41 protein-coding genes and 1 pseudogene are annotated in these 45785 nt (G+C 70.9%); 28 read left to right on the top strand and 14 right to left on the bottom strand.

All coding sequences use genetic code 11. The features are described from left to right. Together RB628_RS05675 and RB628_RS05670 are read left to right on the top strand one after the other, a co-directional pair. On the top strand, positions 1–721 hold a 721-nt coding region (locus tag RB628_RS05675; RefSeq protein WP_318319167.1), incomplete at its 5' end, for a DUF5682 family protein. Further along, on the top strand, positions 718–1893 hold the full coding sequence (locus tag RB628_RS05670) for a VWA domain-containing protein (RefSeq protein WP_318319166.1): 1176 nt from the start codon (positions 718–720) through the stop codon (positions 1891–1893). The genes RB628_RS05675 and RB628_RS05670, both read left to right, overlap by 4 nt. Before the next feature lie 784 nt (positions 1894–2677). Here RB628_RS05670 and RB628_RS05665 read toward each other — a convergent pair. Continuing rightward, complete coding sequence (locus tag RB628_RS05665; RefSeq protein ID WP_318319165.1) at positions 2678–3040, bottom strand: hypothetical protein; 363 nt, start codon at positions 3038–3040, stop codon at positions 2678–2680. Positions 3041–3777: 737 nt separating this feature from the next. Here RB628_RS05665 and sucC point away from each other — a divergent pair. Together sucC and sucD are read left to right on the top strand one after the other, a co-directional pair. Next, positions 3778–4956: an ADP-forming succinate--CoA ligase subunit beta gene (gene sucC / locus RB628_RS05660; RefSeq protein ID WP_318319164.1), complete on the top strand. Its 1179-nt coding sequence runs from the start codon at positions 3778–3780 to the stop codon at positions 4954–4956. Positions 4957–4977: 21 nt separating this feature from the next. Next, entirely contained in the window at positions 4978–5862 is an 885-nt protein-coding gene (sucD, locus tag RB628_RS05655; protein ID WP_318319162.1) for a succinate--CoA ligase subunit alpha, read from the top strand. Positions 5863–5942: 80 nt separating this feature from the next. On the opposite strand, the gene RB628_RS05650 is transcribed toward sucD, so the two are convergent. Beyond that, complete coding sequence (locus tag RB628_RS05650; protein ID WP_318319161.1) at positions 5943–7013, bottom strand: helix-turn-helix domain-containing protein; 1071 nt, start codon at positions 7011–7013, stop codon at positions 5943–5945. 97 nt (positions 7014–7110) lie between these two features. On the opposite strand from RB628_RS05650, the gene RB628_RS05645 reads away from it, so the two are divergent. Further along, entirely contained in the window at positions 7111–8745 is a 1635-nt protein-coding gene (locus tag RB628_RS05645; protein WP_318319160.1) for a DUF6350 family protein, read from the top strand. Between the two features lie 6 nt (positions 8746–8751). On the opposite strand, the gene RB628_RS05640 is transcribed toward RB628_RS05645, so the two are convergent. Continuing rightward, on the bottom strand, positions 8752–9522 hold the full coding sequence (locus RB628_RS05640; RefSeq protein ID WP_318319159.1) for a hypothetical protein: 771 nt from the start codon (positions 9520–9522) through the stop codon (positions 8752–8754). Positions 9523–9805: 283 nt separating this feature from the next. Between RB628_RS05640 and purN the strand changes: the two genes are divergently transcribed. Then, positions 9806–10435 (top strand): phosphoribosylglycinamide formyltransferase, encoded by a 630-nt coding sequence (gene purN, locus RB628_RS05635; protein ID WP_318319158.1) that lies wholly within the window; start codon positions 9806–9808, stop codon positions 10433–10435. A gap of 8 nt (positions 10436–10443) precedes the next feature. After that, entirely contained in the window at positions 10444–12039 is a 1596-nt protein-coding gene (gene purH / locus RB628_RS05630) for a bifunctional phosphoribosylaminoimidazolecarboxamide formyltransferase/IMP cyclohydrolase (RefSeq protein ID WP_412180600.1), read from the top strand. Between the two features lie 62 nt (positions 12040–12101). On the opposite strand, the gene RB628_RS05625 is transcribed toward purH, so the two are convergent. The 4 genes from RB628_RS05625 to RB628_RS05610 all read right to left on the bottom strand — a co-directional run bounded on the left by RB628_RS05625 (position 12102) and on the right by RB628_RS05610 (position 15728). Then, complete coding sequence (locus RB628_RS05625) at positions 12102–12494, bottom strand: peptidase inhibitor family I36 protein (RefSeq protein ID WP_318319156.1); 393 nt, start codon at positions 12492–12494, stop codon at positions 12102–12104. Positions 12495–12593: 99 nt separating this feature from the next. Beyond that, a complete protein-coding gene (locus tag RB628_RS05620) occupies positions 12594–14225 on the bottom strand; it encodes a protein kinase domain-containing protein (RefSeq protein WP_318319155.1) in 1632 nt (543 codons plus the stop codon). Continuing rightward, positions 14225–14971, bottom strand: coding sequence for an FHA domain-containing protein (locus tag RB628_RS05615; RefSeq protein WP_318319154.1), 747 nt, complete (start codon positions 14969–14971; stop codon positions 14225–14227). The genes RB628_RS05620 and RB628_RS05615 overlap by 1 nt, the downstream gene beginning before the upstream one ends. Positions 14972–15122: 151 nt before the next feature. Beyond that, the gene (locus tag RB628_RS05610; protein WP_318319153.1) at positions 15123–15728 is read right to left on the bottom strand and encodes a hypothetical protein; all 606 of its coding nucleotides are present in this window, start codon (positions 15726–15728) and stop codon (positions 15123–15125) included. 252 nt (positions 15729–15980) lie between these two features. Here RB628_RS05610 and RB628_RS05605 point away from each other — a divergent pair, with 252 nt between their 5' ends. From RB628_RS05605 to RB628_RS05570, 8 genes are all read left to right on the top strand, one after another. Then, a complete protein-coding gene (locus RB628_RS05605; protein WP_318319152.1) occupies positions 15981–16835 on the top strand; it encodes a bifunctional methylenetetrahydrofolate dehydrogenase/methenyltetrahydrofolate cyclohydrolase in 855 nt (284 codons plus the stop codon). A gap of 49 nt (positions 16836–16884) precedes the next feature. Next, the gene (locus RB628_RS05600) at positions 16885–17343 is read left to right on the top strand and encodes a DUF3017 domain-containing protein (RefSeq protein WP_318319235.1); all 459 of its coding nucleotides are present in this window, start codon (positions 16885–16887) and stop codon (positions 17341–17343) included. Positions 17344–17470: 127 nt separating this feature from the next. Beyond that, positions 17471–17962, top strand: coding sequence for a helix-turn-helix transcriptional regulator (locus RB628_RS05595; RefSeq protein ID WP_318319151.1), 492 nt, complete (start codon positions 17471–17473; stop codon positions 17960–17962). Positions 17963–18352: 390 nt separating this feature from the next. After that, on the top strand, positions 18353–19633 hold the full coding sequence (locus RB628_RS05590) for an XRE family transcriptional regulator (protein WP_412180595.1): 1281 nt from the start codon (positions 18353–18355) through the stop codon (positions 19631–19633). Positions 19634–19967: 334 nt separating this feature from the next. Further along, positions 19968–20957: a malate dehydrogenase gene (locus RB628_RS05585; RefSeq protein WP_318319149.1), complete on the top strand. Its 990-nt coding sequence runs from the start codon at positions 19968–19970 to the stop codon at positions 20955–20957. 189 nt (positions 20958–21146) lie between these two features. Then, positions 21147–22910, top strand: a complete 1764-nt coding sequence (locus tag RB628_RS05580) for a hypothetical protein (RefSeq protein WP_318319148.1) — start codon at positions 21147–21149, stop codon at positions 22908–22910. Further along, the gene (locus tag RB628_RS05575; RefSeq protein ID WP_318319147.1) at positions 22900–23253 is read left to right on the top strand and encodes a hypothetical protein; all 354 of its coding nucleotides are present in this window, start codon (positions 22900–22902) and stop codon (positions 23251–23253) included. The genes RB628_RS05580 and RB628_RS05575 overlap by 11 nt, the downstream gene beginning before the upstream one ends. A 10-nt stretch (positions 23254–23263) precedes the next feature. Then, on the top strand, positions 23264–24400 hold the full coding sequence (locus RB628_RS05570) for a hypothetical protein (protein ID WP_318319146.1): 1137 nt from the start codon (positions 23264–23266) through the stop codon (positions 24398–24400). 113 nt (positions 24401–24513) lie between these two features. Here the strand turns inward: RB628_RS05570 and RB628_RS05565 are convergent, their stop codons facing one another. After that, entirely contained in the window at positions 24514–24723 is a 210-nt protein-coding gene (locus RB628_RS05565) for a hypothetical protein (RefSeq protein ID WP_318319145.1), read from the bottom strand. An 18-nt stretch (positions 24724–24741) separates the two neighbouring features. Here RB628_RS05565 and RB628_RS05560 point away from each other — a divergent pair, with 18 nt between their 5' ends. Together RB628_RS05560 and RB628_RS05555 are read left to right on the top strand one after the other, a co-directional pair. After that, positions 24742–24879 (top strand): hypothetical protein, encoded by a 138-nt coding sequence (locus RB628_RS05560; protein ID WP_318319144.1) that lies wholly within the window; start codon positions 24742–24744, stop codon positions 24877–24879. A gap of 166 nt (positions 24880–25045) precedes the next feature. Further along, a complete protein-coding gene (locus RB628_RS05555; RefSeq protein ID WP_318319143.1) occupies positions 25046–25537 on the top strand; it encodes a carboxymuconolactone decarboxylase family protein in 492 nt (163 codons plus the stop codon). 83 nt (positions 25538–25620) lie between these two features. Here RB628_RS05555 and RB628_RS05550 read toward each other — a convergent pair whose 3' ends face one another. The 6 genes from RB628_RS05550 to RB628_RS05525 are packed head-to-tail and all read right to left on the bottom strand — an operon-like array spanning position 25621 to position 33829. Continuing rightward, complete coding sequence (locus RB628_RS05550) at positions 25621–26448, bottom strand: aminotransferase class IV (RefSeq protein WP_318319142.1); 828 nt, start codon at positions 26446–26448, stop codon at positions 25621–25623. A 25-nt stretch (positions 26449–26473) separates the two neighbouring features. Continuing rightward, complete coding sequence (locus tag RB628_RS05545; protein WP_318319141.1) at positions 26474–27703, bottom strand: FAD-dependent monooxygenase; 1230 nt, start codon at positions 27701–27703, stop codon at positions 26474–26476. Beyond that, positions 27700–29283, bottom strand: coding sequence for a class I adenylate-forming enzyme family protein (locus tag RB628_RS05540; protein WP_318319140.1), 1584 nt, complete (start codon positions 29281–29283; stop codon positions 27700–27702). Before RB628_RS05540 ends, RB628_RS05545 begins: the two co-directional genes overlap by 4 nt. A gap of 49 nt (positions 29284–29332) precedes the next feature. Next, positions 29333–30916 carry a benzoate-CoA ligase family protein gene (locus RB628_RS05535; RefSeq protein WP_318319139.1) on the bottom strand — a complete coding sequence of 528 codons (1584 nt, stop codon included), beginning with the start codon at positions 30914–30916 and terminating at the stop codon, positions 29333–29335. Then, the gene (gene pabB / locus RB628_RS05530) at positions 30913–33162 is read right to left on the bottom strand and encodes an aminodeoxychorismate synthase component I (RefSeq protein ID WP_318319138.1); all 2250 of its coding nucleotides are present in this window, start codon (positions 33160–33162) and stop codon (positions 30913–30915) included. Before pabB ends, RB628_RS05535 begins: the two co-directional genes overlap by 4 nt. Before the next feature lie 46 nt (positions 33163–33208). Next, a complete protein-coding gene (locus RB628_RS05525) occupies positions 33209–33829 on the bottom strand; it encodes an antibiotic biosynthesis monooxygenase (RefSeq protein ID WP_318319137.1) in 621 nt (206 codons plus the stop codon). A gap of 331 nt (positions 33830–34160) precedes the next feature. On the opposite strand from RB628_RS05525, the gene RB628_RS05520 reads away from it, so the two are divergent. The 11 genes and pseudogenes from RB628_RS05520 to RB628_RS05470 all read left to right on the top strand — a co-directional run bounded on the left by RB628_RS05520 (position 34161) and on the right by RB628_RS05470 (position 45577). Next, on the top strand, positions 34161–34856 hold the full coding sequence (locus tag RB628_RS05520; RefSeq protein WP_318319136.1) for a DUF3050 domain-containing protein: 696 nt from the start codon (positions 34161–34163) through the stop codon (positions 34854–34856). A gap of 72 nt (positions 34857–34928) precedes the next feature. Next, on the top strand, positions 34929–35273 hold the full coding sequence (locus RB628_RS05515) for a hypothetical protein (RefSeq protein ID WP_318319135.1): 345 nt from the start codon (positions 34929–34931) through the stop codon (positions 35271–35273). 8 nt (positions 35274–35281) lie between these two features. Continuing rightward, positions 35282–36475 carry a glutathionylspermidine synthase family protein gene (locus RB628_RS05510; RefSeq protein ID WP_318319134.1) on the top strand — a complete coding sequence of 398 codons (1194 nt, stop codon included), beginning with the start codon at positions 35282–35284 and terminating at the stop codon, positions 36473–36475. Continuing rightward, positions 36376–36769: pseudogene (locus tag RB628_RS05505) on the top strand (transposase); the annotation flags it as partial. The gene RB628_RS05510 and the pseudogene RB628_RS05505, both read left to right, overlap by 100 nt. Positions 36770–37045: 276 nt before the next feature. After that, positions 37046–37651: an ABC transporter ATP-binding protein gene (locus RB628_RS05500; RefSeq protein ID WP_318319133.1), complete on the top strand. Its 606-nt coding sequence runs from the start codon at positions 37046–37048 to the stop codon at positions 37649–37651. Beyond that, positions 37648–38517, top strand: a complete 870-nt coding sequence (locus RB628_RS05495) for an ABC transporter permease (protein ID WP_318319132.1) — start codon at positions 37648–37650, stop codon at positions 38515–38517. The genes RB628_RS05500 and RB628_RS05495 overlap by 4 nt, the downstream gene beginning before the upstream one ends. Positions 38518–38532: 15 nt before the next feature. Beyond that, a complete protein-coding gene (gene uppS / locus RB628_RS05490) occupies positions 38533–40395 on the top strand; it encodes a polyprenyl diphosphate synthase (protein ID WP_318319131.1) in 1863 nt (620 codons plus the stop codon). Between the two features lie 531 nt (positions 40396–40926). Further along, the gene (locus RB628_RS05485) at positions 40927–42375 is read left to right on the top strand and encodes a glycine hydroxymethyltransferase (RefSeq protein ID WP_318319130.1); all 1449 of its coding nucleotides are present in this window, start codon (positions 40927–40929) and stop codon (positions 42373–42375) included. Positions 42376–42821: 446 nt separating this feature from the next. Continuing rightward, positions 42822–43835, top strand: coding sequence for a tryptophan--tRNA ligase (trpS, locus tag RB628_RS05480; protein WP_318319129.1), 1014 nt, complete (start codon positions 42822–42824; stop codon positions 43833–43835). A gap of 200 nt (positions 43836–44035) precedes the next feature. Continuing rightward, positions 44036–44614: a 2'-5' RNA ligase family protein gene (locus tag RB628_RS05475; protein WP_318319128.1), complete on the top strand. Its 579-nt coding sequence runs from the start codon at positions 44036–44038 to the stop codon at positions 44612–44614. A gap of 39 nt (positions 44615–44653) precedes the next feature. Continuing rightward, the gene (locus RB628_RS05470; RefSeq protein ID WP_318319234.1) at positions 44654–45577 is read left to right on the top strand and encodes a YihY/virulence factor BrkB family protein; all 924 of its coding nucleotides are present in this window, start codon (positions 44654–44656) and stop codon (positions 45575–45577) included. Positions 45578–45785: the final 208 nt, after the last annotated feature.

The raw sequence follows: 45785 nt of genomic DNA, 5'->3' as shown, positions 1-45785 counted from the left end.
GGATGCCTGCGCGGGTGCTGTGGCGGGTGTGCCTGCGTCTGGGGATCTCGGTGAGCTGCGGCGCTGTGGGCACTCTGACGAGTCGGAGGAGGCTCTCGCAGGTGACCCTGTGGATGCCCACGCGAACACCGCGGCGGATGCCCCAGCCCCGAGGCGTCACAGCGAGTTGCGGAGCCGCTGGCACTCCGTGCTTCGGGTGTTGTCCGCGCGGGACAGCGTGGCCGGCGTCGTGCGCGGGCGGGCCGTTCGGCTGCTGCTGGACGACGGGGAGCTGGCGCAGAACGAGGCCGCCGTGCTCATGGGGCTCGTGCTGTCGCCGGGGACGGCGCCCGGTGACGCGGCCGCGTGGATCGAGGGATTCGTCGGGGGCGGCTCCGGGGGCGGGATGCTGCTGGTGCACGACGAACGGCTGCTCGGCCTGGTCGACGCCTGGCTGACCGGCGTGCCGGCGGAGGCGTTCACCGATGTGCTGCCGCTGCTGAGGCGCACCTTCTCGGCGTACGAGCCCGGGGTGCGCAGAACGCTGGGGGAACTGGTCCGGCGGGGCCCCGGGGAACGGGGGAGCGCGGTGGCGGGCGCCGCCGGTGTGGCGGGCTTCGCACCCGACCTCGACGCCCGGCGGGCGGATGCCGTGTTGCCGGTGGTGCGGCTGCTGCTCGGGCCGTCGGAGGCCGGTGACGGGGGCGTCGATCACAACAACCTTGTGGGGGTGGGGACATGACGACGGCGACCGAGTCGGCGGATCCGGCACAGGAGCGGTTGCGGCGGTGGCGGCTCGTGCTCGGGGGCGACGCGGCGGACGGTACCGGCTGCGCGCTCTCCGGGCAGGACGCCGCGATGGACGGGGCGCTCGCCGCGCTCTACGGGAGAGGGGACGGGGGCAAGGACCGGGCAGGGCGGGACCGTTCGGCGGGGCTCGGGGCGTCCGCGCCGTCGGTCGCGCGGTGGCTCGGGGACATCCGGACGTACTTCCCGTCGTCCGTCGTCCAGGTCATGCAACGGGACGCCATCGACCGGCTCGGGCTCTCCGCCCTCCTGCTGGAGCCCGAGATGCTGGAGGCGGTCGAGGCGGACGTCCACCTCGTCGGCACGCTGCTCTCCCTCAACAAGGCGATGCCGGAGACGACGAAGGAGACGGCGAGAACGGTCGTACGCAAGGTCGTCGAGGACCTGGAGAAGCGGCTCGCGACGAGGACCCGGGCCACACTCACCGGGGCGCTGGACCGCAGTGCCCGTATCAACAGGCCGCGCCATCACGACGTCGACTGGAACCGCACGATCGCGGCCAACCTCAAGCACTACCTACCCGAGTACCGCACGATCGTGCCGGAGCGGCTCATCGGCTACGGGCGCGCTTCCCAGTCGGTGAAGAAGGAGGTCGTCCTCTGTATCGACCAGTCGGGATCGATGGCGGCGTCGGTGGTGTACGCGTCGGTGTTCGGGGCGGTGCTGGCGTCCATGCGGTCGATTGACACACGGTTGGTCGTCTTCGACACGGCGGTCGTCGATCTCACCGATCAGCTCGACGATCCGGTGGATGTGCTGTTCGGTACGCAGCTCGGCGGCGGTACGGACATCAACAGGGCGCTCGCGTACTGCCAGTCGCAGATCACCCGGCCTGCCGAGACCGTCGTCGTGCTGATCAGCGACCTCTACGAGGGAGGCATACGCGACGAGATGCTGAAGCGGGTCGCCGCGATGAAGGCGTCCGGGGTGCAGTTCGTGACGCTGCTCGCACTGTCCGACGAGGGGGCACCGGCGTACGACAGGGAGCACGCGGCGGCGCTCGCGGCGCTGGGCGCACCGGCGTTCGCCTGCACGCCAGATCTGTTCCCGGACATCATGGCCGCGGCGATCGAGAAGCGCCCGCTGCCGATACCCGACACCGAGTGAGGCGAGGGCGGCCCCGGTCGGCAAAACGGACATGAGTGCGCATCGGTAACGGGGGGCTTGCGCAACCTCGGGAGGGCCGTGCGAGGATCGGCGCCGCCTCGTCTTGTTCCCCGTCGTCTCGTGGCGCTGTCACCTCATGACGCTGCCGTTTCGCGACGCTCGTCGCCGTATCGCCGCCTGGAGGGTCCCTCCTCTTGAACTGGCCAGCCGCCTTGTCCATGGCCGTACTGCGTCTGACGCGTACGGGGGCGGGGCGGCGCGCGTTGCAAGTGGCGGTGCTGGTGGCCGGGTTGTTCGTGTTCGGGTTCCTCTGCGGGGAGCGGGCGCATGCGGCAGAGGGTGCGCCGTCGGTCCGGGGCGATGTGGTTCGGCCGGTGGCCGAGCAGGCCGGACCGCCGGGAGGTGGTCTCGGTGAGGCCGTGACCGAGGAGTTGGCGGAGGTATCCGCGCCGACGCTGCCTATTCTGCCGCCGCCACCACCGGCACCGGCGCTCCCCGCTTACCCGAGCTTCCGGAACTCCCTGTCCTGCCAGCGTTCCCTGTGCTGCCGACGTTGCCTGCGCTCCCGGCACTCCCCGAACTCCCGGCGCTCCCGGAGATGCCCGAACTTCCGGCACTTCCCGAACTTCCGGAGGTGCCCGAACTTCCGGAGGCGCCGGAAGGTCCGGAGGTGCCGGAAGGTCCGGTGATTCCTGAGCTTCCCGTGCTTCCGGGTGCGCCCGCGTTGCCCACCGTCCCCTCTTCTCCCACCGCTCCCTCTCCTCCAGCCTCCCCCGCCCCGCCCTCATCGCCCGCTTCCCCCTCGCGACCGGACAGGCCTCGGCCGACGTCCGCCGCCGGGACGCATCAGGGCGGCGTTGCCCACGGACCTCGGTTCCTCGGTCGGGCCGAGGGTGTCGTGGACGTCCGTGGTGTGGTGACGTCCGGCGACCGGGGCGGCGTACTCGTCTCGCGGGCGCCTGTGCGTCAGGCGCCCGGTGACATGCCGGACGGGGCGCTCGGTGATCGGGTGGCCGTCGACGCCGGTGGCCCCCGGAATGGTGGGCACGGCGATGCGCATGCCGTCGCGTTGAACCAGCGGGCGCCGGTGTGCAGCGGGCCGGGGGTCGCCCCGGTCGCCGCCGGTGCCGAGGTCAGGGACAGGCACCGGGACATTCCGGTTTCCCCCGCATAGGGCAGATCTCCCCTCCGTTCTGTCGCCGCGCGCGAACGCGAATCCGTCGGGCCGTACGGGCTCAGCCAACCGGTGTCACCGGGTGCGCACACGGAGATCGCTGCGACTGCACGGAGTGTCAGCGGGCGACCGGCCCTGCGTGCACCCGGCCCTGCGTGCGCCCGGCCCTGCGTGCGCACGGCCTCCCGCACCCGGCCCCGCGCATACTGGGCGCCCCGCGCCCGACCTCCGCACACCCGCTGACGTGCGGACCATCCGGACTCCGCCGGGAAAGCCCCCGTACGGCCGAATGCCATCGGTCCGGCCCGGGGCGTGCCCGGCGGACGGCGGTGAGCGGTTCCCATAGGGGAGGGGGCCGCTTGCCGGAGGACCGTCAAAGCCGTTGGCGGGCCTTCCCGAGGCCTCACCGGGCCTACCCCAGCCCGGTGAGGCCTCACCTTTGCACCCCAATGCACCGCAAACGTGCCTTGGAGGGGCCCTCGCACGGGGCGATCGGCGGCCGTGAGTGGCACTCTGTGACAGGTATCACCGCTCAGGTGTGATTCCTGATTTAGGGACCAGCGGCGAGCGGCGATAACCTGCGAGACGGACATGCCGCGCGCTCGGACATCGTGTGCGCCACCCTTGTGACACAGCGGACGTCACGTTGCCCTTCGCGGCACGCCCACGCATCCAACGAACCGCGAGATCACTGATAGGGACGGACGCGCGTGGACCTGTTCGAGTACCAGGCGAGGGACCTCTTCGCCAAGCACGGTGTACCGGTGCTGGCCGGTGAAGTCATCGACACGCCTGAGGCGGCGCGCGCGGCGACCGAGCGCCTGGGCGGCAAGTCCGTCGTCAAGGCGCAGGTGAAGGTCGGTGGGCGAGGCAAGGCCGGCGGCGTGAAGCTCGCCGCCACCCCGGACGAGGCCGTCGCCCGCGCGACGGACATCCTCGGCATGGACATCAAGGGCCACACGGTCCACAAGGTGATGATCGCCGAGACCGCTCCGGAGATCCTGGAGGAGTACTACGTCTCCTTCCTCCTCGACCGCACCAACCGCACCTTCCTCTCCATCGCGTCCGTCGAGGGCGGCATGGAGATCGAGGAGGTGGCGGTCGAGCGCCCCGAGGCCGTCGCCAAGACCCCGATCGACGCCAACGAGGGTGTGACCCCCGAGAAGGCGCGCGAGATCGTCGAGGCCGCGAAGTTCCCGGCCGAGGTCGCCGGCAAGATCGCCGACATCCTCGTCACCCTGTGGAAGACGTTCATCGAGGAGGACGCCCTTCTCGTCGAGGTCAACCCGCTGGCCAAGGTCGCCTCCGGTGACGTCCTCGCCCTCGACGGCAAGGTCTCGCTGGACGAGAACGCGGACTTCCGCCACCCCGACCACGAGGAGCTCGTCGACCACGCGGCCGCGAACCCCCTTGAGGCCGCGGCCAAGGAGAAGAACCTCAACTACGTCAAACTCGACGGTGAGGTCGGCATCATCGGCAACGGTGCGGGTCTCGTCATGAGCACCCTCGACGTGGTCGCGTACGCCGGTGAGGCGCACGGTGGGGTCAAGCCCGCCAACTTCCTCGACATCGGCGGTGGCGCCTCCGCCGCCGTCATGGCGAACGGCCTGGAGATCATCCTCGGCGACCCGGACGTCAAGTCCGTGTTCGTCAACGTCTTCGGCGGCATCACCGCGTGCGACGAGGTCGCCAACGGCATCGTGCAGGCGCTGCAGCTGCTCGCGGACAGGGGCGAGGAAGTCACCAAGCCCCTCGTCGTCCGCCTCGACGGCAACAACGCCGAGCTGGGTCGCAAGATCCTCTCCGACGCCAACCACCCGCTGGTCCAGCGCGTGGACACCATGGACGGCGCGGCCGACAAGGCCGCCGAGCTCGCGGCTGCGAAGTAAGGGACGAGGGACTAAACAGCCATGGCTATTTTCCTCAACAAGGACTCCAGGGTCATCGTCCAGGGCATGACCGGTGCCACGGGCATGAAGCACACCAAGCTCATGCTGGCCGACGGCTCGAACATCGTCGGTGGCGTGAACCCGCGCAAGGCCGGTACGTCGGTCGACTTCGACGGCACCGAGATCCCGGTCTTCGGCACGGTCGCCGAGGCGATGGAGAAGACGGGCGCGAACGTATCGGTCCTCTTCGTACCGCCGGCCTTCGCCAGGGCCGCCGTGGTCGAGGCGATCGACGCGGAGATCCCCCTCGCGGTCGTCATCACCGAGGGCATCGCCGTCCACGACTCGGCCGCGTTCTACGCGTACGCCGTGTCGCAGGGCAGCAAGACCCGGATCATCGGCCCGAACTGCCCCGGTCTCATCACCCCGGGTCAGTCGAACGCCGGCATCATTCCGGGCGACATCACGAAGCCGGGCCGTATCGGTCTGGTCTCGAAGTCCGGCACGCTGACGTACCAGATGATGTACGAGCTGCGTGACATCGGCTTCTCGTCGGCGGTGGGTATCGGTGGCGACCCCGTCATCGGTACGACGCACATCGACGCGCTCGCCGCGTTCGAGGCCGACCCCGACACCGACCTGATCGTGATGATCGGTGAGATCGGTGGCGACGCGGAGGAGCGTGCCGCGGACTTCATCGCGAAGAACGTGACGAAGCCGGTCGTCGGTTACGTCGCTGGCTTCACCGCGCCCGAGGGCAAGACGATGGGCCACGCCGGTGCCATCGTCTCCGGCTCGTCGGGTACGGCCGCCGCGAAGAAGGAAGCGCTTGAGGCCGCCGGTGTCAAGGTCGGCAAGACGCCGACGGAGACGGCGAAGCTTGCGCGCGAGATTCTCGCCGGCTGAGCTGGTTGGCAGAACCTCGGTGGGCCCGTTCCCTTTGTGGGGGCGGGCCCACTGGCGTTGGTGCGGGTGAGCGCCGCCGCTCACCTCGCCTCCGGCGTCACCCTCTCCGGGCCGTTCGCTGCCGCGCCCTGCAGCCTCGTCCGAAGGGCCAGCTTGCTCCGAGACAACGCCCCCGGTGCCGCGTGAGGTGGTACCCCCTGCACGGTCGTCCCCGGGGCCACCGGGGGCTCGTACCGGGTGGGGGCCGTGTTAAGGGTGAACGTGGTGGCGCCGATCAGGGCGATCGTGAAGGCGATCGCCGCGTGGGTCCAGTTCCGGGCGCGGCGTTCGCCGCCCGCGCGGACCGACGAGGGGTGGGCGGCGCGCAGGCGGGCGTGGGTGGCCAGTCCCGCCAGGCGGGACGAGAGGTGGGCCGGGTCCGCGAGGTCCGGGAGGTGGGCCGCCACCGCCTCGCGCGCGTGGAGCAGACGGTTCGCCGTCGCCGGGGTGCTCGCCTCCGTCTCCGCCGCGGTCTCGGGCAGGCCGAGGCCCACACCGTCGTACAGGAGCAGGGTGCGGCGGTACGGCGGGGGGAGTTGCAGGAGTACGGACAGCAGCGCGCGGTCGGTCCGGTCGGCCGGCGGTGCCTCCGGATGCCGGTGGCGGGGGCGGAAGCGGTGCCAGGGGGAGAGAGCGCACTCGTACGCCGTCGCCCGTACCCACCCCGCCGGGTCCGGGTCCACGGCCACCTCGGGCCAGTGGTGCCAGGCCAGCTGGAACGCCCGTTCGACCGACTCGCGCGCCAACTCCCGCCGCCCGGTGAGGAGATAGGTCTGCCGTACGAGGGCGGGGGCGCAGATCGAGTAGAGCGCGTCGAAGGCATGAGCGGGCGTCAGCGGGGTGGTGGGTGCGTTGGGGGCCAGTTCCCTGGTTTCTTCGGTGCCGGCGCCGGCGCCGGCGCCCGTCAGTGTCGTCGGTGCAGCCGCCAGCAGGCGCGCGTATGTCTGGGCCCTGCGTCCGCGCGGTGCCGCGCGGCCGGTCTCCCACGCGCGTACCGTCTCGCGGCTGACGCCCACCCGTTTCGCGACCTGGGCCTGCGTCAGCGACCGGGACTCGCGCAGGCGTCGGCGTTCGGCGGGCGGGGGCAGCGGGGTGGCGGGGCTCTGCGTCACCGGGTGCCCTTTCGCGCGAAAAAGTACATAAAACGTATATTGAGTGACACGTCGTAAGTTTGCCTGTTACGGCGGAAAAGCGCGTGTCGTTGGGACCATGGCGCTCGTGACCCAGACGACCGACCGCAGGCCTCCCTTTCCGCTACTGCGCACCCGGGTCCGCACCCGGGTCCGCACCCGGGTCCGCGACCGGCTGCGTGACCGGGTGCGGGACCGTTCCCCCGGACTGGGTGCCGGTCTGCTCGGCGGCGCGGTCGCGGCCGGGCTCGGGCTCGGTTCGTTCGCCGTGCTCGTCATGGTGCTGTGGATCAGCTCGCCGTATCCGGACAGCGGACCCGACGGGGCGCTGCACATCGCCGCCGCGCTCTGGCTGCTCGCCCACGGGGTCGAGCTCGTCCGTGTGGACGGCCTGTCCGGCGCCCCCGCCCCCGTCGGCGTCACCCCCCTCCTGCTGCTCGCGCTCCCGGCCTGGCTCCTGCACCGCGCCGCCCGCGACGCGACGGAGGGCCCGGAGGACGAGGGGGCGGCGGAGGACGCGCCCCCCGTCCCCGCCCGTACCGCCTGGCTCGGCGTCGTCGCCGGATATCTGACCGTCGGCGGGGGTGTCGCTCTGTACGCGGCCGGGGGCGGGCTGCGCCCCGACTGGACGTGGACGGCCGTATGCGTGCCGCTGCTCGCCATGGCCGCGGCGGGCGCCGGGGTGTGGACGGCGTACGGCCGCCCGGGCGGGCCCCTGCCGGCCCGGGCGCTGTATCTGTTGCCCAGGTGGGTGCGCCGGCGCGTCCTGGACCCGGGTGCCCGTGGCCGCGCCCTGGCCGCCGGGCGGGCCGCCGGGGCCGGTACCGCCGTGTTCGTCGGGGGCGGGGCGCTGCTCGTCGCGGTGTCGCTGGTGGGACACGGCGGGATTGCCCGGGCCTCCTTCCTCCAGTTGACGGAGGCGTGGTCGGGCCGGATCGCCGTGCTGCTGCTCTGCCTGGCGCTGATCCCCAACGCGGCGCTGTGGGGAGCGGCCTATGCCCTCGGCCCGGGTTTCGCGCTCGGCGCGGACCATGTCACGGGCCCGCTGGCCTCCGACCCGGCCCCGCTGCTGCCGCCCTTCCCACTGCTGGCGGCGGTCCCGGACGCCGGCCCGGGCACCCCGCTGACCTGGGCGGTCGCCGCCGTACCGGTGGCGGCCGGGCTGACGGTGGCCTGGTTCACGGCGCGGGCGGCAGGCCCCGCGGAAGGAAGAACACCCTGGTCGGGCGGGCGTACCGCCGCGAACGCGGCCCTTGCCGCCACCCTGTGCGCGGGTGCGCTGGCCGTGCTGGCCGCGCTGGCGGGCGGACCGCTCGGCAACCACGCGCTCGCCCACGTCGGGCCTGTGTGGTGGCAGACGGGGGCGGCGACGCTGGCGTGGACGGCGGCCGTCGCCGTACCGACGGCCCTGGGGCTGCGCGCCTGGCGGCTGCGGAAGCCGCCGAAGGACACCGGAACGCTGACGTTGACGCCCCCGGGAGTGCCCGACGGGGCGAAGAAGCCGCACGGGACCACGGCCGGAGACACGTACGAGGCGAGCGACCCGTACGAGGCGGAGGCCGCCTACGACTTCCTGCCCACCGACCTGCCGTCGCCCTCACTCTCGCCCTGGTACGACACCGCGTCCCGCGAGGCCCGCTGGGCGGCGCTCAAGGAGGCGTCGGCCACGCGGCCACCGGAGCCCGAAGAACCGCGACCGGAGCCGGAGCCGTGACCGGGTCTAGTTGTTCGTGCCGAACACACCCCGGAGTTCCTCGGGGAGCAGGTTGTTGCAGTCCTTCTTCGCGGTGGTCGTGAGCGCGTCGTTCGTGCATGTGTAGTAGTCGCGGTAGACGAACTGGAGACTGAACGTCGCGGCGACCATGGCCAGCGCCAGGGATGCCGTGACCAGGCCGCTGATCGCGGACGTCGTCTGCGGCCGACTTCCGCCCCCCGTGCCCTGCGAGGGTGCCGGGGTGTCCGGGTTCGGGGTGCGGGGCTTGGCGCGCAGGGCGCTGATGCCCCAGTGCAGGGCGAGCGCGCCGAGCAGCAGCGCGACGTACGGCCAGCTGAAGAGGGCGAAGAAGAAGGCCCACATGCCGCACAGCAGTGCGTACCGCGCATGGCGCTGGGCCGGGTCCGTCGGGTCCCAGCGCGGGTTGGTGCCCGGTCCGTCGCCCGGTCCCCCGGGGCCGCCCTGTCCGCCGGACCTGCCGGAGCGATCGCCGAAGACGCCCGGAGTGCGGCCGGGCTGCCGGTCGCTCCACTGGCTGCCCCAGGGGGAGCGGCCGCCGTCGTCGGACGAGTCGTCGTCAGCCGGGCGCCGGGGCTGCCAGGGCTTGTCCGGTGTGCCCTCCGGCGGCGGGGCGAACGGGTTGTCGTCCTGGGCCGCACTCTCCTGCCCGTCGCCGTTCTTCTTGCCCGAGGTCGCGTCGGGCGGCGACGCGGGGCTCTCCCGCAGCAGCACCGACTGCGGGGTGAGCGTGAGGAGTCGCAGGCTGCGGTCGGACATCAAGTGAGCGTCTTCCCCTTGTTGATCACGGCTGGTGGTCCGTGGCTGTCGATTACGGCTGTTCCGGCGTGAGCCGTCACCCCGTGAACGCGCCGTACGACGACGGCGTTCCCGGACGGGCTCCTCCCAGACGCTACCTTCCGGCCACGCCCCCGTCCCGTGGGGGCTGTCCGGTGTGCCGGTATCGTTGCTGGCGGTCGGCCGCTTCGTAGACTTCCCCGTATCCCGGGGCGCGAAGCATTCGTACGACCGTACAAACGCTCCCCCGAGAAAGGGCCCCGCCGTGGCCGAGTCCCAGGCCGCCAAGCGCCTTGTCGTGTTGGTCTCCGGATCCGGTACCAATCTTCAGGCGCTCCTCGACACCATCGCGGCCACCGGCGCCGAGGCCTACGGGGCCGAGATCGTCGCCGTCGGGGCCGACCGTGACGGCATCGAGGGGCTCGCGCGCGCGGAACGGGCCGGGCTGCCCACCTTCGTGTGCCGGGTGAAGGACCACGGCACCCGGGCGGAGTGGGACGCGGCGCTCGCCGGTGCGGTGGCCGCCCACGAACCCGATCTGGTCGTCTCCGCCGGGTTCATGAAGATCGTGGGCAAGGAGTTCCTGGCCCTGTTCGGCGGGCGGTTCGTCAACACGCATCCCGCCCTGCTGCCCAGTTTTCCCGGAGCCCACGGCGTTCGCGACGCGCTCGCGTACGGCGCCCGGGTCACCGGCTGCACCGTCCACTTCGTCGACGACGGCGTCGACACCGGACCGATCATCGCTCAGGGCGTGGTGGAGATCCGGGACGAGGACGACGAGAGCGCTCTGCACGAGCGCATCAAGGAAGTCGAGCGAAGGCTGCTCGTCGATGTCGTGGGGCGGCTCGCCCGCAACGGCTATCGCATTGAGGGACGAAAGGTAGTTATCCAGTGACCGCCGACATCACTGTCACGGCCGAGAGCAACAAGCGGGTCATCCGACGGGCGCTCGTCAGCGTCTACGACAAGACCGGCCTGGAAGAGCTGGCCCGTGGCCTGCACGAGGCGGGCGTGGAGCTGGTCTCGACCGGGTCGACGGCCGGGCGCATCGCCGCCGCCGGTGTCCCCGTCACCAAGGTCGAGGAGCTCACCGGCTTCCCCGAGTGCCTGGACGGCCGGGTCAAGACCCTGCACCCCAGGGTGCACGCGGGCATCCTCGCCGACCTGCGCCTGGAGGACCACCGCAGCCAGCTCGCCGAACTGGGTGTCGAGCCCTTCGACCTGGTCGTCGTCAACCTCTACCCCTTCCGTGAGACGGTCGCCTCCGGCGCCTCGCCCGACGAGTGCGTGGAGCAGATCGACATCGGCGGCCCGTCGATGGTGCGCGCGGCCGCCAAGAACCACCCGTCGGTGGCCGTGGTCACCAGCCCGGCGCGGTACGCCGACGTGCTGAGCGCCGTGCAGACCGGCGGCTTCGACCTCGTCACCCGCAAGCGCCTCGCGGCGGAGGCCTTCCAGCACACGGCCGCGTACGACGTGGCCGTGGCCTCCTGGTTCGCCTCTTCCTACGCCCCCGTGGACGAGTCGCAGTTCCCGGACTTCCTCGGCGCCACCTGGGAGCGCGAGAACACCCTCCGCTACGGCGAGAACCCGCACCAGCCCGCCGCCCTGTACGTCGACACTGCATCTATCAGCGGCTCCGCCGCGGGCGGTGACGGTCTCGCCAGGGCCGAGCAGCTGCACGGCAAGGAGATGTCGTACAACAACTACACGGACACGGACGCCGCGCGCCGTGCCGCGTACGACCACTCCGAGCCCTGTGTCGCGATCATCAAGCACGCCAACCCCTGCGGCATCGCGATCGGCGCGGACGTCGCCGAGGCGCACCGCAAGGCACACGCGTGTGACCCGCTGTCGGCCTTCGGCGGTGTGATCGCGGTCAACCGTCCGGTCTCCAAGGAGCTGGCCGAGCAGGTCGCCGAGATCTTCACCGAGGTCATCGTCGCGCCCGGCTACGAGGACGGCGCCCTCGAAGCCCTCGCCACGAAGAAGAACATCCGCGTCCTGAAGGCCCCGGCCGCGCCCTCCCACCCCGCCGAGGTCAAGCCCATCGACGGCGGCGCGCTCCTCCAGGTGACGGACCGTCTCCAGGCGGACGGCGACGATCCGGCCAACTGGACCCTGGCGACGGGCGAGGCGCTGTCCGCGTCCGAGCTCGCGGAACTCGCCTTCGCCTGGAAGGCGTGCCGGGCCGTCAAGTCCAACGCCATCCTCCTCGCCAAGGACGGCGCCTCCGTCGGCGTCGGCATGGGCCAGGTCAACCGCGTCGACTCGGCGAAGCTCGCGGTCGAGCGGGCGGGGGAGGAGCGGGCGCGCGGCGCGTACGCGGCCTCGGACGCGTTCTTCCCGTTCCCCGACGGGCTGGAGATCCTGACGGCCGCCGGCGTCAGGGCCGTGGTGCAGCCCGGCGGTTCGATGCGGGACGAGCTGGTCGTGGAGGCGGCGAAGAAGGCGGGCGTCACGATGTACTTCACGGGGACGCGGCACTTCTTCCACTGAGTCCGGCCGAACTGCGCGTGGCCTCCGGTCCTCCCCCGAGGGGGCCGGAGGCCACGGTCGTCCTAGGTGGTGACGCGGTAGGCGCTGACCCACGGGCCGATGTTGCCGTAGCCGGTGTCGTCGATGGTGATCGACCACCCGGTGCAGTCGGCGTGTTCCCACAGCTCCACCCTGACCGCGGTGTTCTCGGTGCGGGCGGACCGGACCTTGTCGTTCCAGTTGTCGCCGACGTAGGTGCACGACCCGGTGGATCCGGAGAACCACCTTTCCAGACCAGAGAAGCCCGTCGAGCCGTAGGCGTGCCAGCTCGCGTCCGCCGCCTGACGGGCGGTGCTGGTGGAGGAGCCGGATGACGGGTCAGCGGCGGCGGTGCCGGCGCCGGCCGACAGCAGTCCAACCGCGGCGAGCGCGGCGGCCGCGGCGGTCACCCGCTTGAACGAGACTGCCTTCTTCATGGTGTGTGTCCCTTCGTGAGACCTTCACCCACCCCCGTAGGTGGACGTCCCCACCCTCGTACGGATAGGGAGGGGAGGGGTACCTCGGAACTCTCAGGGTCACTTTCTCCCCGGAGGCGTGTACTCCTTGAGGTAGCGGGCGACGCGCTCGGCGTAGGGCCGGAGCTCCGGGGGAACACCGGCCGCCTCGTTCACCACCTGGTACGACGTCCGGTAGGCCGCCGAGATCAGTACCCTGCGGTCGCCCGGCAGCTTCGGGTCCAGCCGGGGCGCGATCCAGCACAGGTAGCGGCCCATGGCCGGGATGGACTCGGCGGGCGGGAAGGGCGGCTCGGGGACGGTCTCACCGGGGGTGCCGTCCTCGTGCATCCACCAGCGCAGCACGCTCGGCGTCCAACGGGCGATGCCGTACTCGTCCTTGGCCGGGTCCGCGAGGTCCGGGTCGAAGTTGCTCTCGGCCTTCAGCATGGCCGCGATGAGGGACGGGGTGACACCGGGTTGGTCGCAGTCGTGCGCCGTCTCGACGATCAGCAGCCGGTAGGCGGGCGGTACGCCCTTGTCGGTACGGAGATCCGTGGCGCCGTGCGAGGCGGCCGCCACCGCGGTCGTCCCGCCGGTGGCCCTGGCGTTGCCGGCCCGGTCGTCGTCCGCCCACGGGGTGAGCAGGTAGCCGAGCGCGGCGACGGCTACCACGGCGGTCGCCGCGCTCGCGATCAGCGGTGTGCGGCCGTGTCCGCGGCGCAGGGAACGGGGGAGGAGCCGGGACGGGAAGCGGGCCAGGAGTCCGGCACCTGTCCCCGTCCCCGCCGCCGCCTCCACCCTCCGCAACAGCGCCTCGCCGTCGATCCGTTCCTCGTGCGTACGGGTCAGACAGTCCCGCACGATCTCCCGCCAGGCGTCCGGGAGTCCGGGGGAGAGACGGATTTCGTCGGTGCCCCGGGCGTAGGCGGCCGCCGCGTCGCGGCGCGTCGTCGGGGTGCCGCCGGGCAGCGGGAAGGCCCCGGTGAGGACCAGGTGGGCCATCACACCGAAGGCCCAGACGTCGGCCGACGGACGGATGCGGCGGCCCCGTTCGCCGATCTCCGCCCACAGGAGTTCCGGGGGCGTGTAGTCGGGGGTGGAGAAGGCGGGCGTGTACGCGTGCGTGCCCTCCAGCTCCGCGGCCATGTTGAAGTCGGCCAGCCGCACCGAACCGTCCTTCATCAGCAGCACGTTGGCCGGTTTCAGGTCCCCGTGCACCCATCCCGCCCGGTGCAGCTGGACCAGCCCCTCGCAGATCTGCGCGAGGAGGGCCGGCCCCCGGGGCGGTGGCGGGCTCGGGGCGCGGCCCAGGAGGGACGCCAGGGACTCCTCCGCCCTCTCCAGTACGAGGACCACGGCGCCGTCCAGGTCCGGGTGGGCGGGGTCGTCCACGGTCAGCGTCTCGTACATGCGGATCAGCCGGGGGCGCTTCAGCCTGCGGTGCAACTTCAGCTCGCGGTCGGCCAGTTCGCGCAGGTGGGCGAGGTGACGGGGGGTGCCGGTGCCCGTGGGCAGGAACTTGAGGGCGGCGGTGCGGGGAAGGTCCCCGCGCACGCCACCGCTGAGGATCTCGCCCTGTTCGTCCTGTCCCGCGCCGATGCGCCGGGCCTCGTACACGCTGCCGAACGCCCCGGTCGCGATCGGCTCCCGCACCTCCCAGGCACCCACCCGGTACCCCTTGGGCACCGTCACCGCGTACGCCTCCGGCATCACCGCTCCACCGGGCCCGGCGCTCTGGTGAGCACGGTCAGGTCGTCCTCTCGTACGAGGTCGAAGCGGAGCGCCAGCGATACCAGGGACTCCTTCTTGCCGTTGAGGCGCGGGCCCGTGTCCGCCTCGTCGGGGCCGGGCTTGAGGCGCAGCTTGACGGCCAGGTAGTCGATGTTCCACTGCACCGAAGTGCGGGACGCGGCGGGCCAGCTGGGGCGCAGCCGGTCGACGACCTGGTCGACGGTCGGCGGCGGCGCGTGCGGGGCGCCGCGCAGGCGGGGCTCGCAGAGGGCGGCGAGGACCGCGAAGTAGCGCTTCGTGCGGTCGACGGAGAAGGCGGGGGCCGTCGTCGCGCCGGTCGGACCGCCGGACGGGTCGCGGTAGTCGTGGCGCGGTGCCCACACCTCGATCGGCAGCAGGTCACCGGCCGCCGGAAGCACGATCCGGGAGAACTCGAAGGGGACCGGCGCGTCCAGGCGCCCCGGGCCCACCTTGATGTGCTCGCCCGCGCCCTCCGGGTTCTCCACGACGTACGTCTGGGACCCGCTGTGGTTGCTGAGTATCCAGAAGGCGCCCTGCGCGGTGATCTCACCGGCGGCGCGGGAGACACCCTCGTGCGGGATCTCCAGGTCGTTGTCGGTCGCGGACCGGCCGAACGTGAGCCGTTCGCCGGGCGCGAGCCGGAAGCGGGTGTCTCGTCGCTCGTCCTCCGTGGTCGGCGGAGGTACCACGATGATGCTGTACAAGGTGCGTCTCCCCAGGCCTCGCAGCTACCGAAGTCAGAGTAGGGCGACGCACCAGGGCCGTGTCTCCCCTTGCGCGGGGTGACACGGCCCTTGAGGGTGAATGGCGTGAACTGGCCGACGACAGCTGTCTGCCGACGCCTGCCGCTGCCTGCTAGTGGGCCGCCGGGTACTTCGACCGGTTGAACCAGGCGGCGCCCTCGGACTTGCCCACGAACACCGCGACGAGCACCGCGAGCACGGTGTGCACCAGGCCGATGACGATGAACGGGTAGATGCCGAGGACGGCGGTGATGATCGCGAACACCATCGTGGTGATCCGGATGCCGTTGCCGCCGCTGCCGAACTTCGCGCCCAGGAAGATCGCGAAGACGCCCCAGGCGAGGACCACCAGGGTCATGGCCCACAGGGCGCCGGACGAGTAGTCGGCGAGCTGCTGGAAGTCGACGTTGTTCGCCAGCTCCTCGTCGTTCTTCGCGGCGCTGATCGCGACGGCGGACAGCGCGATGAGGATCGCGCCGATCACCTGGAGGCCGGCGATGACGAAGAGCATCACGCGGGCGGCCTTCACATTGCCCGGCATCGTGAGCGGGCCGCCCGGGTAGCCGCCGTAGCCCGGCTGGCCGTATCCCTGCTGGCCGAGCGGCGGGGCCGCCGGGTAGCCGTAGCCGGGCTGCTGGGGCTGCTGCTGGGGGTAACCGTAGCCGGGCGCCGGCTGCTGGGGCGGGCCGTAGGGGTTGTTCGGGTCGCCGAAACTCATGGCGGGTTTTCCTCCGTGTATGCGTCAGGTGCGGGGACGACGCGAGGCACCGAACGGAGGTGGGTGTTACAGATGCGGTTCGCCCCCCGGCCCTGCCCGCGGCACTGTGCGACTCATCGTTCTCCAGGCCGCTCGCCCTTGTCCAGACGCATCCTGCAGGTGTTGTGCAAGTGCAACATCCGCGATCATGCACATATGTCGGTGGGGCACCCGGATTGGAACCCGGAGGCGGTCATCCGCGAGTATGGGGGCATGACCGCCCAGATTCTCGATGGCAAGGCCACCGCAGCCGCGATCAAATCCGATCTGACCGCCCGCGTGGCGGCGCTGAAGGAGAAGGGCCTCACACCCGGCCTCGGCACGATTCTCGTCGGGGACGACCCCGGCAGCCAGAAGTACGTCGCCGGCAAGCACCGCGACTGCGCGCAGGTCGGCATCGCCTCCATCCAGCGCGAACTGCCCGCCACGGCCATGCAGGAGGAGATCGAGGCGGCGGTCCGCGAGCTGAACGAGGACCCCGCCTGCACCGGTTACATCGTCCAGCTGCCCCTCCCCAAGGGCATCGACGAGAACCGCATCCTCGAACTGATGGACCCCGACAAGGACGCCGACGGCCTCCACCCGATGAACCTCGGCCGCCTCGTCCTGAACGAGCCGGCCCCCCTCCCCTGCACTCCCAACGGCATCCTCACCCTCCTCCGCCGCCATGGCGTGGAGATCAAGGGCGCGGAGGTCGTGGTCGTCGGCCGCGGTGTCACCATCGGCCGCCCGATGCCGCTGCTGCTCACCCGGCGCAGCGAGAACGCGACGGTGACGCAGTGCCACACGGGTACGCGTGATCTGGCCGCCCACCTCCGCCGCGCCGACATCATCGTCGCCGCAGCGGGCTCCGCCCATCTGGTCCGCCCCGAGGACGTGAAGCCGGGCGCCGCCGTCCTCGACGTCGGTGTCTCGCGCAACGCCGAGGGCAGGATCGTGGGCGACGTCCACCCGGGCGTCGCCGAGGTCGCCGCCTGGATCTCCCCGAACCCCGGCGGAGTCGGCCCGATGACCCGCGCCCAGCTGCTCGTCAACGTGGTCGAGGCGGCGGAGCGCAGTGTCGTCTGACGCGGAGGACAGGCGGGCGGAGCCCGAGCCCGGGACCGAGTCCGGCGAGGTGCCCGAGCCCACGGCCGTGGATCCCGTCAGCGCGCCGGACGCCCAGGGGCGCCCCCGGCGTACGACGCGTCGTTTCCCCCTCTTCACGCGGGACACCGCGCGACCCGAGGGAGGCGGCCGGGCGGCTTCCGGGGACGCGCCGGCGCCCGCTCGGCAGTGGCCGATCCTTGTTGTGCTGGGCGCGGTCGGGCTCGGACTGCTGCTGACCGCGCTCGACGTGTTCCGGTACGGGACGCTGCTGATCGGGGCCGCGCTGCTGGCCGGTGCGGTGCTGCGCTGGGTGGTGCCCGACGTCGGCATGCTCGCCGTCCGGTCCCGGTTCACGGACATGGTCACGTACACGGTGCTGGGCACGGCCATCGTGCTGCTGTCGATGATGGCGCAGCCGAAGCCGTGGCTGGAGATCCCGTTCCTGGACGACACGCTGCAATACACGATCCGCAGCGGCGGTGAGTAGGGCCGGGGCAGGCGAACAGGGCGGGGGCTCCGGGATACGGGCCGGACTTTGTCCCGGTGGGAACCGATCCGCCGTCTGACGTCGTCAAACGCCTCGGACCGGCCGAAGACGTCGAGGAGGACGCGCGATGAGCGCCTGGCAGCCGCTGCCGGACGATCTGCCGCCGGAGGTGCGGCACTTCGTGGAGCAGGTGCGGCTCCTCAAGGACCGCACCGGGCTCAGCCTGGCCGCACTCGGCGCGCGCACCGCGTACAGCAAGTCCTCCTGGCAGCGGTACCTCAACGCGACCCAGCCGCCGCCCCGGCAGGCGATAGCCGCCCTGTGCCGGGTCGCGGGCCTGACCTCGACGGACGCCGAACGCTTCGGCGTCCGCTGGGAGCTGGCGGTTCGGGCCTGGCCCCGGCCACCGGCCCCGGTGCCGGACCCGCCGCAGCAGGACGGGGTGGGCAGCGGGGTGTACGAGGAGGAGGTGCCCACTCTTCCGTGGTGGCTGGAGTCCGAGTCCGCCAGGGATCTTGAGGCTGCCGGGGACCCGTCACGGCGGGTGCTGCTCGTGGCCGTACTCCTCGTGGTGGTGCTCGTGTTTCTCACGGTGGTCGGCGCTGTCGTTTTTGGTTGATGCCGTTGAGAGAATGTGACATCCACGTGTCCGGTGTGACCTTTCTTGTGGTTTCTGTGTGGCGATGTGTCGATAAGTTCGAGGATTTGCAACCAGGGCGCAACGCACTGGGGTTAATGTGAGCAATCGGGACGGTCCGGGGCGTCCCGTGCACCATCCAGGCGTTCGGCCGGCCGGGAGGGCTGTCGGTGGAACACTGGACCGCAAGCCGGGAGCGTGCAACGGTGCACCTCCAGGCAGGACAATGTTCCCGTGCGCCCCCACCCCGGGAACCGAGATCCTGAACGGGCGCATCCGTGTGGGTAGCCAGGACGGGACTCGGCCAAGGGATCCACGGCAGTACGCACGGGAGAAAAGCCAGCACGACCGGGGGGAATGAGGGGGGTAGCAATGCCTCGTTGGAGGGCCTTGCCGGATGAACTCGATCCGCAGGTCAAGGAGTTCGCGAGCCAGCTGCGCAGGCTCGTGGACCGCAGCGGCCTGAACATCGCGGCGGTGGCCGACCGCACGGGCTACAGCAAGACGTCCTGGGAGCGTTATCTCAACGGCCGGCTCCTCGCGCCCAAGGGCGCGATCGTCGCCCTGGCCGAGGTCACCAACACCAATCCCGTCCATCTGACGACGATGTGGGAGCTGGCCGAGCGCGCCTGGAGCCGTTCGGAGATGCGGCACGACATGACCATGGAGGCGATCCGGATCTCCCAGGCGCGCGCCGCGCTGGGGGAGTTCGGGGCGCCTGCCGCCGAAACGAGGAACGGGAGCGGCAAGAACGGGCGGGCCGCCCGGAGCGCGACGGTGACTCCGGGAATCGCGGGACCCGCGGGCGTCTCACCGACCGTGCCGCCGCAGCCGACGGCCCCGGAGACCCGGGACGCGGCGGGCGACGTACGGGCGGGGGCGGTCCGGGGCGGTGGTTCCGGCGCCTCGGTGAGTTCCGCGAGTTCGGCGAGTTCCGTATCGGCCGAGGGAAATTCTTGGGGCATGGCCGGATATCAGGGCCCGGCGGCGAGGGGCGGCGCCGGGGGGCGCGGCGCCCTGCCCTCGGACCCGGCCGGACCTTCCGGGGCATCGAGGGGGCCCGGACATCCGGGCGCGGCGGCCTGGACTCCCGGTACGCCCGTGTCGGCGCCCGGCGGTCCGCCGGAGGACGCCCGGCCGGGCGGTATCGGCGGTTCGCGGCGCAAGCGGCGGCTCACGATGTTCCTCGCGGGTGTGGTGGGGGCGTCGGTCGTGGTCGCGGCGGCCCTGATCTTCACCAACCGGGGCGATGACACGCCGGAGGCCAGGCCGAGCGTGTCCCCGGCCACCTCGGCCGGCACCGACCCCGACCTGCCGGTCGGTGTGGAGTGCAGCGGCGACGCGTGCACCGGCCAGGACCCGGAGAACATGGGTTGCGGCGGCGAGTTGGCGCAGACCGCCAACAGCGTCACCGTCGGCACCACGCTCGTCGAGGTCCGCTACAGCAAGACCTGCCAGGCGGCGTGGGCCCGCATCACCCAGGCGGTCCCGGGTGACCAGGTCGACGTCTCCGCCTCCGGCGGGGCGAAGCAGACCGGGGCGGTCGACACGGACACCGACGCGTACACGCCGATGGTGGCCGTCAAGGACGCGGGCGATGCGACGGCGTGCGTCACGCTCCAGGCGACCGGCGAGAAGGGCTGCACGCAGTAGGACGCAGGGCCACGGCGCTTCCCCTCGTACGGAATCGCGGCATTTTCGTACGAGGGGAACGCCCGGCCCGCTTCTGGGCAGGCGATGAAGTGCCCCATGGGATTCCGCGTGGTCGGTCCCCGCTCGGCGGCCGCTCGTCACTCCTCTCCCGGACGGGCGGCCGCCGCTCGTGACGGCCCGGAGTACGGCTCTGTGGGGTGGGCCACACGGACCCGGACGCCCGGGATCCCGGATGCGCGATAGCCTGACGGCTGGATCTCTCTTGACGCCAAGAGATCGATCATCCGAACCGGGGCAGCGACGCCCCACCGCCAGCTGTCATACGGAGAACGCCATGACCCGCACTCCCGTGAACGTCACCGTCACCGGCGCGGCCGGCCAGATCGGTTACGCCCTGCTCTTCCGCATCGCCTCCGGCCAGTTGCTCGGCGCGGACGTGCCGGTCAGGCTCCGCCTCCTGGAGATCACCCCCGCGCTCAAGGCCGCCGAGGGCACCGCGATGGAGCTGGACGACTGCGCCTTCCCGCTGCTCCAGGGCATCGACATCACGGACGACCCGAACGTGGCCTTCGACGGCGCGAACGTCGGCCTGCTGGTCGGCGCCCGCCCGCGTACCAAGGGCATGGAGCGCGGTGACCTCCTGGAGGCCAACGGCGGCATCTTCAAGCCCCAGGGCAAGGCCATCAACGACAACGCCGCGGACGACATCAAGGTCCTGGTCGTCGGCAACCCGGCCAACACCAACGCGCTGATCGCCCAGGCCGCCGCTCCGGACGTACCGGCCGAGCGCTTCACCGCGATGACCCGACTGGACCACAACCGCGCGCTGACGCAGCTGGCGAAGAAGACGGGCTCCACGGTCGCCGACATCAAGCGCCTGACGATCTGGGGCAACCACTCGGCCACCCAGTACCCCGACATCTTCCACGCCACGGTCGGCGGCAAGAACGCCGCCGAGGTGGTGAGCGACGAGAAGTGGCTCGCGGACGACTTCATCCCGACCGTCGCCAAGCGCGGCGCCGCGATCATCGAGGCCCGTGGCGCGTCCTCGGCGGCCTCCGCCGCCAACGCCGCCATCGACCACGTGTACACGTGGGTCAACGGCACGGCGGACGGCGACTGGGCCTCCATGGGCATCCCGTCCGACGGCTCGTACGGCGTCCCGGAGGGCCTCATCTCCTCCTTCCCGGTCACCACGAAGGACGGCGTGTACGAGATCGTCCAGGGCCTGGACATCAACGACTTCTCCCGCGCCCGCATCGACGCTTCGGTGCAGGAGCTGGCGGAGGAGCGCGAGGCGGTCCGCGCGCTCGGCCTCATCTAGTCACAGCCGTTCCGCTCCGGGCCCCGTTCCGCTTCGGCCGGACGGGGCCCGGGTGCGTCCGGCTCCGCCTCCGTGAGCACGGCCGTCGGCCCTGACAATCCGCTGTCCCCGGATCAGTCCGTCCCTCTATACTGATGGGCTGTCAACTGGCCCTCTGGTAAGGGTCGTTACACGCATCGGGGGAGTCGCGTGAGTACCGCGTACGTGCCGCAGCAACCACAGCCGACACCAGGCGCCCCGCCCGCACCGCCGCACGCCAGTGAGGCCACCCGGCTGCTGTGCGCGGGTACCTACCTGGACTCCGGATACCGCGACCGGGTCATCGAGGAACTGCACCTCAACGAACAGCGGATCGTGGCGCCCTCGCTCGGCTTCGACGCGGCCCGTGTCCTCGCGCACGCCCTGCGGGCCAGACGCCAGGAGCTGATGTGGGCCGGGGCGATCCTGGGCCTGTGGGTGATCGGCGCGGCGCTGACCGGAGGTCTGCTGACCCTCTTCCTGTTCCCCATCGCGTACATCGCCGTCGCGTCCTGGATCCGGGGCCGTGACGCGTACCCGCCCCTGTACCGGCGGGTGCCCGCCTTTCTGCTCCGCTGGTGGGGCCGGGTCCTGTTCGCGGTGCTGCTGTTCCTTACGGCGGCCGTCGCGTTCGGCGTCCTGGACGACGAGTCGGCGAGCAGTTCTTCCTACGGTTCGTCCGACTCCGGCCTGTACGGCGACGGCTTCTCCGACTCGCCCAGCGCGACCGACGTACTGGTGCCGTCCGGCGACAGTGTCAGCGAACTGATCGGCCTCTGGCAGGCCTGGGCCACGTTCGTGATGTTGGCCCTGATCGCGTTGTGCGTGGCCGCGCAGCGCGGCCAGTTCGCCAGGGCGCTGGCCGCGGAACTGTCACCGCAGCGCTTCCCGGACGCCGCCTCGGACCCGGCCGAGCAGGCCGAGGGACAGCGGTTCCAGCGGCTGAAGGACCGCATCCGGCTCGAACAGCACGCGCCGTTGATCATGTACAACGAGGCACGGCCGTTCCGAGGGGCCGGCGCGGCCTACCAGACGTGGGTCCTCGCCGTGGAGCTGCGGCCCGACGAGATGAAGAAGCAGCAGCCGCTCGGCAACCGCGTCGTCCTGGAGAAGATCCGGCCGCTGATCGAACAGCTGCGGCTGCCCGCCGAGTACGCCGGTCAGCTCGGGCGCGACCGGCTGCGCCGGCTGGAGATCGACGAGTGCGTGTTCCTGCCCGCCGAGGGGATCGGGCGACGCGAGGAGGCGCCGTACCACCCGCAGGCCTTCGAGGAGCACCGGGCGCGTGCGGTCGAGGAGGGCGCCGAGAAGAGACGGCACTTCCTGCGCATCCGCGTCGGCGGCTGGGAGGAGGAGCTGGTCGTCACGGTGTTCGTGCGTATCCACACCCAGGGCCGCATGCTCACCCTGGAGGTGGCCCCGCACGTGCTGACGCCGGTGCGGGAGGACTTCAAGAACGCCGACCGCGCCGCCCACCGCTACCTCAACAACAACGCGCTCGGCAAGGCGGCCTGGGCCGTCGCCCAGGTCCCCGGCTCCGTGGCCCGCTCACTCGTCACGCTCGGCAAGGGCCTGCTGTACGTCTGGCGGCTGCTGACCGGCGGCTACGCCGGGGCGCTGCCCGACGGGCCGGGCCTGTCCGTGCGGGAGCTGGGCTCCGTACCCCTCGGGTCCGACTTCCAGGAGATGGACGTCCTGCGCTACCTCAAGAACGTGCAGGACCGGGTGGCGAACGGGGTGCGGGTCGCGCTGGCCGAATCCGGTTACCAGACCGGTGAGTTCATGCAGAAGATCACCAACATCAACAACAACGGAGACGTGACGAACATCGCCCGGGTCGACAACAGCACCTTCGCTGTCGGCAGTCACGCCTCCGCCTCCTCCACGACCGGCGGCGCCGCGCCGCAGACAGGATCCGGCACCGATGGCCACTGAAGAACCGAACGTCAGTATCGGCGATGTCTCGCACAGCACCTTCGCCATCGGCAGCCACGCGCGTGCCGTCGCCCACCACGGCACGGCTCCCCAGCGTGACGAGGCCGCCGAGGAACTGCTGAAGGCGGTACGCGAGCTGCGCGCCGACCTGAGCAGGGTGCGCGCCGGCGAGGAGACGGACGCACTGCGCGCGGCCCTGGCGGAGACGGAGGAGGAGATCACCCGCACCGGCCGGGCGGCTCCGTCGCGCCGGGAAAGACTGCGGGAGCTGCTCACCGACTCCCAGACCCTGCTGAGCGTGCTCGCCTCGGCCGGGGCCGTGGCGGGCCTCCTGGGGCTGTGAGGGGGACACGATGAGCGGGGGACCGCGGTACTGGAACGAGGAGACACAGCGCTGGGAGGACGCCGAGAGCCGTAACGCCGCTCCGACGACTCCGCCGCCACCACCTCGGCCGAACTTCCTGCCGACCGGCCCGGGGGCAGCGGGGGCGGACGCGCCGGCCTCCGGGCCGCCGACCGCCGATCCGGTCGCTGCGGAGACGCTGCCGCTCGTATCGGGGCCGGCCGAGGCGCCTGAGGGGTCCGCGTCCGTCGGGTGGCCGGGGGCCGCTGCGCAGAGCGTCTGGCCAGCGACGGCTGTCGGAGAGGCCGCGACGGACGGCGGCGGTCCTTTCGCCGGGGAGCCGAACGCGTCCTGGCCGCCCGCCGGTCAGCCCGCCAAGCCCGTCGGCACCGGTGGCCCGAGACGGCGGCTCATGTGGTCCGTGCTGATCGGGGCCGCCGTCGTCGCTGTCGCCGTGAGTCTGGTGCTGACCTTCGTGGTCCGCCCCGGGGACGACGACAAGGACGACCGGTCGACCGCGGCCCACGAAACGACGACATCCACGACGTCCCCGACGCCGGTGACGTCGGAGCCGACGGAGGTGACCGAGTCGCCCACCGTGGGCACGGCCTCGCCCTCCGCGGCCGTTTCCGAACCGCCCGTCGGCTACGCGTTGTACGAGGACCGGGAGGGCTTCCGGATCGCGTTCCCCGAGGGGTGGACGCGCACCACGGCGGACTCCTCGTACGGCATCTCCGTGGTCAACTACCGCAGTCCGGACCGCACTCACCGGATCCAGGTGTACCAGGTGTCGGAGCCGTCACCGGCCGAGTCGTTCGACCTGTTTCTCTCGGACGAGACCCCGAAGGCCCCCGGTTTCACGGAGATCCGCAGGGAAACCCTCGACGACGGCACCTTCACCGGATCTCGGCTTGAGTATCTGGCCGACTCGATACGGGGCGAACCCGAAGTCGGCACCTGGCACGTCTACGACGAGCGTTTCGTGGCCTCGGACAGCAACATCTACGCGATCGCCGCGTACGGCCCGGACTCGGACGGCCGCGACGACGAACTGGAGCTCCTGACCACGGCGTTGGACTGGTTCTGCCCGCCCCTCGGCGCCTGCGCGGCGGCGATTCCACAGGATTCCACACTTCAGACCCCCTGAATTCGGTGAGGGCCCGCGCCCCTCCGACTCCGGCCCCGAACCGTCCGTCGACGTGCAGACATGCCGACTGAAGGACAGGGCCTGGTTACGTCCACCGCCCGGACGAGTTCCGACTACTGCGGGTACAGGCGCGCCAGCAAGGGGGCCGGTGGTCCAAGTTCGTCCGTCGTGGACTCGCCGGCCTGCTCCACCGCCGCGCGCCGGTAGGCGGCCCCGGCGGACGTACGCCCCGCGACTCCCGCCGAGCGGCTGAGCGCCAAGGTGCGGGCGGTGAACGACCAGGCCGTACGCAACCGGCGGAACCGGTGAACGGTCCGAGCCACGAGGTGCGCCGCCCGCCGGTGCCGGTCCCCGGCTGCGCGGAGTGCGCCGAACTCGGCTCCCGACGCGCCACCGCCCGCGCCGGGTTCGACTGGAGCGTGGAGAGGGACGCGAACGTACTGCTCCGCTCCCATCAGCGACGGGACCACGGCGTATGACCAGCCGGGTGTTTCGATACGTGCCGTACACGATCGTCCAGGACCGGACCGCCGAACCGGAGTTTGCAGTGCCGCTGTGCTCTGTCACGTCGGCTCCTATTCCGTTTCCGTCGTTTTCCGCCAGATTTCTGGTCCCGGAGTTCTATTCAGCGTATACAGTAATCCCATGACCATCAGTGAGCCCATATCCCGAGTCGCCCTCAAGAAAACCACCCCCGATGTTTCCGCCTCGATGGGTGCTCTGCACGCTGCCGCCGTTTCCGCGGCGCGGGACGCCAAGGTCGAACCCGAACTCCTGGAACTGATCCGGATTCGCGCCTCCCAGCTCAACGGCTGTGCGTTCTGCCTCGACATGCACACCAAGGACGCCCGCGCCCAGGGCGAGACCGAGCAGCGGATCTACGCCCTGAACGCCTGGCGGGAGACCCCCTTTTTCACCGAACGGGAGCGCGCCGCACTGGCGTTGACCGAGGCAGTGACCCTGGTGCACGACGGGCAGGTCCCGGACGCCGTCTACGCCGAGGCCGCCGGCGTCTTCGACGAGGCGCAGGTCGCCGCGCTGATCTGGGCGGCCACTGTCATCAACGCGTACAACCGGATCGCCATCGCCACGCGAATGGCGCCGGGGGCCTATCAGCCCACCCCGAAGAATGGCTGAATTCGCCGAATTTGGGCAGCAGGGGGCGCACCGGGTCGAATTCAATTCGGCCCGGCGCGTCTTTCGCTTGTTCGTTTGTTCGCTTACTCCAGTGGCTCCATGAGGCTCTCCAGCCATGGTCGCCATTCTGTGGCCCGTGGCGCGGGACCCGCCCGCAAAAGGGGTCTTGCCGCGCCCGTCCACTCCGTCACCGGCCGAATTCCGTGCAGGGCGTTCACCAGCCACACCTCGCGGCCGTCCAGGTCGGCGAGGGCGCGCTCGCGCTGGGCGACGCGGATGCCGCCGCGCTGGGCGCGTTCCTGGATGAGGGCGACGGTGACGCCGGCCAGGACGGGGAGTTGCGGGGAGGGCAGACACAGGGTGTCGTCCTCCCACCACAGGACGCTGGTGGTAGCGCCCTCCAGGACCACGCCCGAGGGCGCGACCAGCACCGCCTCGTCCGCACCCGCGGCGCACGCCCGTTGCCGGACCCGGGCCAGGAGGTCCAGGTCGGGGCCCTTGCGGCGGGGGACGGTGCGTGGGTCCAACTGGCCTGTCGCCCAGACCCGTACGCCCGCGCCCAGCGGCGGTGCGTGGCGCAGGAGAAGCCTCAACTCCCTGGACTCGGAACCCAGTTCGACCCGCGGAAACCACTCCCCGGTACGCGGCAGCGCGGTCGTCACGTCCCGCCAGAAGTCCACCAGGTGGCGCAGCGACGGACCTCCGGAGTCACCACAGGCGCGCAGGAAGCGTTCCCGGTGCCGGCCGAGACCGCGTACCCGGCCGTCGCGCAGCAGCCACGAGTCGGCGACCACCAGCCGCTCACCGATCGTCGGCACACGGCCACCTGAGTCCGGGCCCGTCAGGCCCCGGCGCGGCGACCACGCCAACAGCCCTTCCGCCGCCGCTGCTTGTGTTGCTGGATGCGTCATCAAGTGCTCTCTCCTGGTGCCTCGGTCAGTACTTGCGGCCGGCCGCCGCAGGTGCCCCGGTGCGGGGTCCGTACGGCGCGTGCTCCAGCCACGATCCGCACCACGGCAGGACCGGCGCCAGGGCCGCCGCGGCGCGCTGCTTGGCCCGGACGATCCGGCGCCGTGGCCGCAGGTGGTCCAGCGCGTTCCCGGCGGCGGCGCTGTTGAACACGGCCGCCGCGTGGCGTACCTCGGCGAACTCGGCGACCGCACCCACCAGCCCCGTCCTGGCCACCGCCGCGATCGCCTCCGCCGCTGCCGCCGCGTCCGCGATCCCGCTGTTCATGCCGCGCGCCCCGAACGGCGGGAACAGGTGCGCCGCCTCCCCGACGAGCAGCACCCGCCGGTGTGGATCGGTGAACGTGTCAGCGACCTTGCGCAGGAAGCGGTACGTCGACACCCACAGGATCTGCTCCCCGTACGCCGACTCGGCTCCCAGCACCGCCGGCAGCCATTCCCGGACGGCCTCCTCCGTGCCGTACGCCTCCTGGCGGTCGTCGTCGCGGCACTGGAGGTCGACCTGGAAACCGCCGGTGAAGGGCACCCGCATCACGCTGCGGCCGCCCAGGCCCGGGTGTTCGTAGTGGAAGACGCGCTCCAGGGGAAGTTCGGCGCCGGGGAGGTCGGCGACGTCCACGACCACATGGAACCCCTCCGAGCGCGTGCCCTCCATGGTGATCCCCAGCTCCGCCCGGACCGCCGAGCGGGCGCCGTCGGCGGCGACCACATGGGTGCCGTGCCAGACGCCGCCGTCGGAGTCGGTGAGGGTGACGCCGGTCGGCGAGGACCGTACGCCCGTCACGCGTACGCCCCACGCGAACCGGACGCCCGCGTCCCGGCAGGCGGCGCGCAGGAAGCGCTCGGTGTCCACCTGGCGCAGGCTGGTGAAGGGCGGGGTGGCCGTCGACGGGTTCGGCGGCGCGGGGAAGGTGCGGGAGTACACCTCGCGGCCTCGGTACAGCGTGCGCCGGGTGTGCCACGTACGTCCGTACGACGCGAACTCGGCGGCCAGACCCGGGCGCATTGCGTCCAGCAGACGCAGGGTCTCGCGGTGCACGAACAGGGCGCGGCTGCCCGGGCGTTCACGGCCTTCGGGGTCCGCCTCCAGGACGACGACGGGCAGCCCACGGGCGCGCAGACCGAGGGCGGCGGAGAGACCGACGGGACCGGCGCCGACCACCAGCACCTGCTCCGACACCTGTTCCGGGGTGGTCATGCGCGTGCGCCCTCGGCCAGCATGCGGGTGATCTCCACCCGTCTCACCTTCCACGTCGCCGTCATCGGCAGTTCCTCGAACCGCCACTGCCGGGGCTCGGCCATCGCCGGCAGACCGGCGGTCGCCTGCCGCCAGCGGTCCGGGTCCAGCGGCATCTCGTCCCGTACGCAGACCACGGGCACCGGCTCGCGGTCGGCGCCCGCCACGATGACCACCTCGCGCAACTCCTCCAGCCGGTCCATCAGCGTGTCCTCGACCTCCAGATTGCTGTGCACGGAGTCGATCTGGTCGATCTCGCGGTCGATGAGATGCAGCGCGCCGAGCCTGCTCCGGTACCCCATGTCGCCCATCTGCCACCACCCGCCGCCGTCGAGCTGGCGCAGATACTGCTCGCGCGCCCCGAGGTAGGTGAGGATGCGCCCGCGCGTACGGGCCTCGATACGGCCCGGCCTTCCCGGTGCGGCGGGCCGCCCGCTGTCGTCCGTGACCCGGACCCGGGTGAAGCCGGGTATCCCGATCCCGACCCGGCGGCCGTCCGCCTTCGCGGCACTGCGCCGGGTGAACCACTGGAAGGCGACGGGCCCGGTCTCGCTCTGCCCGTACAGCTGGATCAGCCAGGCGCCGCGGCGCTTCGAGGCGCCCAGCAGCCGCCGGACGGTCCGCGGGTGGATCGCGTCGAACGTCGACCCGTACGACCGTACGCGCGCGAGTGGTTGGCCCGGCGCGTCCGCCAACTCCTCCCACAGAACAAAGGTGTTGGGGTGGGTCTCGACGATGCCCGGGCGATGGCGGGCGAGCAGCGGGCCCACGGCTGCCGGGGACGGGTCGGTGATCAGGAGCAGCGGGCTGCCGAAGTGCAGGAGAACGCCGAGGAGATGGTAGAAGCGCGAGTGCACGAAGGACATGTGCAGCGCGGCCGTCTCCCCACGCGTGGGCCAGCCCATCGCCTGCTGCGGTACGAGACGGTTCCACATGGTGTTCGCGCAGTGCACGGCGAGTTTGGGGACGCCGGTGGTGCCCGAGCTGTGGGTGATCAGAGCCGGTTCACGGGGATGGAGGCGGACGGGCGCGGCGGGCTCGGCGCCGGCGTACATCGCCAGGGGTTCGGCGCCGGGTGCGTCGGCGGTGTCGGCCGCGACGGAGAGGGTCCTGCGGACGAGCGGAGCGAGGTCCAACTCTGCCAGCGGGCCCGTGAGTTTGGCGCTGTCGGTGAGCAGCCAGGGGCGGTGCAGACGGGCCAGCAGTTGGCCGACGACCGGTCCGGCGAGGCCGGAGGACAGGAGCACGGGGACCGCGCCGATACGGGAGACGGCACAGGCCAGCAGCACGATGTCGACGTTGTCCGTCTTGTGGACCACCACCTGCTCCGAGGGCCGTACCCCGGCCGCCCACAGCCGGGCCGACAACTCCTCGACCAGAGCGGCCAGTTGGGAATAGCTGAGGTCGACTCCGAGATCCGGGCTGACGTCGAGCGGCCGGTCCAGGGTGACGAGGACGGCTCCGTGGCGGTCGGCGGCCCGCCGGAAGACGGGGCCCAGATAGAAACCGCGGTCGGCGAGCAGGGGCTGCTGCTGTGGCATGCGCCCGTTCCCTTCGGATGTACGGCGGGGGTTGCGGTGGCTACGGTGGTCACCAGGCGCCCTGGCGGACGAGATGGCGGCGGAGTTTCCCGGTCGAGGTGCGGGGCAGAGACGGGACGAAGCTGACGTTCCGGGGGGCCTTGAAGGCGGCGAGCCGGGCACGGGCCAGCTCGATGAGTTCGGTCTCCAGGCCCGCCCGGGCCGGCCCCACGGGCACGACGAAGGCACGCAGCCTGCTGAAGCCCCGCTCGTCGGTGAGTGCGGCGACGGCGACCTCCCGCACCGCCGGATGGGTGCGCAGTACGGCCTCCACCTCCAGCGGCGAGACCGTGATGCCGCCGACCATCTCCATGTCGTCGGCGCGGCCCAGATGCCGGTAGGTGCCGTCCGGTTCACGGACCGCCCGGTCCCGGGTGGCCAGCCAGCCGCCGACCAGTGAACGGGCCGTCTCCTCAGGCCGGTTGAGGTAGCCACTCGTCACCGTGGGCCCACGCACCCAGAGTTCACCCTCGGCGCCCTCGTCGGCGCCGGGTAACGGGCCGCCCGCGCGGTCACGCAGCTCGACCTCGAAACCGGGGACGGGACGGCCGACCGTACCGGGGTGGTTGTGGTCGAAGCCGTTGGCGCAGAAGGCGTGCCCGGCCTCCGTCGAGCCGATCTGTTCCAGCACCGGCGCGCCGAGCAGCTCGCCGACCTGCTGCCCGAGCCCGGCCGGCATGCCCTCGCCGGCCGACACGGCGGCCCGTACGGAGGCGAAGCAGGCCTGGTGACCGTTGCCCCGGTCGGCGACCAGGGCGGCGTACGCGGACGGCACGGAGTAGAGCAGCGTCACCCGGTGCCGGGCGACGAGTTCGTCGACGGCGGCCGGGGTCGGACGCCGGTCCACCAGGACGGCCGACGAGCCGGAGAAGAGCGGGAAGACGAAGGCGTTGCCGAAGCCGTAGGCGAAGTACAGCTTCGAGACGGAGAGGGTGACGTCGTCCTCGGTGATCCGCAGCAACCGGCGCCCGATGAGGTCGTGGTAGGTCTTCGGGTCGCCGTGACAGTGCACAACCCCCTTGGGGCGTCCGGTGGTTCCGGAGGTGTACTGCACGTAGAGGGGCGTGTGCGCGTCCACCGGGTGGGCCGTGGTGGCCGGTTCGGCGGTGGGGGCGAGAGCGGCGAGCTGATCGGCGCCGAGGAGGGGCCGCCCCGCGAAGCGTCCCTGTTGTCCCTCGCCCTCGCTCTCCTCCAGCCAGGGTCCGGTCACGCACAGCACGGCGTCGGCGTCCTCGGTCATGAACGCGTGCTCGGCGGGCGGGAGTTCGGGGTTGACCAGGACGGTGACGGCACCGAGCCGGGCGGTGGCGAGGAAGGCGGTCACCCAGGCGATGCCGTCGGGCAGCGCGAGGAGCACGCGGTCGCCGGCGCGTACACCGTGCCGGGCGAGCACCGTCGCCGTACGGGCGGCCAGCTCGTGTACCTCGCCGTGTGTCCAGGACCGGTGGCCCTGGTGGCTCTGGTGGAAGGCGGCCCGGCCGGTCCAGCCGCGCCGCTCGGCGAGGGCGGCGAGATGGGCCGCGAGGTTGCCGGGGGCGTCGGCGTCGGCGGGGGCGGGCGCGGGGGGAGCGGTCGTGGCCGGGTGGGTCGTCATCGGGCGGCCTCCTCGGTGGCGGCCGACAGGGACGAGGACTGCTTGTACCGCTGCTGGTACTCCTCGTAGGCCCGCATCTGCGCGGCTGTCTTCAGCAGCATCTCGTCGTACTCCGCGGCCGGGTCCGAGGCGAGGACGATCGCGCCGCCCGCGCCCAGCTGCATCTCACCGTCGGCGATCACGGCGGTGCGGATGACGATGCTGAGATCCGCGCCGCCGCTGCATCCCAGGTAGCCGAGGGCGCCGGAGTACACGCCCCGGGCCTCGGTCTCCAGCGAGTCGATGATCTCCATCGTGCGGAGCTTGGGCGCGCCGGTCATGGAGCCGCCGGGGAAGCAGGCGCGGACGCAGTCCACCGCGTCGGTGCCCTCGCGCAGCCGTCCCTCGACGTAGGAGACGAGCTGGTGCACGGTGGCGTACGTCTCGGCGACCATCAGCCGGGAGACGCGTACCGTGCCGGTGCGGCAGACCTGGCCGAGGTCGTTGCGGAGCAGGTCGACGATCATCAGGTTCTCGGCGCGCGTCTTCGCGTCGGCGGCGAGCGAGTCCCGGAGGCGGTCGTCCTCCTCCGGAGCGTCGCCCCGCGGGGCGGTGCCCTTGATGGGTCTGGCCTCGGCCATGCCGTCGCGGGTGATCCGCAGGAACCGCTCGGGGGAGGAACCGGCCACGTCGAGGTCCCCGAACCGCAGGAAGGCCGCGTACGGTGCCGGGTTGACGCGGCGCAGGACCCGGTAGAAGTCGTACGCGTCCGGCGGGGCGGGCATCCGGGCCGCGTTGGTCAGACAGACCTCGTAACTCGTGCCGGCCGTCAACTCCCGTCGGCAGGCCTCGATGTCGGCGAGATAGGTGGCCCGGTCGCGCACCAGCCACGGTTCGGCGGCCTCGGGGTCCGGTTCGGCGGCCGGTACGGGCATCGGCGGCTGCTGTCCGGACACGAAGCTGAGCTGGGCGAGCGCGCTGTCGAGCCAGTCGGCGGCCTCCAGCGTGGCCTGCGGGGTGTCCTCGGCGACACAGACCGCGTACGTGTAGCCCTCCTGGTGGTCCACCGCGATCAGCCGGTCGGCGAACAGCCAGCAGGAGTCGGGGGTTTGGGACTGATGGACGTTGGGGCGGCCGGACCGACCGGGGTGTTCGGGGTCCTGGTGCGAGGGGCCGCAGTCGGCCTTCGTCTCGTACCCGAAGTAGCCGACGTATCCGCCGGTGAAGTCGAAGGGCAGCCCTGTGGCGTCGACATGACGGTTCGTCAACTGTCGTTTCAGATAGTCGAAGACGCTCGCCCTCACCTTGCGCGGGGGCCGTCCGTCCCGCTCGATCTCGCAGACGCCGCTCGTGACGTCGTACCGCACGAACTCGGCGAGCGGACCGGACCCGTCCCCGAGGAACGAGAACCGCGACCGGCCCTCCTCGACCTGCGAACTGTCCAGCCAGAACGCGCGCGGCGAGCCGGCGTACATCCGGCCGAACGCGGCCTCCGTGTCCACGGCGGTGGCGATCCGGCGGGTGTGGAGACGGTGGGTGGGGCGCTGCAGGGAGGAGCGGCGCTGGGCCGGGATGCGGGCCGTGCGGGGGGACAGGGGGGTGCGCGGTGGGGAGAAGGACTCGGGCATCGCCGCCGCGGTGCGGGTGACGGCGGTGTTCTTCGTACGGAGCTTGCGGGCGCGTTCCGCCGTGAGGTTGCGGAAGTTCATGAGCATGCGGCGGCCGTACTCGGTGAGGACGGACTCCGGGTGGAACTGCACTCCCCACAGGGGCCGCGTACGGTGCCGCAGCCCCATCAGGACGCCGTCCTCGGCCCAGGCGGTGGCCTGGAGGGTGTCCGGCAGCGGCTCGCGCACGGAGAGGGAGTGGTAGCGGACGGCGGTGAAGTTCTGCGGGAGCCCCTTGAAGAGGTCCTGCTCGTCGTGGCGGATCGTGGAGAGATGCCCATGACGGGGCTCGGGGGCGGGCACGATCCGGCCCCGCTCGCCGAGCGCGATCCCCTGGTGACCGAGGCAGACGCCGAGTACGGGTATCCCGGACTCGGCGAGTACACGTGCGCTGATCCCGAAGTCGCGGGGGGCGGCCGGATGCCCGGGCCCGGGAGAAACGACGACGTTGTCGAACTTGGCGAATTCCAGCAGGCTGTCAATTCTGCTGGTCAGTGTGTCGTTACGGATCACCGTCGGCTCCTCGCCGTTGACCTCGGCGATCAGCTGGAACAGGTTGTACGTGTACGAGTCGTAATTGTCGATGAGCAGGGTCTTCACCCGCCCACCTCCCTTGCATCGTTCATGCGGCCGTTCATGCAGCCGTTCATGCGGTTCGCCGTTTGTGCCGTCCACGGAGTGCCTGGAGCGGTGGATACAGCCACCTCTTGAAGAAACGCTGAAGGCGCGGCATGAGGATATAGGTGACGAGTGCCGTCACGGACAGGCACAGCAGCAGAGTGCGAATGAGCGAATTGAGGCCGCCCAGATAAGGAAGGACGGTCAGATTGAATATGAGCACGGGTGGAAATACCGCGCTCATGTTCACGAACCAGAGTTTCCACTTGTCGGGCGGGCGCGGCGGGGTGGGGGCGGCCGTCGGTGTCTCCGTCTGGGCGCCGAACCATGTCCTGGAGCCCTCGACACGCCGGCGCCCGGTCTCCCGGGCCAGCCCCTGCGCCTTGGCCACCCACTGCGCCCAGAGGGCCGAGTTCTCCCAGGCCAGGGCCGAACTCTCACTGTCGAAGCGGTAGACCACATGCCACTCCGCCTCTCCGTCGACAAGCACACCACCCCCCAGAAATCCGGGCTCGCGCGCAGTCGCACGCAGCACGGCCCACCCCCAGGAGTGGAACTCGGTCTCGCGGCCCGGGATCACTTGATACGCCACCGTGGTGGTGACGGGATTCCTGGTCACGACGTCGTATACGCAGCCGAAACCGATCACGCTCAAATATTCAACGAAGATTTTCGAAACCTCCGCCTCGATGTCCGGAAGATAACTTTTTATCGCCTTTTGGGGCGGCTTGCTGCATTCTCTCCGGTGATACTTCGGGGTAACTTTTCCGGAATTCAGGAAAGGGCTTGCCGGGAGGAGTGGCAAAGCTGCACGATCGCCGTTCGAGCCGAGTGGGGGGAGATTTCGTGTCCAGGTGCGACTGGGATATGACCCGCGAAGGAATCGAGCGGGCGCGGTCCGTGATCGAACCGGAGCGGAAAGAAGTGACCGCCATCCGATTTACCAGCGGACAAACACCAGAGCGCACATGGGGACGTTCATGGAACATCATGTGTTTGCGGTGTGGGATTTCATGTCCCTGCTCAAGTCGCTGCAGAGGGAGCTGACCTGTGTCGACGCCCCCTGGGTGCCGCGGGGGTCGGAGGTGAGCCGGCGGCTCATCAACGACGTCGTGCTCGTGGAGGAGGGCGACGAACTGAACGGCGGCTTCACCAGCCACTTCGAGCTGTACGGGGCCGGCATGGGCGAGGCGGCGGCGGACACCTCCCGTATCGACACGTTCGTCGCTCTGGTGGGGGAGGGGCGTGAGGTGAGCTCGGCGCTGCGTGTCGCCCAAGTCTCCGGTCCCGCGGCCGAGTTCGGCCGCACGACGTTCGAGATCATCGGCGAGCGGCCGCTGCACTGCCGGGCCGCGGCGTTCGCGTTCTCCCGGGAGGACCTCATTCCGGACATGTTCGACCAACGCGCACGGCCCCCGCCGGGACCGCTACCCGGGCCGCCACCGAGATCCCCACCTCGGCCCCCGCCGGGGACGGCCACCGACACCGCCCCCCGGACCACCCTCCTACCTCCCACCCCCCACCCCCAACAAGACCCCCGGCACCGGCCTCCGCTCGCGCGGCCATCGCCCGCAACACGTTGCCGTGCCGAAGCAGAGCGCCGCGGCGAGCGCGCACACCATTCCAAAGAGCGCAAAGCGACTCCAGGCGGGCGGGAGGAGCAGGGGGCCAGGTGAACGACGTCCTTAGACGATCTTTAAACTGAGCGCACTTCAAGCCGGGCGAAACACCAACGGGGAGACACGAACATGGCTGACGCACGCAGACAACTACGCTCCGGCACCGTCGTACTCGGCGGCATGGGTCTCCTCGCCGCCGCCCTCACCGCATGCTCCTCGGACGACCCCGACAAGCGCTGCGTCGACCGCGACAGCTACAACGCCGCCAAGGGTTACAAGGTCGTCGCCGAGAAGAACTGCAAGACCGTCACGACCGTCGACGGCGCCCACTACTACGGCGGCAAGAAGAAGTCCGGCTGGGTGAAGGGCGGTTCCTTCACCAAGTCCGGCAAGGGCTCCGGCAGTTCCGGCAGCGACAGCACCGGCGTCCACCGCGGCGGCTTCGGCGGTGGCGACAGCAGCTCGGGCGGCTGAGCCCCGCCATGCGGCGCCGCACGATCGAGCCCCGCCCCGGCTGGCAGCAGACCGTCGAGGAACAGGGGCTCATCTACCCGCTCACCCGCCACCCCGACGACACCCTGCGCCCCTACTGGGACGAGAGCGCGTACTACGTCTTCTCGCTCCCGGAGGTGGAGTCGCTGGAGGAGGTCGTCGAGGAACTCCACGGTATGTGTCTGGCCGCGGCCGACCACATCGTCACCGCGAACCGTTTCGCCGACCTGGGCATCACCGACCCGCGCATCGTGGCAGCGGTCGCCGAGGCCTGGCACCGTCGGACCGAACTCCCCTCCGTCTACGGGCGTTTCGACCTCCGCTACGACGGCGTCACGGGGCCCGCGAAGCTCCTCGAATACAACGCCGACACCCCTACCTCCCTCGTCGAGGCCGCCTCTCCCCAGTGGTTCTGGATGGAGGACCGCTTCCCGGGCGCCGACCAGTGGAACTCCCTCCACGAACGCCTGGTCGCCGCCTGGCAGAAACAGGCCGCCCTCCTCCCGCCCGGCAGCCCCCTCCACTTCGCGCACTCCGCCGCCGACGAGCTCGGCGAGGACCTGATGACCGTCGCGTATCTGAAGGAGACCGCGGAACAGGCGGGCCTCGACACCGACTGGCTCGCCATGGAGGAGATCGGCTGGGACCCGCTCTCCGGCCGCTTCGTCGACAACCAACTCCGGTTCATGCGCGCCTGCTTCAAGCTCTACCCCTGGGAATGGCTCACCACCGACCAGTTCTCCGGCCACGTCCTCGACACCCTGGACAACGGTGGCGGCACGGGCACGACGCTGTGGATCGAGCCCGCCTGGAAGATGCTGCTCAGCAACAAGGCCCTTCTCGCCATCCTCTGGGAGCTCTACCCGGACCACCCGAACCTCCTCCCCTCCTACCTGGACGGCCCACGGGAACTGGCACACACCACCGGTTACGTGGCCAAGCCGCTGCTGGGCCGGGAGGGCGCGGGCGTGACGATTCACGAGCCGGGCACCGCCCTCGCCCCACCCGACGTCGAAGACCCCTGCTGCTACCAGGAGTTGGCGCCCCTGCCCGACTTCGACGGCAACCGCGTCGTCCTGGGTGCATGGGTCGTGCAGGACGAGTCGGCGGGGCTCGGCATCCGGGAGTCCTCCGGCCCGGTCACGGACGGGTACGCCCGCTTCCTGCCCCACGTCATCCTCTAGCAGGGCTTCTCAACGGGGTGTCAAGGCGGTTGCGGACGGGTGCCCCGTGGCGTGACCTGCCGGACGGCTGTGGGCCCTGGCCGACGTGTATGAGCGGCTCGCTCGCTGCGAGGCGGACGGCACGTGGGTTCGCCTGCTTGAGCAGGTCCAGGTCCGGGACGACTCCGTCGGAGCGTTGGAGTGGACGGTGCCGGTCGACTCCACGATCAACAGGGCCCATCAGCACGCCGCCGGTGCCCGTAAGGGGAGGCGGCGCCGGGGGACGAACTGGACGATCCGCCAGGTATGGCAGCTGACTGCGCCCAACTCTGATATTGGCAGCGAGGTGTTGACAGCTTCTTGTGTGCTCTGTCGCGTTCTGGGCCAGTCATACGGTCAGCAGCCCGGAAGGCGCCAGATCTGCAGGGCGCTCAGTCCCGGCGGCAAGGCGGCCGAGGTGGTGCACTCCCGGTCACACGCCAACGGCCCGCCGGCTTCGGGTTATCGGCGTGGGGCCCGTATCTTCTCCGCGCCGTGATCGTTGGGAAATCCGTTCGTGATTGGTCCAGGGGGTATAGGGGGGAGGCGGGCGTGGAGGTCAGTGATGTGCATCATGCCTACCGTCGGCGTGTGGTCCTGCGGGGCGTCGACATACGGCTTCGGGCAGGGACGTTGTGTGGGATCGTCGGGGAGAACGGCGCCGGCAAATCAACTCTGCTGAGGATTCTTTCCGGCGAGTTGCGGCCCTCACGTGGCACTGTCCGTCATGGCGGCCGGTTCGGCTACTGCCCGCAGCACGTGGTCCTCAACGACGCGCTGACGGTCCGGCAGCACTTGAGGTTCTTCCAGAGGGCCTACCGTCTGACCGATCTGCGGTACGCCGAGCAGGTGATGGACGTGCTGGGGTTCGCCGGTTACGCCGATGAGCGGGCCGGGATTCTCAGCGGTGGGACGCGGCAGAAGCTGAACGTGACGCTGGCGCTGATGCACGATCCCCAGGTGCTGTTGTTGGACGAGCCGTATCAGGGGTTCGACTGGGACACCTACCAGCGATTCTGGGATCTCGCTGCGCGGCTGCGTGATGCGGGACGTTCGGTCCTGGTCGTCTCCCACCTGGCGTACGACACCGAGCGCCTGGACGAGTTGTGGCGTCTGGACGGCGGGCTCCTCCGCCCGGACCAGGCAGTGACCGCGTGAGGTTTCACCTGACCCGGTTCGCGCTGGCCACCGGATTCGCGCTGACCGAGCACGGCCGCAACCGGTTCGCCATGGTCCTCGTGACCCTGTTCGTCCCCCTGTGGACGACTCTGGCCTACCTGGCGATGCCCGACACCCCAGCACACATGCGGCTGCGCGCCACCGGGGAGACGCTTGCGCCCCACGGCAACGAACTCACCGAGATCAGCGGCGCACTCAACGCGGTCACCCTGATCACCGGTTTCATGATGTTCGCCGCCACCTTCTCCGGCGTCCGCTTCGACCGCCGACTGGCGATGGCCGGCTATCCCGCCGCCCACCTCGTCCTGGCCAAGGTCACCGCCCTGGCTCTGATCTCGGCCGCGGTCGCCGCCTACGCCACCGCGGTCACCTGCCTGGCGTGGACACCCCGGCAGCCTCTGCTGCTCGCCGCCGCGCTGTTCTGCGCCGGGCTCACCTACGGCGCCCTCGGCGTCGGCTTCGGCTCGGTGCTTCACCGGGAGGTCGAGGGCATGTTCGCCATCGTGATGACCAGCATCATCGACCTCGCGTTGCAGAACCCGGTCACGAGCTCCGGGGCCGACAACCCGGTCATGCGCTACCTGCCCTCCTACGGAGCCGTGCAGGCCAGCACGGCGGCGGGATTCTCCACCAACCCGGTGCCGCGCCATCTGGCCATCCAGCTCACCTGGTTCGCGGGAGCGGCCCTGATCGCCCTGGTGGGCTTCCGCCGCAGCACCCGCAGCACCCTGCCCGTAAACGCACAGCCCACTGAGCCCGCGCCGCCGAACGGCGGCTTCTCCCTTCCCGCGCCGCGCCGAGCTGCCGCGCCATCGGCTTCGGTATCCGACACGGAAGCACCCTGAGGTCCACGTCCCGAGATGCGCACGAAACCGCAGCCCACCTCCGCACCCCTCGACACGGCCACGCACGCGTGGCGCGGAGCCACCCCCCGTGCACTGATGGGCGAGGATCCCGATCTACGGGCGGCGTACCGCCTGTGCCGCCGCACCACACAGCACCATGATCCCGGGATCTACGCCCTCGTTCAGCTGATGCCGGCCATACTGCGCCCGGCGTGCTGGGCCCTGTGGGCGGCTGCCAGCGTCCTTGACGACCTGGTGGACCAACCAGATGTGGAGCCGGCCCAGCGTGCGGCCCGCGTCGAGGCGTGGACCAGGGCGCTGAAGCACGATCTGGCGGTGGGCACGAGCACTGATCCGATCCGGTACGCCTTGGTGGACGCGGCGGGCCGGTGGCGTCTGGACCTGTCCAGCCTGCAGGGCGCGATGGCCAGGGCGCGGGACGAAGCACACGGTCTGCGCTTCACCGACTGGGCCGAGTGGCGGGCCTGGTGCAACGAGGAACTAGTGCCCTGGGTCGATCAAGTACGGCAGCTGCTCGAACGGGCCGGCGCGCCGATGACGCTACGGCTGGACCGGCAAGCCGACTACGAACAGTTCATCGACGGCACGCAGCTCACCGACATCCTCACCGACCTGAGCACCGACCTCGCCGACGGCCTCCTCCTCCTGCCGCAGGAAACGCTGGAACGCTTCCCCGGCGCGGAGGCGGATCTCGTCCAGGGCCGCTGGAGTCCGGCCGTGGCGGCCTTGGTCGCCGAGCTGACGACCCTGGCCCGCAGGCGGGTGACCAGGCCCGCCATGACGAGGGGAATGCACCCGGGCGCCGCCAACGTGCTCGACACGGCGGCCGACCTGATGCGCGCCCAACTCGACGCCATCGAAGCGGCCGGCCCCACCCTGCTGACACGCCCCCCGCGCCCCTCCGTCGCGGCACGCACCCGCGTGCTGGTCCCCGCCCGCCTCCGCTCGGCCCTGGCCTGGAGCCTGACCCCCCTGACCGTGCCGGCTCCCCGGCCCCCCGCGGTGGGCGTGAGCGATCCGGGCCCGGCGGCCGAGGACACCGGGCTCCGGCTTCCGCCACCACACCCCGACGGCGTCCGTCCCCCGCGGATCGCCGCCGACCAGATGCCCTCCCACGTGGCGGTCATCATGGACGGCAACGGCCGCTGGGCCGAGCAGCGCGGCCTGCCCCGCCATGAAGGCCACCACGCCGGCACCGGCGCCGTGTACGAGATGGTTTACGGCGCCCTGGAAATCGGCCTGCGCCACCTGACCCTCTACACGTTCTCCACCGAGAACTGGAAACGCGGCACAGAGGAGATCACGTCGATCCTGCGGGCAGTCCAACACGAACTCGACGAAGGTGCCCTCCGTGATCTGGACGTGCGCCAGCGCTGGTCGGGCCGTCCCGACAAACTGCCTGAGGACCTCGTCCATGCCCTCAGGCGCGAAGAACACCGCACCCGCACCCGCACCGGACTGACCCTCACCGTGTGCATCAACTACGGAGGCCGCGACGAGATCACCCGGACCGCCGCAGCACTCGCCAAAGCAGCCCTGGAAGGCGAAGTAGACCCCCACCTCCTCGACGAAGAGGACTTCGCCCGCCATCTGCCCCACCCCGACATGCCGGACGTCGACCTCCTGTGGCGCACCGGCAACGAACAGCGCACCTCCAACTTCCTTCCCTGGCACGCCACCTACGCGGAGCTGTACTTCACTCCCGGCTACTGGCCCGACAACGACCGACGTGACCTGTGGCAGGCCATCACCGAGTACAGCCGACGCCGGCGCCGCCACGGCGGCGCCCCCGACCCGCTCGCCTCCCCCGAAAACGACCGTCCGTCACCTCAAGTCCAACCTGCCCCCCGCCACTGACACGTTCCAGCTCGGAGTGTCCGTTGTCCCACCCCGGAAGCAGCGGTCGTGTGTATGCGGGTCGCGCAGGACCTGATGATCTCGTCGGCGAGTGGGATCTACGCAGGCTTCACCAGGTCAGCTGCGCCCACCGAAGCTTCACAGAGATCATTTTGTCGGACACGGCCTGGTCCGGAGCGTCGTCGGCCCGTCGGCGTCGTCCGTCGCCAGTACGCCCCGGTCCGTCAACTGCCCGCCCGGCCGCAACACCCCGAGCACGTCACGCGAGGACACCACCATCGACACCGGCACGACCCCGACCCCGCCCCGCCCACCGGCGCCTTCGCCGGCACCCGTCCTCGCTCGCATGATGGACGGAGAGGTCTCTCCCTCCGGCGGCGCCCGGTAGGGTGACCGGCGGGCCGTGACTGGCGCGCTGGGATGGGACCGACCATCGGGGAGCGGCCCCAGGACCCGCTGTCGGGGTCCGCAAGTGAGTGCCGTGCGCCTGGGCCGAGCCGTGAACGCCGAACGCCACGTCCGGAGGTCCCCATGTCAGCCGAGCCCCTCTCCACCGAATCCACCGCCTTCCGCAGCGCCCTCGCCGTGATCCGCGCCGTCGAGCCGCGCGTCGCCGACGCCATCGGCCAGGAGGTCCACGACCAGCGCGAGATGCTCAAGCTGATCGCCTCCGAGAACTACGCCTCCCCGGCCACCCTGCTGGCCATGGGCAACTGGTTCAGCGACAAGTACGCCGAGGGCACCGTCGGCCGCCGCTTCTACGCCGGCTGCCGCAACGTCGACACCGTCGAGTCCCTCGCCGCCGAGCACGCCCGTGAGCTCTTCGGCGCCCGGCACGCCTACGTCCAGCCGCACTCCGGCATCGACGCCAACCTCGTCGCCTTCTGGTCCGTACTCGCCGACCGCGTCGAGGTCCCGTTCCTGGAGAAGGCCGGCGCCCGCCAGGTCAACGACCTCTCCGACGCCGACTGGGCCGAGCTGCGCCAGGCCTTCGGCAACCAGCGCATGCTCGGGATGTCCCTGGACGCCGGCGGCCATCTCACCCACGGCTTCCGCCCCAACATCTCCGGCAAGATGTTCGACCAGCGGTCGTACGGGACGGACCCGGCGACGGGTCTGATCGACTACGAGGCGCTGCGCACGTCCGCCCGCGAGTTCAAGCCGCTCATCATCGTCGCCGGCTACTCCGCCTACCCCCGGCTCGTGAACTTCCGGATCATGCGCGAGATCGCCGACGAGGTCGGTGCGACGTTGATGGTGGACATGGCCCACTTCGCGGGCCTGGTCGCCGGCAAGGTCCTGACCGGCGACTTCGACCCGGTGCCGCACGCCCAGATCGTCACCACGACCACCCACAAGTCGCTGCGTGGCCCGCGCGGCGGCATGGTCCTGTGCGACGACTCCCTCAAGGAGCAGGTCGACCGCGGCTGTCCGATGGTCCTCGGCGGCCCCCTCCCGCACGTCATGGCCGCCAAGGCGGTCGCGCTCGCCGAGGCCCGGCAGCCCGCCTTCCAGGACTACGCCCAGCGCATCGTCGACAACTCCCGCGCACTCGCCGAGGGGCTGATGAGCCGGGGCGCCACCCTCGTCACCGGGGGTACCGACAACCACCTCAACCTGATCGACGTGGCCTCCTCCTACGGTCTCACCGGCCGCCAGGCCGAGACCGCGCTCCTGGACTCGGGCATCGTCACCAACCGCAACGCCATCCCGGCCGACCCGAACGGCGCCTGGTACACCTCCGGCATCCGCATCGGCACGCCCGCGCTGACCACCCGTGGCCTGGGCACCGCCGAGATGGACGAGGTCGCCGGCCTCATCGACCGCGTCCTCACCACCACCGAGCCCGGCACCACGAAGTCGGGCGCCCCCTCCAAGGCCCAGCACATCCTCGACCCGAAGATCGCGGACGAGATCTCCCGCCGCGCCACCGACCTGGTGGCCGGCTTCCCGCTGTACCCCGAGATCGACCTCGGCTGACCTGCCGGTACTACAAGTCGATCAGTTCCTGTCGCGGCCCCCGCGGCGGTCCGGCCTCGCGCCGGCCCGCCGCGCGGCGCACCAGCGGCACGCCCCCGGAACCGAGCGCCACCCTCACCCCCACCCCCACGGCCGTCCTCGGTGGCGGACGCCTCCGCCGAGACCGTTCCCGCTCAGGCCGGCCCCGGAGCGAGGGCAAGGACAAGGGCAAGGACGAGGGCAAGGACAACGCCCCGGTCACCGACGCCAGTTCACGCGTCCTGGGTATCCCGTGTGTCCCGCGCACTCCGGCCGCACACCCACCCGTACGCCGCCCCACCCCCCCCGTACGCCGCCGTCCGAACCGTGTTCCTCGTCTCACTTGTCCGGCTCTGTTTCCGATCAGTGGTCGACCCGTGGCCGTACCCGTACCGGACCGGGCCCCGACACCTGAGAGAATGGTGAACATGGCTTCTGACCGTCCCCGCGTGCTCTCCGGAATCCAGCCGACCGCCGGCTCGTTCCACCTCGGCAACTACCTCGGCGCCGTCCGCCAGTGGGTGGCCCTCCAGGAGTCCCACGACGCGTTCTACATGGTCGTCGACCTGCACGCGATCACGCTTCCGCAGGACCCCGCGGACCTGCGCGCCAACACCCGGCTCGCCGCCGCCCAGCTGCTTGCCGCCGGGCTCGACCCGGACCGCTGCACGCTGTTCGTGCAGAGCCATGTCCCCGAGCACGCCCAGCTCGCCTGGATCATGAACTGCCTCACCGGCTTCGGCGAGGCGTCCCGGATGACCCAGTTCAAGGACAAGTCGGCCAAGCAGGGTGCCGACCGGGCGAGCGTCGGGCTGTTCACGTACCCGATCCTCCAGGTCGCCGACATCCTGCTCTACCAGGCGCACGAGGTGCCGGTCGGCGAGGACCAGCGCCAGCACATCGAGCTGACCCGCGACCTCGCCGAGCGCTTCAACAGCCGCTTCGGCGAGACCTTCACGATCCCGAAGCCGTACATCCTCAAGGAGACGGCGAAGATCTACGACCTTCAGGACCCGTCGATCAAGATGAGCAAGTCGGCGTCGGCGCCCAAGGGCCTCATCAACCTCCTCGACGAGCCGAAGACCACCGCCAAGAAGGTGAAGAGCGCGGTCACGGACACGGACACCGTGATCCGCTTCGACCCCCAGGAGAAGCCCGGCATCAGTAATCTGCTCGGCATCTACTCGACCCTCACCGGCACGGAAATCGCCGAACTTGAGCGGAATTACGACGGCAGGGGCTACGGTGCGCTCAAGGTGGACCTCGCCGAGGTCGTGGTCGACTTCGTGACGCCGTTCCGGGAGCGCACCCAGCAGTATCTGGACGACCCGGAGACACTCGACTCGATCCTGGCCAAGGGCGCGGAGAAGGCACGGGCGGTCGCCGCGGAGACGCTCTCCCAGGCGTACGAGCGAGTCGGTTTCCTGCCCGCCAAGCACTGAGCCACATCCGTACCGGCACCCGTAACACCGCACGGCGCGCACGGCGCGGCACCAGAGCGCTGCACATCACTACGGTTGCGCCTGCCCGCAGGCACGCCGTGGCCGTACAGTCGATAGCCGACCGGTATGCGCGACACCCGCAACACCCCTTGTACGCAACACCAGGACGAGCAACACCGAGACGACGAACAGGAGACGAAGTGGGGACCGTAACGATCGGTGTGTCGATCTCGGTTCCGGAGCCTCACGGCAGCCTGCTCCAGGAGTGGCGTGCGGGTTTCGGTGACGCCGCAGCTCACGGCATCCCCACCCATGTCACCCTGTTGCCGCCCACGGAGGTCGACTCGACGGCGCTGCCCGCCATCGAGGCTCACCTCGTGGAAGTGGCCGCCGCGGGCCGGCCCTTTCCGATACGGCTCTCCGGGACCGGCACGTTCCGGCCGGTGTCGCCCGTCGTGTTCGTCCGGATCGTCGAGGGCGCGGAGGCCTGCACCTGGCTGCAGAAGCAGGTCCGTGACGCCTCCGGGCCGGTGGCTCGCGATCTGCAGTTCCCGTACCACCCGCATGTGACGGTCGCACACAGCATCGCCGAGGAGGCGATGGACCGCGCCTTCGCGGAACTCGCCGCCTACGAGGCCGACTGGCCCTGCACCGGCTTCGCGCTCTCCGAGCGGGGGGCCGACGAGGTGTGGCGCAAACTGCGCGAGTTCACCTTCGGCGGGACGATCGTGCCGCCGCAGGCGGCCCCTGTGGAGCGCGGCACTCTTCCGACCAGGTAGAACCGCCACCGTGCGGCGTTTCCGGGGTACATGCTCACTATGGACTGGCTGAAGAAGCTCCCAGGCGTCGGACCGCTCGTCGTCCGCCTGATGGCCACGCACGTGTGGCGGTCGTACGAGCGTCTCGACCGGGTGAAGTGGTCGCGGCTCGCGGCGGCGATGACCTTCGTCAGCTTCGTGGCCCTGTTCCCGCTGCTCACCGTGGCCGCCGCGATCGCCGCCGCGACGCTCAGCACCGGACGGCAGGACGAGCTGGAGGACAAGATCGCCGAGCAGGTGCCCGGCATCTCCGAGCAGCTGAACATCGACGGTCTGGTCCAGAACGCCGGTGCGATCGGGGTGATCGCGGGCGCCGTGCTGCTGGTCACCGGCATCAACTGGGTCGGCTCGATGCGGGAGTGTCTGCGCGAGGTGTGGGAACTCCCCGAGGACGAGGGGAACCCCGTCCTGGGCAAGGTCAAGGACGCCGGGGTGCTGGTCGGGCTCGGCGGCGCCGTCCTCGTCACGATCGCCGCGTCCACCGTGGCCTCGGCCGCGGTCGGCTGGACGGCCCGGGCACTCGGCATCGACGAGGCCGGCTGGGGTGCGGTCCTGCTGCGCCTGGCCGCGTTCGCCGTCGCCGTACTCGGCGACTTCCTGCTGCTCCTGTACGTCCTCACCCTGCTGCCCGGAGTGGAACCGACCCGGCGCCGGCTGTTCGTCGCGGCGCTGATCGGATCGGTCGGCTTCGAGCTGCTGAAGCTGCTCCTCAGCAGCTATATGCAGGACGTGGCGGGGAAGAGCATGTACGGTGCGTTCGGCGTCCCCGTGGCCCTGCTGCTGTGGATCAACTTCACGTCGAGACTTGTCCTGTTCTGCGCGGCGTGGACGGTAACGCCTTCGGCGGATCCGGCGCTGGAGGACGAGGCGGCTTCATCGGAAGCGTCTTCCCCACCTCCGTCCGGTGAGGGCAAGGCGCCTTGAGCCAAGGTGCCTTCCCGCTCACCTGCCCCTGCTGCTTCTGCAGCCGAGGTTCAGGTATCTCAGTCCGTCGGGTGTTGGAGGACGAGGGGCTTGCTCCGCTCAGGCTTCTTTCCCGCCCGCCCGCTCCCATCGCATCTGCAGCCCAGGCCCGGGTACCTCAGCCCGTCCGGCGTTTGAGGACGAGGCCCGTTCAGGGCCGTAGGGGGTC

It is taken from the genome of Streptomyces sp. ADMS (assembly GCF_033441795.1).
Classification (GTDB): domain Bacteria; phylum Actinomycetota; class Actinomycetes; order Streptomycetales; family Streptomycetaceae; genus Streptomyces.
Note: the sequence above shows the minus strand (reverse complement) of the source record. Positions and strands in the feature narration are given on the sequence as shown.

Coding starts and splice junctions, on each gene's coding strand:
- RB628_RS05545 (WP_318319141.1), bottom strand. CDS start 27,703: ATGACCACCCCGGAACAGGTGTCGGAGCAGGTGCTGGTGGTCGGCGCC.
- RB628_RS05535 (WP_318319139.1), bottom strand. CDS start 30,916: ATGACGACCCACCCGGCCACGACCGCTCCCCCCGCGCCCGCCCCCGCC.
- RB628_RS05645 (WP_318319160.1), top strand. CDS start 7,111: ATGGCGCTCGTGACCCAGACGACCGACCGCAGGCCTCCCTTTCCGCTA.
- RB628_RS05610 (WP_318319153.1), bottom strand. CDS start 15,728: ATGAGTTTCGGCGACCCGAACAACCCCTACGGCCCGCCCCAGCAGCCG.
- RB628_RS05555 (WP_318319143.1), top strand. CDS start 25,046: ATGACCATCAGTGAGCCCATATCCCGAGTCGCCCTCAAGAAAACCACC.
- uppS (WP_318319131.1), top strand. CDS start 38,533: ATGCGCACGAAACCGCAGCCCACCTCCGCACCCCTCGACACGGCCACG.
- RB628_RS05605 (WP_318319152.1), top strand. CDS start 15,981: ATGACCGCCCAGATTCTCGATGGCAAGGCCACCGCAGCCGCGATCAAA.
- RB628_RS05625 (WP_318319156.1), bottom strand. CDS start 12,494: ATGAAGAAGGCAGTCTCGTTCAAGCGGGTGACCGCCGCGGCCGCCGCG.
- RB628_RS05640 (WP_318319159.1), bottom strand. CDS start 9,522: ATGTCCGACCGCAGCCTGCGACTCCTCACGCTCACCCCGCAGTCGGTG.
- RB628_RS05620 (WP_318319155.1), bottom strand. CDS start 14,225: ATGCCGGAGGCGTACGCGGTGACGGTGCCCAAGGGGTACCGGGTGGGT.
- RB628_RS05540 (WP_318319140.1), bottom strand. CDS start 29,283: ATGCCACAGCAGCAGCCCCTGCTCGCCGACCGCGGTTTCTATCTGGGC.
- RB628_RS05590 (WP_412180595.1), top strand. CDS start 18,353: ATGCCTCGTTGGAGGGCCTTGCCGGATGAACTCGATCCGCAGGTCAAG.
- RB628_RS05520 (WP_318319136.1), top strand. CDS start 34,161: ATGGAACATCATGTGTTTGCGGTGTGGGATTTCATGTCCCTGCTCAAG.
- RB628_RS05485 (WP_318319130.1), top strand. CDS start 40,927: ATGTCAGCCGAGCCCCTCTCCACCGAATCCACCGCCTTCCGCAGCGCC.
- trpS (WP_318319129.1), top strand. CDS start 42,822: ATGGCTTCTGACCGTCCCCGCGTGCTCTCCGGAATCCAGCCGACCGCC.
- RB628_RS05595 (WP_318319151.1), top strand. CDS start 17,471: ATGAGCGCCTGGCAGCCGCTGCCGGACGATCTGCCGCCGGAGGTGCGG.
- RB628_RS05670 (WP_318319166.1), top strand. CDS start 718: ATGACGACGGCGACCGAGTCGGCGGATCCGGCACAGGAGCGGTTGCGG.
- RB628_RS05570 (WP_318319146.1), top strand. CDS start 23,264: ATGAGCGGGGGACCGCGGTACTGGAACGAGGAGACACAGCGCTGGGAG.
- RB628_RS05510 (WP_318319134.1), top strand. CDS start 35,282: ATGCGGCGCCGCACGATCGAGCCCCGCCCCGGCTGGCAGCAGACCGTC.
- RB628_RS05585 (WP_318319149.1), top strand. CDS start 19,968: ATGACCCGCACTCCCGTGAACGTCACCGTCACCGGCGCGGCCGGCCAG.
- RB628_RS05515 (WP_318319135.1), top strand. CDS start 34,929: ATGGCTGACGCACGCAGACAACTACGCTCCGGCACCGTCGTACTCGGC.
- RB628_RS05575 (WP_318319147.1), top strand. CDS start 22,900: ATGGCCACTGAAGAACCGAACGTCAGTATCGGCGATGTCTCGCACAGC.
- RB628_RS05470 (WP_318319234.1), top strand. CDS start 44,654: ATGGACTGGCTGAAGAAGCTCCCAGGCGTCGGACCGCTCGTCGTCCGC.
- sucD (WP_318319162.1), top strand. CDS start 4,978: ATGGCTATTTTCCTCAACAAGGACTCCAGGGTCATCGTCCAGGGCATG.
- RB628_RS05550 (WP_318319142.1), bottom strand. CDS start 26,448: ATGACGCATCCAGCAACACAAGCAGCGGCGGCGGAAGGGCTGTTGGCG.